Source organism: Algisphaera agarilytica, from assembly GCF_014207595.1.
In the GTDB taxonomy this organism is placed as follows: Bacteria; Planctomycetota; Phycisphaerae; order Phycisphaerales; family Phycisphaeraceae; genus Algisphaera; species Algisphaera agarilytica.
Window position 1 is genome coordinate 173014 of sequence record NZ_JACHGY010000001.1, and the last position, 57671, is coordinate 230684.

Genomic DNA, 57671 nt, shown 5'->3' on the forward strand with positions numbered 1-57671 from the left:
ATCAGGACACCGGCTGGCGTTGGCGGCACGCCGTCACCGAGCGGTTCCCCTTCTTCCCCGACACGCCGCCGAGCGAAGAACTCGTCAGCCAAATCGTCGGCAAGGTCGGCCGGGCCGCGATCGAAGCGGGCCGCGTCCAGGTCCCCTTCTCCACCATCACCCCCGCACCCGGCAGCGGCGACTTCTGGTCCCGCAGCGCCTCGGAAGACCTCGAAGTCCCCATCGGCCGCGCGGGCGCGACGCGCCTCCAATCCTTCCGCGTCGGGCGGGGCGTCGCGCAGCACGCGCTCGTTGCCGGTAAGACCGGATCGGGTAAGTCGTCGCTGCTGCACACGCTCATCACCAACCTCTGCCTCTGGTACCCCCCCGACCAGCTCGAGCTATACCTGATTGACTTCAAGAAGGGCGTCGAGTTCAAGCCCTACGTCAGCCACCGCCCGCCGCACCTCCGCGCCATCGCGATCGAGTCCGACCGCGAGTTCGGCCTGTCCATCCTCAAACGCCTGGACGCCATGCTCGACGAGCGCGGCGAACGCTTCCGTGAGACCGGCGTCGCCAACCTCGCCGGGTACCACAAGGCCGAGCCCGACAAGCCCATGCCCCGCGTCATGCTCATCGTCGACGAGTTCCAGGAGCTCTTCGGCCAGGACGACGCGATCAGCCAGGCTGCCACGCAACTGCTCGACCGTTTGGTGCGCCAGGGCCGGGCGTTCGGCATGCACGCCTTCCTCGGCTCGCAATCCCTCAGCGGCGCTGCCGGATTGCCTCGCGGCACGATGGGGCAGATGGCCGTGCGCATCGCGCTGCAGTGCTCGGAGAACGACAGCCAGCTCATCCTCGGCGACGAAAACTCCGCCGCCCGCCTGCTCACCCGCCCCGGCGAAGCGATCTACAACGACCAGAACGGCACCCTCGAAGCCAACAGCCTCTTCCAGGTCGCCTGGCTGCCCGACCACGAGCTGCGCGACAACCTGCGCAACATCACCGAACGTGCCGCCGAGCGCAGCGTCGAGTCCGAGGGCTGCTTCGTCTTCGAGGGCAACGCCCCGGCGAGCCTCGCCGACAACCAGCCGCTGAGCGAACTGCTCGCCCTGCCCGATTGGCCCAAGCCCGATGCCCGCGGCCTGCACGCCACCTCGGCCTACCTCGGCGAGCCCATCGCCATCGACGCCCCCACCGCCATCACCTTCCCCAAGCTCAACGGCGCCAACGCCCTGGTCCTCGGGCAAAACGCCGACAACACCCTCGGCCTGCTCTGCTCGTCCCTCCTCGGCCTCGCCGCGGCCCACCATCCCGACGCCGCCCGCTTTGTCGTCTTCAACGGCTCAACCGAGCCCCAACACGACGAGCAGATCCGCCAGACCCTCGACACCCTGCCGCACGGCGTCGCCCAGGTGCCCTTCCGTGATGTCGACTCGACCCTCGCCGAGCTCCACGCCGAACTGCAGCGCCGCATCGAAGACGGCGGCACGGAGGCCCCCACCACCTTCATCGCCGTGTTCGGCCTCCAACGCTTCCGCCAGTTCCGCAAGTCCGACGACGGCTTCTCGTTCTCTTTGGACGATGACGCCGGTAGCTCCGCCAAGCCCGACGAGCAGTTGCTGGACCTATTACGCGACGGCCCGGTCGTGGGCATGCACCTGATCGTCGTCGCTGACCGCGCTGCGTCCATCGAACCGGTGTTCGACCGCCGGGCCCTGCGCGAGTTCGACAACCGCGTGATGTTCCAGATGTCCGCCACCGACTCGGCCCAGATCATCGACAGTAGCGAAGCCAACGACCTCGGCCCCTACCGGGCACTGCTGTACCGTGAAGACCGCGGCACGATCACACGGTTCCGGCCTTACGGAATGCCGTCGGAAGATGATCTCAAGCGGTTTGAGCTTTCGCTTACCCGGCCGTATCGCGGCAATAAGGCATCGAATGCTTGAAAACCAAATTCCGAATCTTGTGCTTACCTACAAATCAGACTCTGCCATCAAGTCTGTCTTATCCTGTTCGAAGTGGACGTAGTAGCTCGTCCAACAGTCTGAAACCTCAGTTGCTACTTCAGCGCCACACTTACCGCACAGCTGATTAGGCATGCCTGCAGATGGACCACAGCAGCCCACCCACCTCTCTGATTCGGGGTGGTTGGTCAAGTTCAATCGATCATCCAGATGAATTAGAATTTGTCCCTCTAGATTTACCATCCCATCATCTACGATCCAATATTTACCTTGCGGAATGACATTTTCGCCGTCTTTCCACTCGGGGTCGAAGTCGGATGAAACAAGCTCCAACCAAGTCGTCAAAGGATTACCACATAACGTGCATTTAACGCGGTGTTTCATTTGTAGCCTCCAGAATTTAAGACTCTCCGCCCACACGGCTCATTGGCAACTTGAATGGCCTATACAAGCTTGAAAGCGTGTAGCGTAGAAACAGTCCACAGCGTAGCTGTGGAAACTTCATAGTAGGAAAAGCCGATCCTAACCACTACATATCTGGTTCATGCCCCCGTCAGGAAGTGGCAGATATCGCCATCCTGCACAACGTACGCCTTACCCTCCGCCCGCAGCTTGCCCGCGTCGCGGATGGCTTTTTCTTCTTTGTGTTGGACCAGGTCGTCCAGCGTGTAGACCTCGGCGCGGATGAACTTGGCTTCGAAGTCGGTGTGGATGACGCCCGCGGCCTGGGGGGCGGTGGCACCGATGGGGATGGTCCAGGCGCGGACCTCTTTTTCCCCGGCGGTGAAGTAGCTCTGGTAGCCCAGCAGCTTGTACGCGGCGCGGGCCAGCGCGGCGAGGGCGGGCTCTTCGAGGCCGACGCTCTCGAGCATCTCGTCGCGGTCGGCGTCGTCCAGCTCGGCGAGCTCGCTCTCGAGCTTCGCACACACCGGCACGACCGCGCCGCCCTCTTCCTCGGCCCGGGCGCGGACCCGGCTGACGAGCTCGCCTTCGCCGTGGAGGTCGTCCTCGTCGACGTTGGCGACGTAGAGCACCTGCTTGGCGGTGATGAAGCCGAAGCTCTTGAGGGCCTTGAGCTCTTCGGGGTCGAGCGAGCCGGAGGCGATGAGGTTGCGGATGGGTTTGCCTTCAGCCAGGACGGGCTGGCATTTCTGCAGGAGCGCGAGGCGGGCCTTGGCGTCCTTGTCGCCGGACTTGGCGTTACGGGCGGCTTTTTGGAGGGCGCTGTCGACGGTGGCGAGGTCCGAGAGCATCAGCTCGGTGTCGATGACCTCGATATCGCGGATGGGGTCGACGCTGCCGTCGACGTGGGTGATGTCGTCGTCTTCGAAACAGCGGACCACGTGCAGGATCGCGTCGACCGAGCGGATGTGGCTGAGGAACTTGTTGCCCAGGCCCTCGCCCTCGGAAGCGCCCTTGACGATGCCCGCGATGTCCACGAGGCGGAGCGCCGCGGGGATGACTTTTTGGGGCGGGATGTACTGGGTGATGGTGTCCAGTCGGCCGTCGGGCACGGGGACGACGCCGACGTTGGGCTCGATGGTGCAGAACGGGAAGTTCTCGCTGGGGATGCCCGCGCTGGTGAGGGCGTTGAAGAGTGTGGATTTACCCACGTTCGGTAGGCCGACGATTCCTGCTTCCATGGGCGGCATGATAACGACGACGCCCCGCCCCTGCCGGAGGTCACTCGGCGGGGGCGGGGCAAGGTGTTTTCAGTCGGATTGGCGTGGGAAAGGTGTCCCCATGGTCCGCGTTATTCGCTTGAGTTGAAAGGCAGGTCCTTGGCGTCAACGCCGATCTTGACCGAGAGGTCGCCGAAGACGACGGTGTAGCCCGGGGTTTCGGTGGGGTTCCAGGCACAGAGCATCGCCTCGCCGTCGCCCTGCTTCACACCGCGGCCCAGCCAGTGGTAGTCGAGGTCCTGCAGGAAGCTGAGGTACAAGCCGGTGCGGCCAACGATCTCGCCGATCTTCTGCCCCTCGGCCTGCATCTGTTGTTGGTCGAGGCCGGTCTTGCCGGTGACCTCTTCGATGAGCCCGGCCCAGTATCGGCCCATGCCCTCGTCGTCGAGCCCGTCGGGGTGCATCACTTTGCCCACGGCGAAGTAGGACAGTGCATCAAACTGATCGGGGTAGACACCGTTGTTGGCATAGGCGAAGAGCTGCAAGACGATCTTGAGGTCTTCGACGCCGTCCTGCTGCACACTGATCTCGTGTGTGCGGTAGCCCTCGGGTACTTTCAGCTCGAACAGCGACGCATCCAGGGCCGGGTTCCAGACGAACTGATCGATCACCAAGCCGGTTTTACTGTCGGCCGTCGCTTCGCGATGGACCATCTCCGAACGGACCGGCAGGTTGGTGCTGGGGTCTACCCACATGCTGCCTTCGTACTCCCCCTGGGAAAAGTCGTAGCGGAGCAGCAAGACGCCGTCGATCTCTTCCTCGCCGATCAGCACAGAGTTGCCATCGGAGATGTTTCGGAATTCTTCGACGATGTCATCGGGGATCTGGCCTTCGGGCAAACCGGACATGTCGGCAAACGAGGCGAGCCGATCGGCTTCAACGAGCGACATGATGCGCTGCTCAGAGAAGTCAATCACGCTGATGATGTCCTGGCCAAACATGGTCAGCTTCTGCCGCATGTGGCCGGGGCTTTTCACCCAGCAATCAACGGCGATCTCGCCCTGATCGCTGTTCATGGTCATGGTGAAGGTGGCGGTCTGGATGGCGTTGAGCTGTTCGCGGACCTGGGCGTAGGCCGGGCTGGGCGCAGCGCCGAGGAAGACGATCGAGAGCATCACGGCCAAGCCCGCTACAGCGGCGGCCGAAAGTGGAGCAATAAATTTCATCGCGGGTCTCCGGTAAAACGGGAGCGGACGCGGAGCCGACGGGGACGAAGACGAAGCGGCTTCGAGGGCCGCGACCGTCTGGGCGACCTCCGGCATCGGCGGGACCTCCACGCCGTCAAACGCCGTGACGACGTCTTGAATCAACGCATCGTGCTCGGGTTGAGGGTGTTCTTGGGTCATCGCGGAACTCCGGAGGTGAAGTCGTTGTTCTGGCGGACAGAGGCGGGCAGGTCTTGCTGAAGGCGGGCCACCGCGCGGTGGATGAGGACGCTGACGTTGCGGGGCGTGGTTCCGAGCCGATCGGCGATTTCGGGGTTGTCCATCTGCTCGAAGTGCCGCAACGCAAACGCCTCGGCCTGGCGATCGGGGATGCGTGCCAACACGTCCCGGACCGCGTCGACCAATTCAAGGTGCACGATTTGGGAACCTTGCCCCGGAGCATGGCTCGTCACCACGTGCTCGGGGTCGACCCCGCTGTGCTCACGCGACCGGGCTCGCACCCGGGCCCGCAGCGCATCGATGGCCTTGCGTGTGCCTATCGTCCGCAGCATCGCCTGCCAGTTCTCGACCGGGGCCGATTCAGACATCTTCATCGCCGCCAGGAAGGTCTCCTGGTAGCAGTCCCGTGCCAAGTCCGCGTCGCCCAGCAGACGGTAAACCGTCTTCCAGACCACGGGGCCGTGCTCGGTCACGATGTTGTGCCAATCGGTCAAACAGTCGGCTCCTGACGGCCGGGGAACGTCCCCAGCCACCAGAGTAGTCGTGGGGCTCGGCGAAACGTTGCGCGCGTCACAAGAAATTCCTGAAATCGCACAAAAAGTGTGTTCATTGAAGCGTTTAGCGGAGTGTCTATGGTGGGGCCATGCATGGAAGGAACGCCCCGCGTTACGCCTTGTCTGACGCCGCGCACAGCCCGCTGCTCGTGTTCTACGAGGTCACGCGGGCCTGCGATTTGGCTTGCCGCCACTGCCGCGCCCGGGCCATGCCCCACGCCCACCCGCACGAGCTCTCGACCGCCGGTTCGCTGTCGCTTCTCGAAGACCTCGCCAACTTTCCGAAGCCGCCGATGCTCGTGCTGACGGGCGGCGACCCGTTTGCGCGAGCCGACCTTTTCACGCTGATCGAGTATGCGGTGTCTTTGGGGCTGCACACCTCGCTCGCGCCGTCCGCCACGCCGCGGGTGAGCGGGCCGTTGCTGCGTGAAGCTCAACGGTGTGGCGTGCAACGGTTGTCGATCTCGATCGACTCGGCCGACGCGGATTGGCACGACCGGTTCCGCGGCGAGGCGGGCACGTTTAACGATGGGCTACGCATCCTGCGCGACTGCCAGGCGATGGGCCTGTCCACACAGGTCAACACCACGGTGATGCCGGGCAACCTGGATCAGCTCACCGCGATCGCCGACCTGGTCGAATCGGTCGGTGCGGCGATGTGGTCGGTGTTCTTCCTTGTGCCGACCGGGCGGGCGTATCGGGAAGACCGACTTTCGGGCAACCAGACGGATGAGGTCTTCGATCTACTGTGGCGTCTGGCGAAGACCCGGCCGTTTGCGATCAAGACCACCGAAGCCCCGTTCTACCGCCGGTTTGTGAAACAACGGATGGGCGACCCGATGCGGCCGCAACCTGGCAAGGCCGACGGGCCACGACCGCCCGCCCGCTCGCCGCTGGGCATCAACGACGGCAAGGGCATCTGCTTCATCAGCCATCGCGGCGAGGTGCAGCCGTCGGGCTTCCTGCCGTTGGTGGCCGGACGTTTCCCCGAGCAGTCCGTCGTGGATGTGTATCAGCACCACCCGACCTTCGTCGCGCTGCGCGACCCCGAACAGCTCAAGGGCAAGTGCGGCCGATGCGGATACAAATCAATCTGCGGCGGATCGCGTGCCCGGGCCTATGCCGTGAGCCGCGACTACCTGGGTGAGGAACCCGACTGCCCGTACCAACCCGACCTTGATCCCGAAGCGACTCCCGCTTCGATCCCTTTGGAGATTCGTCATGTTTAGTGTGAGCAACATCCTCTGCAACCATCAGGCCGGCAACGAAAAACTGCGCTACGGCCACCGCAAGGCCGACCGCGCCCCGGGCGACAACGCGCCCCGGCCGGTCGTGGTCTGGGCGGTGACCCGGGCGTGCAACCTCAAGTGTGTCCACTGCTACGCCAACGCCGACGCCAGCGCCGCGCCCAACGAGCTGACCTACCGCGAGGGCTGCGAGCTGCTTGACCAACTCAAGGAGTTTGGTGCCCCGGCGGTCCTGTTCTCAGGCGGCGAACCCCTGGTCCGCGACGACACGCTCGACCTCATGGCCTACGCCCGCCAACTCGGCCTGCCCTGCACGCTCTCGACCAACGGCCTGCTCATCGACAGCATCACCGCGGCCCGCCTCGCCGAACTCGGCGTGAAATACGTCGGCATCTCGCTCGACGGCATCGGCAAAACCCACGACAAGCTCCGCGGGCAACGCGGCGCGTTCGAGAAAACCCTCAACGCCATCCGCCGGTGCCAACGCCACGGCCTGAAGGTCGGCGTGCGCTTCACCGTCCACCGCTTCAACCTCGACCACCTCGACCAGATCTTCGAGCTCTGCGTCCGCGAGAACATCGGCCGCCTCTGCGTCTACCACCTCGCCTATGCGGGACGTGGTGGCAAGATGCAGCTCGCCGACCTGACCAAGGATCAGACCCGGCATGCGGTGGACCGCATCTTCGAACTGACCCAGCAGTTCCATGATCGCGGCACGCCTTTGGAGGTGCTGACCGTGGGCAACCACGCCGACGCGGCCTACGCCGTGATGGCCCTGGAGCAGACCGACCCGGCCCGCGCTGCGGCCATCGCCAAGCGTCTCTCGGCCACGGGCGGCAACCGCTCGGGGGCCAACATCTGCTCGGTCAGCCCCGAGGGCGATGTGCACTACGACCAGTTCTCCTGGCACTACCCCGTGGGCAACGTCCGCGAACAGACCTTCCGCGAGATCTGGGGCGAGCAGCCGACCGACGTCCGACTCAATCAACTCCGCACCCGCCCCGAGGGCCTGCCCCAGCGCTGCAGCGATTGCCGGTTCCTGAAACTGTGCAACGGCAACCTCCGCACCCGGGCCGAGGCCGCCACCGGCGACTGGATGGGCGTCGACCCGTCGTGCTACCTGGATGAATACGAGATCGCCCACCGTGAAGTCCACTGCGGCGAGCTGCTCACGGCCAGCCGTTCGGGGCCCTCGATCGGAGCACGTTTCCAGGCGGATTGGGACGGCTGAAAACAGCTCATCGGGCTGAGTCCGGAGGACGCTGGACGGCGGCAGAGACGGCTTGATTCGGGTACAATTAGGGCTTGATCCACGGGCGAAAACCGCCCCGTGAAGCCCCTTGTTGGAACCCTTGATTCATGGCCGAAACGCCCCCCACCGACCTGCCCGAAGACGATCAGAACCCCGACGAAACCCCCGCTGAGGGCATCGGCGACGGCCCCGTGATCGGCGGCAAGGTCCAGGACCTCGCGATCGAGCGCGAGCTGGCCGACAGCTACCTGACTTATGCGATGTCGACCATCGTGGACCGGGCGTTGCCGGACGTGCGCGACGGGCTCAAACCGTCGCTGCGCCGCATCCTCGTGGCGATGAACGACCTCAATCTCCGCCCCGGCAGCAAGCACCGGAAGTGCGCCAAGATCGTCGGCGACACCACCGGCAACTACCACCCCCACGGCGACCAATCCGTCTACGCCGCCCTCGTCGGCATGGCCCAGGACTGGAAGATGCGCCACCCCATGGTTGACCCGCAGGGCAACTTCGGCAGCGTCGACCCCGACCCCCCCGCCGCGATGCGTTACACCGAGGCCCGCATGGCCGCGCCCGCCGCGGACATGCTCGAAGACCTCAAGCTCGACACCGTCGACTGGCAGGACAACTACGACGGCGTCATGCAGGAGCCCACCGTCCTGCCCGGCAAGTTCCCGAACCTCTTGGTCAACGGCAGCCTGGGCATCGCCGTGGGCATGGCCACCAGCCTCGCCCCGCACAACCTCGGCGAGGTGTGTGACGCGATCACCGCCGTGGTGAACAACCCCGACATCGAACTGCCCGAGCTGATGCAGATCATCCCCGGGCCCGACTTCCCCACCGGCGGCACGATCATGGGCCGAGCGGGCATCGCTGCGTCGTACCGCACGGGCCGCGGCCGTGTCACCGTCCGCTCGAAGATCCACCACGAGACCGTGGGCAAGCAGGACCGCTTGGTCGTCACCGAATTGCCTTACCAGGTGAGCAAGGTCAACGGCGTGATCGACAAGATCGTGGCGATGAACAAGGCCGGGCGTCTGGAAGACGTGGCCGACATCGTCGACGAGTCGTCGAACCGCGGCGGCATGCGGATGGTCATCAAGCTTAAGCGCGGCGCCTCCCCCGAGGCCGTCGAAAACCAGCTTTACGCCCTCACCCCGCTGCAGTCGACCTTCAGCATGATCAACATCGCGCTGGTTAAAGGCCAACCGCGGACGCTGAGCCTGCGTCAGATGATCGACTGCTACCTCGACCACCGAGTCGAGGTCATCCGCCGCAAGACCGCGTTCTTGCTCAACAAGGCCCAGCAGGAAGCCCACCGCATCGAGGGCTTGATCTACGCCGTCTGCGACATCGACGAAGTCATCCGGCTGATCCGCGAGTCGACGACCCGCGACGAGGCGATCGAAAAATTAATGGCCCGCGGCTTCCAGATCCCCTCCAGCCACCCGTATGCCCCGAAGATCCCCCAGCGGCTGCTGGAGGTGACGGCGGAGAACGAAACCGTCTTGACCCGCGTCCAAGCCGAGGCCATCGGCCGCCTGCAACTGATCCAGTTGGTCGGCCTCGAAATCGAAAAACTCGTCAACGACTACACCAAGCTCGTCGGCGAGATCGAAGACCTCGAAGACATCCTGGCCAACCCCAAGCGGGTCGAGGCGATCATCCTCGAACAGATCGCCGATCTCAAAGCCAAACACGCCAACCCCCGCCGCACGATCATCGAAGACGGCGAAGCCAACGACCTCGACATGGCCGCGCTCACGCCGGTCGAGCAGGTCGTGGTGACCATCACCCACTCGGGCTACGTCAAGCGTCTACCCTCGGCCGAGTACAAGACTCAGGGCCGCGGAGGCAAGGGCGTCATCGGTTCGAAATCGAAGGAAGACGACTTCACCGAAGAAGTCTTCGTCGCCAGCACGCACGACGACCTGCTCTGCTTCACCAACACCGGCCGGGTCTTCAAGCTCAAGGTGTTCAACATCCCCGAGGCCGGGCGCACCAGCCGCGGCCGGGCGATCGTGAACATGATCAAGCTGCAGGACGGCGAGCGGGTGGTCGAGTTCATGCCGATCGCCGACTTCGAGAAGGGCGAAGACTTCCTGCTGTTCGCCACCGCCAACGGCCTGGTGAAGCGCACCGCCCTGGCGGACTACCGCAACGTCAACAGCTCGGGCCTGATCGCGCTGAACCTCCGCGACGGCGACTCGCTCGTCGGCGTGAAGTGGGTCAGCGAAGACGACCACATCCTCCTCGGCACCGCGTCGGGCATGGCCATCCGCTTCCAGGCCGAGGACGCACGGGCGATGGGCCGTAACGCCAGCGGCGTGAAGGGCATCGACCTGTCCAAGGACGACAAGGTCGTCGGCGTCATCCGCTGTGCCCCCGAGAACAACGCGGCCGACCTACTGACCGTTACCGAAAACGGCTACGGCAAGCGGACCCCGCTGATCGAGTACCTCGTCCAATCCGAAGACGGCAGCACCCGGCCGCAGGGACGCGGCGGCAAGGGCCGACGCGACATCCAGACCACCGCCCGCAACGGCAACGTGGTCGCTCTGCGTCGCATTACCGAGGCCGACGACCTGATGCTGATCACGGTCAACGGCATGATCGTCCGCATCAACGCCGGGACCGTCCGCCAGACCAAACGTGCCTCGGCGGGTGTCCGCGTCATCAGCCTGGCCTCCGGCGACAAGCTCGTCGGTGTGGCCCGGGTCAAAGACGAAGACAACCAGGACGACTCCGGGCCTTCCGACAACGGCTCAGCTTCTACCGAAGACACCGAGTCCACCGACGAATAGTTCCCCTCACCCACCGACCCGTTTGAATGAGGAATCCGTATGCCGCTGCAAAAATGGTCTGATCAGATCTGGGTGAGCCAGATGTCACAGGAACCTTCGTTCTCCGAAGAGATCGAAGTCCTCAAAACCCAATACGCCGCCGCGGACGAACCACCGCATGTGGTGATCGACCTGTCCCAAGTGCCGGTTCTGAACAGCTCGAATATCTCGCAGATGCTGGAGATCCGAAAGCTCGCCACCGATCAGGGCCGGAAGGTCAAAATCGCCGGTCCGACCGATGCGGTGTGGTCGGTCTTCCTGACGGCGAGCCTGGACAAGGTGTTCGAGTTTTCCCAAGACACCTCGATCGCACTGGCGGAGCTGCAGATCCTCGGGTGATCACGCCGACTGACAGCGAACACTTAACACATAAACAAAACCGGCGGCGAGTCATGGCTCGCCGCCGGTTGTCGTTTGTCTTGAATGGCACCGGTGATTAGTTGAGCTGGTCGCCATAGGTACGGAAGGCCTGGGCCAAGCCCTGGGTGGCCTGCCCGACGACGTCTTCGCCGGTCATTTCTTCGGTTTGAGCGAGGCCGTCGGTGATGACTTCGCGGGCCTGCTTGGCGAGCTCGGCGGCCTGGTTGGCGTACTGGTCGCGTTTGCTCTGGAACTCGGCCGCAGCCGGTGCGCCTGCCACCGCGGGGCTTTCGAGGACCGAGGCCAGCATCTGGCTGAAGTCACCGGCGTAGTTGGCGTGGCGGCTGAGCACACCCGCCAACTCGGCCTTGGCACCGAGTTGTTCAAAACGCAGCGTCTTCCTGTCGGCCGCGTCCGCAAAGCGGATGGCGGAATCGAGCTGGGAGATCGCATCGTTCATGCCCGCCGTCGCAGCAGCGAGGTTGGCATCGACATTATCGTTGTAGAGCCCGACCAGCAGGTCGACACCCTCGGCGACGTTGGTCATGCCCAGCACACGCTCGCCCCCAGCCGAATCCAGGTCACGCGCGGCCGCAGCGCCTTCTGCTTCGACCCGCTTCTTGAGCTCGGTCAACTGGGCGGACATCTTGTCCCAAAGCTCGATTTCTTTTTTCAGCGAAGCGATCTGCTCCGAAACGAGCTTGGCGGTGATTTCTTGTTCTTGGGCCAGGCGTTGTGCTTCCTGGGCGTCGATCTCAGCCGAGTACGCCTTGGTGAAGACTTCCTGCTTGACCTCGTCGTTGGGCGCGACGCGCGATTGCTCTTCGAACTCCTGGGCCCGCGTCAGGTGGCTGGCCGCCTGGCCGTTGAACTTCTCGGCGTTGAGCGTGGCCGCCTCACGTTGCACAGAGAGCTCGGCGAGGCTGGCGTTGACCGCGGCCTTGCTCTGCTTGATGAGGCCTTGGCCCTCGTCGAGGGCTGCGATGATTTCGCCGCCGTCACCGGTGCGAGACACGATCAGAGCGTTGATCCGCTGAACGGTCCCGAGCTGGTTGAACAACCCGGCGCTCTGGCCGTTGATCTGGGTGAAGCCTTTGGCGGCCTTGTCGATCGAGGCGTTGGCCTTGGACGAACTCACGCCCGCCAGGAGGCGGTGTGCACCGGACTTGGCCAGCTGGTCCACGTCCTGAGCGATCACGGCCTTGAGCTTGGACTCGGCCTCAGACAACAGGTCCATCCGGGCCTTGCTGTAGTCGCCTTCGCCGTACGCGAAGCCCTGCTCGGCCTCGTCGAGGACGGTAATCGCTTCGCCCAACTCGGCACGGGCCTTGGCGGTCTGAGCGATCTGTTCATCGCACCCCACCATCGCCCCGGTCAGCGAAATCGATCCGGCCAGCATCAAAAATTTCAGTCGGGTCACGCGGCAAGCCCTTTCGTACGAATCAGATGAAACAAGACTGCAGAGGGTTAATCGTTGGAACGTCATAGGATAACGCATCACGCCCCCCCGCAACAGCCCAGCCGTCATTTCCCCGCCGAATCCCTAACCGCGTCGCGCCTGGCCCGCCGAGACGCCCAAAACCCGCTCGCCAGCCCCGGAATCCGAGATATTTCACCACGGCCACGGGAGCGGGGCCAACGCGTAATTATCAGCCCTAGGTTCACTCCAATTCGTCGGACAGAGCCGGCGTGATGCCGTAGTCGAGGTCTTCCTTGAAGAGGGAATCGATCCAGTCGACGTAACGCTGGTACTCCGTGTCGTCGGTCGAGCTGAAGGCGGGCTTCCAGCCCGGGATGTCGGGGGCGGGGAAACGGGCCGACTCGCGGGCCAGGCCCCACTGCAGCATCAGCGACAGCTTGGGGTTGGCCCGGTCGATCATGGGGGTGCCCTCGTAGCGGAACTGGGTCAGGCGGTAGAAGTTGGTGTACGCCTCGGCCTCGTCTTCGGGGCGTTTGTTGAACAGCGACAGGCCGGGGATCTCGCCGTGCCCGAAGGTCGGCGCGAAATAGCGTGCGACGTATTGCGGGTTCACGGTGCGTCGGAACCGAGCGAGCGGCGTCGGCTCCTGCCGGACGTCCACCTGGTCGTAGAGGTCGCGGGCCTGGACCCGGAACATCAGGTCGAGCTGCTCGTGGCCGTCCAGCCGTTTGAACGCCCCGCGGTCTCGACGCCCGGTGGGCACCAAGCGGTTGTCGCTGTATTTCTGGAAGAACGAATCGAGGGTTTCGTCGGAGATAACGATCCTCGGCTCGGTCGAGAGGTCCACCTCGTAGACCTTGATCAGGTTGATCTGCCGAGACGAAAGAAACTCATCCCCCTCGACCTCGCCGCGTCGCTCGGGGCGTCGGGGCAGGTCTCGGCGAGGATTATCTGCGTCGTCGGCCCGGGTCTGTGCCAGCCGCTGATGGGCTTCCACGATCGCGAGCTCGTCACGCACCACCGGGTGCTCCGGGAAATCGCGGTCCAGCGACATCAACTCCAGCTTGGCCCAACGTAAGGCGTCGAGGTCCCGCATCTCTCGCGCAAGAGCCAGTCGGCCGGCAAGGTCATCCTTTGCCAATTCCGCACGTCGGCGTTGGTAAAGCTGCTCCGGGCTTTCGAGGATTTCGAATACCGCGATGTCTTCCTGGTCGAACGAGGCGTCGATGCCTTCCACGTTGAGCACCACCACCTCGGCGGTCTGCCGGATCAACTCCCCGCGGTAGACATTGCCGTCGTCGGTCTGGAGTCGGACGAGGGTCACCTCGGCGTTCGCCGATCCACTCACGGCCAACAGCCCAACCAAGCAGGCAGCCAACAACCACTTGGCAACACGATCGCGGATCGGAATGGGAAGCATGGCGGGCTCCGGACGTCGGGGGATGAATCGCTTGCCCCAAGCGATCCGATGGCTTGAGGGATAAACGATTATAAACCGCAGGGTCACCCCCCGGAAGACAATCGATAACGCCTCGGACGCGGAGGGGCGTCCTGAGTGTTCAAAAGTTGGAGGGCGGAATTAACGGTCGGGGCTGTATCGAGCTACCGGTCAAGCCGACTTGGCGGGGATCAATCGCCGCCGAGCAGGTCTTCGGCGAGGGTGATCAGGCGTTCGAGCCGAACGGGCTTGAGCAGGTAGCCGTCCACTTCGAGGTTCTCGGCGTACTGCTGGTGGCGCTTGCCCTCGTTGGCGGTGACCATGATCACGCGGGGTGCCGACTCGAACTTCTTGACCTTTTCGAGGACCAGGAAGCCCGAGCGCTTGGGCAGCATCATGTCCAGCACCACCAGGTCCGGCGGGTCGCCTTCACAGATACGGACCGCGGAGTTGCCGTCGCCGCAGACCTGGGTCAGGGCGCCTTCGGCTTGCAGGGCGTGGTCGATCGCGGCGCGGATCTCCGGGTCGTCGTCGACCACCAGGATCTTCTTGTCTTTCAGGCGCAGCGGTTCGTCTTGGTCGCTCATGGTGAATCTCTTTCTGTCGTGCCCTTGTGTGGCACGCTCAATCGGGGGGCGGGATCGGGACCCGGTCGGTCCGCACCCGGCACGGAAACGATACCCCCGATGCCGTACCGGAAAAACCCGCGGACGCCGGATTATGCCCAGCTCCCTGCCCCGGTCAAGCCGGGCAGGAAAAATCCCCGAGTCGTCCCGCCGCCGCGCCGGTTCAGGCCGTGTATTCCGGGGGCGGGTTTTCGAGCTGCCGCATGAGGTCGTCGGTCATCCACGGCAGACCTTCAAGGTTGGTCCGCAACGCCCGGGGGATGGGCTGGCCCTTCTTCTCGTGGCGGGGGCGGCTCTTCCACCGGCGGTGGCTCCAGAGGAACTGGTCGGGGCGGTCGCGGACCATGGTCTCAAACGCCCGGCAGTACCGCGCGGTGATGTAATAGAGCGGGTTGGGCTGGGCCTCCCAGTCTTCCGGGCGGATGATGTCGGTGATGCCCATCTCGAACTTGAAGTCTTGGCCGATGCGGTGGGCGTAGCCGCAGACGATCGGCGCGTTGTGGGTCATCGCCAACAGCCCGATGGATTTATAGGTGCTCGCAAAACGCCCGAAGAACGGCACGAAGATGCCCTTGTCCCCCGCGTTCTGGTCGGCGGTAAACGCCAACGCCCCGCCCTGCTCGAGGACCGAGACCATCCGCTCCGTAGCGTCGAACTTGGTCACGATCCGCATCCCCTGCTTCTCGCGGATGCCCAGCAGCCAATCATTGATCAGCTTGTTATCCAACGGCCGGGCGATCGTGTCCATGTCGTAGCCCAGGAGGGCCAAAAGATAGCCCAGGACTTCCCAGTTGCCCTGGTGCCCGGTGAGCAGGATGGTCGGGCCATCGGAATTGAGCAGATCGATCGCTTGGCCGAGGTTGACCATCTTGATGTGGTTCGGCCAGGAGTCGGCGTTGAGCACCTTCGGGGTGTGGAGGGTCTCGAACGCGAGCTGGATCAGGTGCTGCGTCGACTTCTTGGCACAGAGCCGGACCTGATCATCGGTCCAGTCGGGGAAGCACAGACGGATGTTGTGCTGAGCCCGCTTGCGGTGTTTAACGTCGAAGCGGTCGAGCTGCGCCCCGATGAACCGGGCGGTCTTCTGGCTCTGCTCGACCTCGAACCCGGTGACGGCAGTCGCCAGCAGACGGGCGAGGAGGTATTCGACCTTTTCGTAGACCGGTCCCCTCTGGGCCATGGAATCAGTCCCTGAGGCGGGCCGGTGTCAGGCACCCGCGCCGCGTGGCTTCAGCGTTCGAAGTAACCGATCAGGTCGAGGAAGCGGTTCTGGTTGAGCACCGGCACACCCAATTCGCGGGCCTTGGAGATCAGGTCTTGGTAGGCCTGATAGTTTTCCAGGGCGGTGCGGAACTCACGCATCTTGATGAGGTCGAGTTCGTCCTCGGGGCGATCGGGCAGCACGGGCTCGATGCCCAGCACCAGGTAGTCGGTGGCGTAGTCGAGTTCCTCGGAGATCAGGCCGTCGAAACGGGTCACCAGGCTACGGACCTTGTCGTTGCCGTTCTCATCGAGGTCGCCGTCGTAGTTCAGGTCGAACTGGCCGAAAACATGGAACGAATAGAGGCGGTTCGGGTCGTAGACGACGTTGACCAGGATGTCGCCGTCGTTCACGACCGCACGGGGCTTGCGTTGCACGATGCGGGCGATGGCGCTGTTGGAGTTGATGTTGATCACCTCAACGACCGCCTTGCCTTCGGCTTGGGGGTCTTCGATCTTGACCACGTCGCCAGCATCATAGACCTGGAAGGCCATGCCCAAACGTAGGTTCGCGTCGCGGCCGATGTCGAGATAGATCTTGTTCTGGTCGGGGATCTGGGCCACGACGGTGGCGTCGGCCAGGGTCACGGGGATGTCTTCGGGACGTTTGCCACGCAGGACTTCGATGGTTTCACGCAGCTCGATGACCGTCCGCTCGCTGGCGGATGCCTCGGCCTGAGCATCGCTGGTCCGTTTCTTCCACTCGTTGATCTGGGCGTCGTAGTTATCGACCACATCTTCGATCGAGGAATCGATCAGCGACTTGAGGTTGGTGTTCTCTTGGGAAATCGCGCTGACCGTGGATTCCAGGGCGGTCACCTGAGCGGTGAGCTGTTTGGCTTGGGCGTCCTTCGCATCAACGGTCTGCTGGAGGTCGGCCTGGGCCTTCTGGGTGGCCTCGGTCTGGGTCTGAAGCTGGGCCTCGGCCGCGTTCCGGGCATTCGTCTGGGCCCCGAGATCGCTCTGCAGGACACCGATCTGGGTGTCACGCTCGCCGACGGCGTTAAGCAGCTTGCGGACGGCCGTCCCCGAGCCTTCCGCAGTCAGCGCGGTGTAGGCGGGGTCGTTGCTGTCGGCACTATTGCGGACCGAATTCAACTCTGATTGGGCCGCTTCTGCGGCTTGTTCAGCGGCTTCAACCTTCGTATAGAACACGATGGCGAGGATCATGGAGATGAAGAAGCCAGCCCCAAAAAGGACCAAGCCCCAGATCGATCCGGTGCTGCCTCCGCCTGAACGTGCGCGTGCCATATGCAAACTCCTGAGAAACCAAAGGGGGCAACCCGCCGAACGCGGTGCCGGGAAGTTGTAAGTGTCTCCCCCGGATCGGTTTTCGTCAAGCCTCGCCCGTCCGAAGCCCCGGATTTACCGGACGCAGCGGGCGGGCCCGGAAAACGGGTCCCCAGACGCGGAGGACCCCGAGCCGCCGGGCGTGACGGATCAGTCCATCTCGAAACGGTCGTCGAAGAGCTCGACGGTCATCTCGATCTCGACCGGGGCGTCCAGCGGCAGCGAGACGCAGCCCACCGCGGAGCGGGCGTGGTTGCCCTTCGGGCCCAGGACCTCCTGCAGCAGGCTGCTGGCGGCGTCGGCCACGAGGTGCTGATCCGTAAACTCCGGCGTGCTGGCGACAAACACGCCCACGCGGACCACCTGCTGGAACTTGCCCGTCAGGTGCCCGCTGAGCTCCGATTCGATCGCCGACAGGGCGTTGAGCACGCACTGCCGGGCACACTGCTTGGCGGTGTCCAGATCGACTTCGCCACCGACCTTGCCGGTCGCCAGCAGGCTCCCGTCGTCGGTCTTGGGCAGCTGGCCGCTGATGTACAGGGTGAAGTGGCTCTCGTTGGTGACGCGGTAGTTCGCGACCGCCGCGGGCACAGGCGGGAGTGTGAGGCCGAGTTGTTGGATCTTGGGTTGCAGGCTCATGCCGATAGTGTGGCCGGGCTAGGGGGTGGTGTCGAGTGTTAGTTTTCCCGTAACCCTACTCTGAGTTGGTCAGTCACCGCATCGCAACCTCACCCCAGGCCTTGGCACGCTCGATCGCGTCGGCCACCTGATCGATGGTGTAGAAGTCGGCCTTGAACACCTCGTTGCCCTGTCCGTCCAGCACCACCAGCAGCGGGATCGTTACGCGCCCCATCTTCTTGAGCAGGTTGTTCCCGTCGACGTTACGGCGGGATGTGATATCGACCTTCACCGGAGCAACACCAGGCTCGCGAAGCAACGCGGTAATCCGATCGCTTTCGAGCACGGCTTTTTCCAGAGCTTTGCAGTTGAGGCACCACTCGGCGGTGAAGTCGAGTAGTACGACACGCCCCGCGTCTTGCTGCTCGGCGAGCCGGTCCGGGGTGTAATAAATCCACGGGATCCCTTCATCAAGCAATTCGTCGCCCGCTGCGCTCCCCCGTGCCGTATCTGGCCAGGCATTTGCGGCACCAAGCCAAACCCCAGAGGCGATCAACAACAGACCGGAAACCGACACGAAACGCCGCCCACCCGAGGTCTGGCAGACCTTCGTCACCCCCCGCAGGATTAGCCAAATCCCCGCCGCCGCCACCAAAGCCCCCACGAACCACCAATGCAGTTGGCTGTTGGCTTGCGTGCCGTCGGAGGTCAAGGCGACAATGCCCACGCCTAAAAAGAATGCCGCGGCCGCGAGCATCAGGATGCCCATGGTCTGCTTGAGCAGTTCGCTTCCCGCCCCGGCCCTGGGCATCTTGTTGACGAGTTCAGGAAACAGCGTCAGCAAGAGATATGGCAAAGCCATACCAAGGCCCAAAGCCGCAAACACCAAGAGCACGGTCACGACACCCTGCAGTGTTGCCCACGCGACCGCAGCCCCCATCAAAGGGCCGGCACAGGGTGTCGCCAGCACGGCGGTCATGATCCCAAAACCAAAAGATCCCGTCACCGTATCTCCGGTTGGGTTTATCTGGTAGACCGCACGCGGCAGATTGATCGTGAACACACCCAGCATCGAGACGGCCAAAACCGCAATCACAACCCCCACAGCAAGATTAAATTCGGGGTTCTGAAAAAGCTTGCTGATGGTGTCAAATTGTTTGAAAACCACCATCGCCCCACCGATCACCAGCCAGAAGCCGATGATGCCTGACGCCATGACCAGCGCCAGCAGAATCGTTCGTTTACGCCCCCCGGCGGCGTTGCCGTGCTGCGCAAGGCTCATCACTTTCAGGGGCACCACCGGCAAGACGCAAGGCGTAAAATTTAAAATAAAACCCGCAGCCAACGCCACCGCCAATTTCTGAAAGAGAAACAGAGCCAACCATCCGCTGGGCATCGATTGATCCGACGGCTCAGCCGAGTTATCTTCGATTACTTGCGTTGGTTCTGGCACATCAAGGGGCTCACCTATCGCCGCCCAACCCGCCGGATCAAAACCAGCGAAAAGGTCCTGAGTCGCTTGATCAGATTCAGCGAGCTCGGTACCAACGGGTAACACCTCGATCGACGTCGAAAGCTCAATCACCTCCGGCATCAGACACACCTTCGGGTCACAAGCCTGCACCTCGAGCTCAAGCTTGAAATCCAACGTCCCCGCCTCGACCTCCGGGCTCAGCAGCAGCGGGACGTAGAGCACCACCTGGCCCTCGTAGACCAGGATGTCCTGGTCGGCGTACTCCACCGCGTAGGGCTTGGGCTCGGGGTATTGCACCTGGCCGACCTGAACGCCCGCCGGGGGATCGATCAGTTTCAGGGTTGTGGGGTATTGCCCGGGGAACCACGTGGGGCCGCTGCGGGGCGGATCGGGGTTAATGTGGTATTTGTCGGCGATGTCGATCACCACCGCAATCGCTGTGGGGCTGCCGGTGTGGGTCTGGCCCGCGATCATCACCGCCTCGGCGGTCACAGGCTGGCTCGGCTCGAGGAGCCCAAAGTCCAGGGTCTGGCCGGACGTGTTTGCTCCGCCGAAACCGAGCAGAAGAAGCACGGCGAGGCAGAAGATGAATCGGGAGTGATAGTTCATGGCAAGCCTTCTTCCCATCCTAGCCCACCCCGACCCGGTGCAGTGAATTCGAGTCCGCCCAAAACGCGCCGCCGGGGGCTACCCCGACGGGCGAGATCGATGTCGTGTGGGTTTACGCCGACGGCATGGCTTCGTTGATGGCCTTGACCATGTCCTTGAAACCCATGTCTTTGGTGAGCTTGGCCGCGACGCTCATGTCTTTGGGGTTGATCACGAGGATGAAGCCGGTCTTTCCGCCGAATTCGTCCCAGACCTCGCCGCCGCCCATGGCGTTCATGAGGTAGCCCGCCTGCTCTCGGCCGGGCGTCGTCGTCTGGTCGAGGTTCACGAACAACACCGGCTCGCTGTCGAGCTTGGTGGTGAGGTCCTCGAAGGTGTCGCCCATCGCCTTGCACGAGCCGCACCAGTCCGCGTGGAACTTGACCACGACCAGCTCGGCCTTAGCGCTCTTCTTCTCATCCGCGTCGCCCGCCACCGCCGTCGACACGTTCAACGCGCCCACCACGATCATCGCCAAGGCCAACATCCCGATTGCACTGATCCGCTTCATCTTGAGTCTCCAGAAAAAGGTTGAAAGAAGTACGAGTCAAAAATTCATCGCGAGCGGGCCAGGCCCATGACCAGCCCGGCCTCGGTCCAGAGTTCGACGTCGACGCCGTCGACCGTCGCGGTTGCGGGGTCGAGCTGGGCCAGGCGCTCATCGGGGCGGACCTGGTAGAGCGTGTACGCCCCGCCGTCGGCATCCACCACGCGGAGCTGCGCGGCCATGCACCCCTGCACCGAGCAGTAACGCCCGCCCTGGAGGCTCAGGCCGCGCTCGGCGAGCGAGGCGGGCTCGATCGGGGTGAAGCCGAGCTTGTCGCTCATGAGCGAGAGGTCGGAAAAGACCACGGCTTCGTAATCGGGTTTGAGCGTCTTATTGTGGTTCAGCGCAATCTCCTGGGCGACCACACGGGTCAACCCCTCGCCGCCGGGCCACGCGAATACACCGCCGAGGACCAACGCCAGCAGCAAACCCGCCGCCAGGGCCATGCCCCTGGGCGACCCCGCCCAGAATGCCAGACCACGGGCAGCCCCCCCAGGCCGCCCGCGTCCGGGCGATGTCGCTTCGATGTCCCCGAGAATCTGGTTCAACTTCTCGGGGCGTAGCGTCTGCGATTCGTAGTAGGCGCGGACCTCGTCGCGGACGTCGGATTGGCGTTCATGATCGTTCATTGTTCCGCCTTTCTTCTGCTGGAGGTCTGGAGGTCGGATGCGGCCGGCTCACCCAAGCGGTCGCGGAGTTTCTTGCGGGCCCGGTGCAGCAGGCTGAGCACCGTGCCGCGTGGTCGGCCGAGCTGCTTGGCGGTCTCTCGGGCGGTGTACCCCTCGACCCAGGCCAGGAGGACCGCTTCGCGTTCGTCGTCGCTCAGGCAACGCAGCGCCGCCTCGACTGAGTCGGTCTGCACCAGCGTGGCCAGGACCCCGCCCTGGGCGTCCTCAGCGAACCGATACGCCTCGTCGCCCGTCTGCGTCTGGGGTCGGCGCTGCTGCTGGCGGTAGGCGTCGATGAACCGGTGCTTGATCGCCCGGAACAGCAGCCGACGCTTCCACGGGCCATCGGTCTTGGCCAGCGACAGGCACGCCTCGTGGAGCACGTCCTCCGCCGCCTCACGCTGGCGGGTCAACGCCAGGGCGTAGCGGTACCCGCTCTGGAGCAGGTCCTGCAGGTCTTCGGGTTCACGCGACATCGCCTTCACACCCTCACCAACGCCGATCGGGGCCGATTTGATTGCACGAATCCGAAAAAATCCGGATTTGCAGACGATCACGCCCGTTGCCCGATAAAACCGTGTTGAGACTGCGCTTGCGTTAAGCCCTCCCGACGAGGCCCGCAGCGGTTTTTGAGACGAAACGAATGGCAGAAGTCCTTGACCAGAATGAAGTTGACGCCCTGCTGGCCGCCGTGGATGCCGACGAGAGCGCTGCGGAAGCGTCCAACGAGGCGAAGGTGTTTTCCACCCGCCGCCGCCCCGGCGACGAAGACCTCGAAATCCGCAGCTACGACTTCAAACGCCCCGAACGGGTCTCCAAGGACCAGATGCGGGCCCTGGAAAACCTCCACGAGGCGTTCAGCCGGAACTTCGGGGCCGCCCTCTCAGGCTTCCTCCGCACGATTATGGAGGTCAAGGTCGCCAACATCGAGCAGATGACCTTCAGCGAGTTCACCCACTCGCTGCCCAACCCGACCTGCTTCAATCTGCTGTCCTGCGATCCGCTGGAGGGCAACATCTGCTTCGAGATCAGCCCGCTGATCATCTACCCCGTCATCGACCGCCTGCTGGGCGGGTCCAACGCCGAGCTGTTCATCCCCCAGCGTCCGCTGACCGCGATCGAAAACCGCCTGGTCAGTCAGATCCTGGCCCGGGCGATGACCGCGTTGCACGAGGCCTGGGCCAACATCATCGAGGCCGACTTCAAGCTCGAAGAGACCGAGTCCAACCCCGCGCTGGTCCAGATCGTCCCGCCCAACGAGGTGGTCGTCGTGGTGGGCTTCGAGCTGAAGATGGGCAGCCGGGCGGGCACGATGAGCCTGTGCATCCCATATGCCGTGATCGAGCCGGTCGTGGACAAGCTCAGCAGCCAATCCTGGTCGAGCTACAAGAAGCTCACCCGCGACGATCAGCTCCGCGAACGCATGGCCGGGTCGCTCGACTCGGCGCAAGTCGATGTCTCCGCCGTCATGGCCAACACCACCATGACCCTCCACGACCTGGTCAACCTCCAGGTCGGCGACCTCATCCTCACCGACAAACCCGCCACTTCGCCGCTCGCGCTGACCGTCGAAGGCAAACGCAAGTTCATCGGCCAGCTAGGCCAACACCGCGGCAACCGCGCGTACAAGGTGACGCGATCGATCCAGCCGAAGGACCGGGTGTGAGGGAGTAGGGAGTAGGGAGTAGGGAGTAGGGAGTAGGGAATCGTATTTCGAAAGCCCGCCGCTGCGTAGCTGCGGCGCGGCTCCTACCATCGCGTATGCCCCCCACCTTCGCGATCGACCTCGGCAGCAAACTCGCGGGGACCACCGTCGTGGTCCAAGGCGACCCCGAAACCCAGACGCCCCTGTCCTTCCACGCCTCAGCGAAGAAGCAGGACGCCGACGCGATGATCGCGTCGCTGTTGAGCGCTCACCCCGCCGCCACGGTCTACCTCGACGCCCCGCTCTCGCTGCCGGGCGTCTACCGCCAACTCGACGGCTTCGACGACTTCCACCTCCGCCGAGGCGACCGCGAACTCACCGCGATGTCCCCCATGTTCCTCGGCGGACTCACCGCCCGGGCCATGCGGCTCTCTGCGACGCACTCGCACTGCGTGTGGCACGAGGTCTACCCCGCCGCGCAAGCCAAACGCCTGGAACTTCCAAAGGATCAGTACAAAAAATCTACCGACGCGTTGCCTGAAATGACGCAGCAACTCGCCTCCTTGATCGGTGCCCCGTTTGATCGTCAAGTCGTCGCGACCTGGCACCACTTCGACGCCCTGCTCGCCTGGCTCACCGCCGAACGCCACGCAACAGGCGAAGCCCAAAGCTACGGGCACCCCGACGAAGGCGTCATCCTCGTCTAAGCTGATTCACCCCGCGACCAGCGCATCCGCCCGCTCGCGGATCGGCACCACACGTGCGTGGCTCACCAGCAAGATCGGGCTCATCACGATCGTCCCGATCGCGTACGCATCCGCCCCCGCCGCTTGGTATTCGTCGAGCTCGGCCGCGCTGCGGATCCCGCCGCCGCCGATGATCGCTACGTCTTGCCCCCACGGCAGGTCGCGGATCGCACGGATGCACTGCAACGCCACGGGCTTGAGCGGGTACCCGCTCATCCCCCCCGCCGGGACCGGCAGCGTGTTGCAGCAGTGAAACACCCGCACGCCCTGGTCGTAGGCCATCTGCGCCATCGCCTCATAATTCACCGGCGGCAGCTTCACGATCACCGGCACGCCCGTCGCCACCGCCCGCGTAAACAGATCCTCGGGCCAGTCGATGTGCCCGACATTCGGGCAGCTCATGTTCAACTCCATGCCCATCGGCTTCATCGCGGACAGCCGCTCGATCAGGTCGAACCACTCGCCGTCGTTGAAGCCGTGGATCGACACCAGCTTGTCAGAGAGGTCGAGCTTGCCCGTGGCGACCTTCTTCTCGACCCAGCCGATGCCGGGGTTGCGCAGCCCGATCTTGTTGATCCACGCGCGGGCCCGGGGGTAGTAGCGGACGGTCTTGAGGATCCGCCACACCCGGCCGGGCCGGTCCTCAACCGTAAACGTGCCCAGCGTGGCGGTGCAGCCCGAGGGCCGAATGTAGTTGCCGAACGGGGCCGAGACCGACAACGGCCTGATCCCGGGGACGACGGCTTGCAGGCGAGAAACTTGATCGGGGGATTCGCTCATGATCGGCTGGCGAGTATAACGAGACGTATGCAACGGGTGTCCGGGTACCTGAAAAGCGTGTTGGACGAGGTGATGCCCCGCGGGGTGGCGGTCGCGTTGGACCAGGCCGAGGACTGGTCGGCCGACGCCGCCGAGCGGTATTGCCCGCGGTGTGGGGCCTCGGCCGGGCCGGGCGCGGTGACCGCCCGGGGATGTCCGTTCTGCCTCGACCAGACGATCCACTGGCACCGCCTCACCCGGCTCTCGGCCTACGCCGACCCGCTCGACGGCTGGATCAAGGCGATGAAGTTCGGCAAGCAGTGGAGCTGGGCGAGGTGGTTCGGCGAACAACTTGCCCAGCAACTCGGCAAGCCGCTGGATGAAAACAAACTCGTGGTCTGCCCGGTGCCGATGCCTTGGATGCGGCGGTGGTCGCGCGGGTTCAACCAGTCGCGGCTGATGGCCGAGGCGTTGGCGGATGTGCGCGGCTACCCGTGTCTCGAAGCGCTCAAACGCACCCGCCACACCGCGCCGCAGACGACGGTCGCGGCGTCACAACGCCCCGCGAACGTGCGCGGCTCGCTGGCGATGCGGCCCATCGACCTTACGGGATACGACGTGATTCTCGTCGACGACATCAAGACCACTGGATCGACGCTCAACGCTTGTGCGCGGCTACTCAAACAGGCCGGAGCCCGCAGCGTGCACGCCGCTGTCGCCGCGGTGGCGGACCCGAAAGGACAGCACTTCAAATCTTTGTAGTCATTAGCCGCTTGCGGCTTAGCGCTAAGCCGCAAGCGGCTACGCGGTTACCACACCACCTCCACCTTGCGCCCCGCGTCGGCACTCTCCACCGCCGCGAGCACCATCGCCAGACTCTTGATGTTGTCCTCGTACGGGCATTCGACCGACACCGCCCCATCCGACAGCACGTGCTCGGCAAACTGGCGAATCAGATAGCCGTGGCCCTCGTCGGCCATCTCGATAAGCGGGATGTCGACCTGCGTCTTCTCGCGGATGAACCCCTCAGTCTGGCCGGGCGTCACGACCTCGCACTTCATCGCGTCGGCCCCGTCCCAGGTGATCGTGCCCTTGGCCCCCACGATCCGCCAGTCGGCTTCCCACGTCGTGTCGCAGCCCTCGTTGCACCACGAACCGCGGTAGGTGTAGACGACGCCGTCGGTCATCTCGAAGATCGCCGTGGCACAGGCATGCCCGTCGTACCACGAGTGCTTGGGGTTCCACGCGTGGCAGTAGACGCTCACCGGATCGGCCCCCGAAACCTGCCGGGCGTTGTCGAACGTGTGGATCGCCATATCCAGCACCAGCGGGTGGGCCATCGCGTCGCGGAAGCCGCCGAAGTGGGCGCCGATGTAGAAATCGCTGTGCAGCTCCGCGAGATCACCGATCCCGTCCGCCGCGACAAACTTTTCGAGTGACTTGAACCCCACAAGCGGCCGACGCGTCTGCGTCACCGCGTAGGTCTTGCCCGAGGCCTTTGCCGCCGCGACCATCGCCCGGGCTTTATCGAGCGTGTCGCTCATCGGCTTCTCGCCCAGTACGTGACACCCCAACTCAAGCGCCTCGATCGTCACCTTGTCGTGAGCCACGGGCACCGTCACGTCGAACACCGCGTCCGCGCCGGTCGCCTCGACCGCGGCCTTGAGCGAGTCGAAGACCAGATCGTGCGAAAGCTCGAACCAGTCCGCCATCGCGACCGCCGCGTCGCGGTTCAGATCGACCAGTCCAACCAATTCGATCGTGTCGAGTTCCACCGCGTGCTTGACCCACTCACGGGCCATGCCGCCGCAGCCGACCACCACCGTCTTCATCTTCGACGCCATCGCAACTCCTGGGCGGGAATATTCAACGTAGGGTGGGCACCGCCCACCACCAAGCATTTCGAAACTCTGCAGTGGGCGGTGCCACCCTACCGCAACGGCCCGAAGCTCAGCCGCGCAGCTCGGCCCCGACCGCTTCGGTCAGCGACTTGAGCACCGCTGCGACCTGCGGGTCGACCTGATCGTGACGCAAGGTCGTGGCGGGATCACGGAACGCCATCCGCAGACTCACGCTCTTCTTGCCCTTGGCGATGGGCTTGCCGCGGTACACGCCGATGAACGCGAGGTCTTCCATCATCTCCGGCTTCGCCGCGACGACGGCCGACTCGACCTGCGACCACGACACACCCTCATCAACGATCACCGACAAATCACGCTCAATGCCCGGGAACTTCGGCAGCGCCCCCACCTCACGCACCGGCGGGAACAACGCCAGGAGCGCCGCCAAATCCAACTCGGCTGCGACCTGGGCCGTCTGCACATCGAACCGGTCGCGTGTCTTGTCGCCGATCAGGCCCATGACGCCCACCGCTGTGTCGCCGACGAAGACCGTACCCGCCGCGGAGAACTCGCCGCCATTTTCGATCGGCTCGACGCGGACCGTGCCCAAGGCTTTCGCCCCGCCCAGCGCTTCGACGACCTCGTCGATACCACCACGCAGTTCACGCAACGCCTCATCGACATCTTCCGCGTCACGCAGCATCGCCAGCATCACCGTCTCGACGGTTTGGCCGTCCACGACCTTCCACGTCGATGCGGTCTCGAACAGGCGGACGCCGTGGTTGCCCGCATCCTGGTTCAGCTTCCGGCAGGACAGCAAGCTCGGCAGCGCCGACGGCCGGAGCATCGGCTCGTCTTTCTTGTGGTCGCCTTCGAGCATCAATGGTTCGGCCCCGTCGGGCAGGAACGGCTTGGCCAACTTCGGCCGGATGAAGCTGAAGGTGATCGTCTCGTGGTAGCCGTGGGCGACCATGACGTCGCCGATGGCCCTCTTCGCCTGCACGGTGGCCTGCGGCGGCTTGGCGATGAGCTCGAGCTTGGGCTTGATCGGGATCGCGTCCATGCCGTGGAGGCGGGCGATCTCTTCGATCAGGTCGACTTCACGTAACAGGTCGAGACGGAACGTCGGGATCATCGCGGTGACGGTTTCGCCGTCGGCCGCGGCGTTGAGCCCGATACGGTTGAGGTAGTCTGCCTGCTGCTCGGCCGAGAGGTCCAGCCCCAGCAGCTGCCGGCAACGCTCGGCCCGCAGCGACAGCATGGCGGGCTCGTTCTCCTGGTCCGCCAACGGCCCGACGCGGATCACGCCGTCCGCCAGCGTGCCGCCCGCGAGTTCAACGATCAGTGCGGCAGCGCGTCGGCTGGCGGTGCCCACGCCGACCGGATCCACGCCACGCTCGAAGCGGAAACTCGAATCGCTGGCGAGCTTGAGCGCCCGGCTGGTCTTGCGGACCTGAAGCGGCTCGAAGATCGCCGACTCCAGCAAGATGTCGGTCGTCTCCTCGCCGACCTCCGAATCCAGCCCGCCCATCACGCCCGCCACGGCCTGGGGTTTCTCGGCGTCAGCAATCACCAGCATGCCTTCACGCAGCTCGTGCTTCGTGCCGTCGATCGCGTTGAACTTTTCGCCCTTGGTCGCGCCACGCACGACGACTTTCCGGCCCGCCAATTTGCCCATGTCGAAAGCGTGCAGCGGCTGGCCGAGTTCGAGCAGCAAGAGGTTGGTCACGTCCACGACGTTGTTCACGCTGCGGAGCCCGACCGCTTCGAGCTTGGCGACCAGCCAATCCGGGCTCGGGCCGACCTTCACGCCGGTGATCACGCGGGCGGTGTACAGCGGGCAGGCCTCGGGCTGGGTGCTGTGATCCACGCTGGTCAACGACTCGACCGATTCGCTGCCCGCGTCCGGCAGCTCGGCCGGGGGACGCTTGAGCTCGGCCCCGGTCGCCGCCGCGACCTCACGGGCCACGCCGACGTGGCTGAGGCAGTCGCCGCGGTTGGAAGTGACCTCGACATCGAACATGACATCGCCCTTGGCCGGGCCCTCGTCGATCTCGATGGTGTCTTCGATCGGGAAGCCGTGGCCGGTCAAGAGGTCGTCCACCGCGTCATGGGCGACGGGGGTGCCGAGGTAGTCGTTGAGCCAGTTCAGACTGATTTTCATAGGGCCGAGAGTTTACCCGCCCCCGCCCGGCATCGCAGGGCAACCCACTTTCACACGCTTCACCGCTAACATGCGGGATCATGCTACTCCGCCGCCCCACTGCCCTATCGCCCGCCTGGCTCACCGCGGTGCTGCTGTGCGCGGGCGTGCTGGGTTTGGTCGGCTGTGAATCGGCCGAGCGGCAGGCCGTGATCGAGGCCACCGCCTACCCACCGGACTTCACGCTCGAATTCTTCGTGCAGTCCCAGCCCTGGCCCGGCGAAACCCCCGCCCCCGACGAGCGACCCGCCCAGCACACCGTGACCCCCGACCGTACGCTCCGTGCCGCCCTGGGCCCGGGCGTCTCCCCGAAATTCCACCCGCCCGCCACCGCCACGCTCTCGCCCACCGACATGGCCGGGCTCTACCGGTTGGCCGAGCAAGCCGCGGCCCACGAGGCCACGCTGGTCCCCATGTCCGGGTCGTCCCACCCCGAGGTCGTCTACCGCCTGTCAATCACCGCCCGCGACCAAACCACCGACCTCCGCACCACCCCCGACCGCAATCCCCCCGCCAAACAGCTCCTGGACCGCCTGATCGAGCTCCGCGGCGGACGTTGACGGTTTTCCGGGATTTGCCTACAATCTTGGATTCCCTCAACCCTCACCCGGCCCATCGGCCCAGGCCCCGGAGTCCCCCATGATCGAAGCTCTCAAAGACGACACCGTGATCAACGCCCTCGGCGGACGCTTCAAGTTCACCTCGCTGGTCCAGCACCGCGTCCGTGAACTCATGGACGGCGACCGCCCGCTGGTCGAACGCAACGGCCGCACCGACTTCGAAGTCGCCGTGCAGGAAGTCGTCGAAGGTAAGATCACCCTCGAGCTCCCCGCCGAAGACGAAGAGTAAACCTCTTCCCTCAACCGAATTCCATGAAGCCCACCGGTGAAATCATCGGTGGGCTTTTTCGTTGCTCTACAATGGTGGCATGCCCGAAGACGCCTCCAACCTCGCCGGCCGCAAGATTCTCGTCGCCCTCACCGGCGGGATCGCCGCGTACAAGACCGCCACGCTCGTCAGCCGCCTCGCCCAAGCCGGGGCCGAGGTCCGCGTGATCATGACCGAGGCGGCCACGAAGTTCATCACCCCACTCACGCTCCAGTCCCTGTCGGGCCACCCCGTACTCACCAGCATGTGGCAACACGACGACCGCCCCGACTCCCAACACGTCGGCCTCGCCCGCTGGTGCGACCAGATGGTCATCGCCCCCTGCTCCGCCGACATGCTCGCCAAGCTCGCCGCCGGACTCACCCCCGACTTGGTCAGCCTCACCGTCTGCGCCCTGCCCAGCGACACCCCGCTGCTCGTCGCCCCCGCGATGAACGCCGACATGTGGGACTCACCGATCGTGCAACGCAATCTGCAAACCCTGCGCGACCTCCTGCCCAACTTCAACGAAGTCGGCCCCGCCAAGGGTTGGCAGGCCTGTCGCACGAGTGGGAGCGGGCGGATGAGCGAGGCCGATGAAATCAAGCGAAGCCTAGTCGATATATCCATCGGTACTGATGAATGAGCGATGCAACAACTCAACCAGCAACGCCTCATTCGTTCTGGTTGCGCGTTGCTTTCCAACCGGCCAGCCTCGAATACGCTGTTCTATATCTGCTCGCTGGAACGATCCTGATCATCGCATCGGATGCCACGGTTCCTGCCTCATGGTCGATCTTTATTGGATCGAGCATGGTCTTTAGTGCTTGGTATCTCGCAGCAAGACTTGGCGTATTTTTCTTCGTTGCCGTACGCAAAAAAAGTAATGTTTTTTCTTATCTACCAAACTGGCTCGTTGCCATATTGCCACTGGTATTGATGTTAACTGCTTCTACTACAGATCTAGATCTCAAGGTCCGTCTTTGGCTATGCCAGAGTTCAATTCAAAAGGACGCAGAATGGATCATGGACCTACAAGAACACCAACAATTATATTTTGTTGAAAACAGCGGCCTACGCACTACCGGATTTTGGAGCTTGTTCACCGGGACGGTGTTTCATGCCGATAGCAAATCGGTCTGGTACAAAACGTCAAGGGGCGATTGGCTTGTAGGACGCGGTTCTATCTTCGGTGGAATCATCTACAGCCCGGATAATGAACCACATTTACCTGGCGACCTAGCTTGGAACCATCTATATGGCCCGTGGTGGGTTTGGCGCTGTACTGACTGAGCAAACACTATCGCTGCAGCCGTAGATCCCCCCGCTCGTTGAACGGGTCGGACCACTTCTCGTCGGTGTAGACGTTGCTGCCGGTGAGGGTTTCGAGGAAGGCGATGAGGTCATGGCGTTCCTGGCGGGTGGCGTCGAGCAGCTGGGGTAGGCCGTCCTTGATCATGCGGGGGTCGAGGTTGGTGTTGTCGTCGTTGGGCTGGCGGAAGTCGTAGTGGGCGAAAAGCGCATTGATGTTCGTCGCGGCACCGGCGTGGAACATGCCGCCGTTGAGGTCCCCATCAGGATGGACGAGGTCACGCAGGGTGGGCGAGCGGGTCACGTTCAGGTCCACCGGATTGCCCCGGCCCGGCGGCGAAGGGCGCACAAAGCCGTTGTTCAGCGAGTCCGGCACGATCGCGAACTCGGGCGGCACGTGGCATTCGGCACAGTTGAACCCGCCGCCGACCCGCCGGGCCGCGAGGAAAGAATCGGTGCTGGCGTTACGGGCGTTCGGCCTCCGCCGTGGCGTATGCTCGTCCTCGACCCACTCGAAGTCTTCGAAGAACAGCCGCTTGCCGTTGTTCTCCGAGGCGGTGAAGTTCGGGAAGTCGTCCAGCTCCGAGTCGACCTGGGCCCGCCCCTCGTCGTACTTCGAGTCGAACGACTGGATGCTCCGGACAAACTGGGCTAGCGCCAACTGCATCCGCTCTTCGGTGATCTGGCTGTCGCCGAACGCCATCTTGAAGAGCTTGGGGTAGTAGCGGGTGTCTTCCATCTTCTCGATGAGTTCATCGAAGCCGGGGCCGCCGTCTTCACCGCTGTACCCCATCTCGGCCTGGTTCCGGATGGGCAGGGTCATCTGCGCCTCAAGCGACTCGGCCGACTCGTCCCAGCGGAACTTTGTTTCGTCCCCGAATCGGACATTGACCAAACGCATCGAATGACGGTTGGTGAGTTGGCCGTCGATGCCTTCGCTGCGCTCGGCCGTGTCGGAGAAGGCGTGCTCCTGCTGATGGCAACTCGCACACGAGATCGAGTTGTCCGCCGAGAGTCGTTTGTCGTAGAACAGCACCCGGCCGAGGGTCGCGCCTTCGTCGGTGATCGGGTTGTTCAGAGGCGTGTTGTCTTGGGTGATGTAGGACGGGATGTCCTGGTCTGCGTAATTGAAAAGACGCGTGATGGTGATCACGCCCGTGACCTTCGACAGGGCCGGGCTCGCCGCGAACGCCAAGACCAATAGAACCAATAACAGAGCAACCGGCGGGTATCTCATGGCCGTAGAACGCCACCAGCCCCCTGCTATTGCATCCAATTCAGCTCAGCGTTTTCTCGACCTTCCAGCCAAACCCCTTGCGGTTGTCGATCCAGCGGAGCCAGGTCGGGCGGAAACGATAAAAACTCTGCTGTTCTGCAGCCGAGCGGAGCTGAGGCATCGAATTCACAAACTCGAACTTGCCGGTGTACAGCTCCCAGACGTGGTTCCACTCGGCTTGACCGTGGGAGATGGCGAGGTCGACGGTGCCGTGGATCTGAAGGCCGTGGATGAGCTCGGGGACGTCCTGGTGGGCGTAGATGGTGACCGCGGCGCGGGGATTCTCAATCAGGTGCTGGCTGTGCTTGGAGTCGGTCGAGCTGATCCAGTGCAGGCACCAGTTGGCGTCGTGGGCGTATTGGAGGTTGGCGGCGTGGGGCTGGCCATCCGAGCCGAAGGTCGCGAGGCTCGCGGTCCGGCAGGTGGCGAGGAAGAGTTCGATTTCCTGATTGAAGGCGAGGTCGTCCGTCATGGGGGCAGTATAAAGCCGCGGCCGACCGCGGGGTGCGGTCGGCCGGGAGGTTCGTTGCGATTGGGGAGCACAGGCACCCCGGGTCATTGCCCCGGGGCTAACGTTTTTACACAGCCAGCTTGGCGCCGATGCGTTGGAGCGCTTCTTCGACGTTTTCACGGCTGTTGAAGGCGCTGATGCGGAAGTAGCCTTCGCCGGATGCGCCGAAGCCGCTACCGGGGGTGCCGACGACGTGGGCTTCGTTGAGAAGCTGGTCGAAGAAGTCCCAGGAGCTAACGCCGTCGGGGGTCTTGACCCAGACGTACGGGGCGTTGATCCCGCCGAACACGGTCATGCCCGCGGCGATCAGCCCTTCGCGGATCAGGCGGGCGTTTTCCATGTAGAAGCCGACCAGCTCTTCGATCTGGGCCTTTCCTTCTTCGCTGTAGGCCGCCTCGGCCCCGCGCTGGACGATGTAGGACACGCCGTTGAACTTGGTGGACTGACGGCGGTTCCACAGGCCGTGGATCTCCACGTCGCTGCCGTCGCTGGCCTTGCCGGTCAGGCCCTTGGGCACGACGGTGAAGGCGCAACGCGTGCCGGTGAAGCCCGCGTTCTTCGAGAAGCTGCGGAACTCAATCGCGCACTTGCGAGCGCCTTCGATCTCGTAGATCGAGTGCGGCACGTCTTCATCGGTGATGAACGCGTGGTAGGCCGCATCGAACAGGATCAGCGTGTTGTTCGCCAGGGCGTAGTCGACCCACGCCTTGAGCGTCTCACGGCTGGCGGTCGCGCCGGTGGGGTTGTTGGGGTAGCAGAGGTACACCACGTCCACAGGCGACTCGGGCAACGCGGGCTCGAAGCTGTTCGCATCGGTCATCGGCAGGTAGACCAGGCCTTCGTAACGCCCGTCTTCGTTGGCCCCGCCGGTGTGGCCGGCCATGACGTTGGTGTCGACATACACCGGGTAGACCGGGTCGCACACAGCGATGGTGTTATCGTGGCCGAGGATGTCTAGGATGTTGCCGCTGTCGCATTTGCTGCCGTCGGACACAAAGATCTCCGAGGCATCGATTTCGCAGCCGCGGGCCTTGTAGTCGTGGTCGGCGATGGCTTCACGCAGCCAGGCATAACCCTGCTCGGGGCCGTAGCCGTGGAAGGACTCGCTCTTGCCCATCTCGTTGACGGCGCGGATCATCGCGGTGCGGATCGCTTCGGGCAAAGGCTCGGTCACGTCACCGATGCCGAGCTTGATGAGCTTGGCCTCGGGGTTGGCTTCGGCAAAGGCGTTGACGCGGCGTGCGATCTCCGGGAAGAGGTAGCCGGCGGCGAGCTTGAGGTAATTGTCGTTGATACGGGCCATGGTTAAATCCAATCATGTTGCCGCAGATTTCGCAGATGAACACAGATTAAAACCTGGTCATGCTGTTTCGAAAATCTGCGTAAATCTGTGAAATCTGTGGCTAAGCGGTTTTCTCGTTTGCGAACTGTTTCGCGGCTTCGAGGGCGTCGGGGAGTTTAGCAGGGTCTTTGCCGCCGGCCTGGGCCATGTCGGGTCGGCCGCCGCCGCCGCCGCCCACGATGGGGGCGACGTGTTTGATCCAGTCGCCGGCCTTGAAGCCGCCTTCGATCATCGGCTTGGGCACCGAGGCGATCATCGCGACCTTGCCCGACTCGGCGTCGGCGGTGGCGAGGAACAACGCGCTCTCGCCGTGCTTCTTGCGGACGACATCCATCGCCGAGCGGAGCGTCTTGCCATCGGCCCCGGGGACCTCCGCCACGATGACCCCCCCGGAATGTTCCTCGGCAATGGCTTGCGCCGCGGCAACGACGCCTTGCTCGGCCTGGTTGCCCTGCTGCTTCTGGTAGGCCTTCACCTTCTCGCCGAGCTCGCCGAGGCCCAGACGGATCGCGTGGGTGGCGGACAACGGCAACGTCGCGGCCTCGGCCGACTTGGTGATGGTTTCGATCTGCTGAGCCAGCGATTCGACCGGCGCATCTTTGAGCATCTCGACTCTGCTGGCGAGTTGCTGTCCCGTGGCCACGGCTTTGTGGGCCGCGGGCCCGGTGAGTGCGGTCACACGACGTACACCCTTGCTGACCGATTCCTGCGACACGATGCAGAAGCCCTCGGCGTCGCCGGTCTTGGCGAGGTGCGTACCGCCGCAGAACTCGATGCTGTAGCCGGGCCAGTCGGCGTTGTCGGGGTCGCTGATCAGATCGTTCACGGGGACGCCGATCGACACGACGCGGACCATCGGCGGGTACTTCTCGCCGAAGACTGCACGAAGGCCGTTGATCTTCAGCGCGTCTTCCTGCGGCACGACCTGGGCGTACACCGGCAGGTCCTTGGCGATGTCGTCGTTGACCTGCTTCTCCACCGCAGCGATCTCTTCGGGCGACAGCGCGTTGCCGTGGGAGAAGTCGAAGCGGAGCTTTTCGTCGTCGACCAGCGAACCCTTCTGGTTCGCCTCGTCGTTGACGTGGTCCCGCAGGGCACGGTTCATGACGTGGGTGGTCGTGTGGTTGTTCTGGGTGAGGGCACGGCGTTTAGCGTCGACGGCCAGGGCGACTGAAGTCGCCCCGCCCTGCAGCGTCCCTGCGAGGACTTCACCGAGGTGGAACGTGACGTCGCCGACCTTGACGGTGTCGGTGACTTTGACGCGAGCACCGTTGGTGAACTGCAGCGAGCCGGTGTCCCCCACCTGGCCGCCGGCCTCGGCGTAGAACGGGGTCTGGCCCAGCACGACCGCACACGGCTTACCCGCCTCGACCTGCTCGGCCACCTTGTACAGTCCGCAGTTGGTGCCGACGCGGAAGACGTGGACCGAAGTCTCAACGCCCATCGCTTCGGTCTGGCCGTAGCCGGTGAAGTCGGTCTTGGGCAGGTCGTTCTGTTGCACGAGTTCGACGAGCGACGCCTTGGCGTCGGCCCCGCCGCCTTCGCCCTTGGAAATCTCGGCGTGCTTGGCTTTGGCTTGGTCGTAGCCCGCTTGATCCACGGTCAGGCCGCGTTCATCCGCCATGACCTGGGTCAGGCTGAACGGGAAGCCGTAGGTCGCTTCCATGTCGAAGGCGGTCTCGCCGTCGAGCGTCTGACCAGACGACAAGCCTTCGAGGGCCTTGTCGAAAATCACGATGCCTCTTTCGAGTGTCGCGCGGAACGCGATCTCTTCTTCTTCGAGTTCTTTCGCCACGGCTTCCGCAGCCGGGCCGATCTCGGGGAAGACATCGCCCATCAACTCGACCACTGCCGGCACGAGCTTGTAGAAGAACGGCTCGGTCACGCCCAGCGTCTGGTGGCCGAAGCGCACCGCGCGACGCAAAATCGTCCGCAACACCGCGTCGCGCCCCTTGTTGCCGCAGTGGGCGCCGTCGGACAACGCAAAAGTCAACGCACGGATGTGGTCAGCGATAACGCGGTAGGCGGTGTCGATCGGATTGCTGAGCGTGTCTTCGCCGCCGTCGTAGGGCTTGGCCCCGGTGACCTTCTGGATCGCCGCGAAGATCGGGGTGAACACGTCGGTGTCGTAGTTGCTGGTCTTGCCTTGCAGCACACGGACGATGCGTTCGAAGCCCATGCCGGTGTCGACGTGCTTGGCGGGCAGCGGGACGAGGCCGCCGGACTGCTGGCGGTTGAACTGGATGAACACGAGGTTCCAGATCTCGACGACCGTGTCCTGGCCGTCGGCGTTGACGAGGCTGCCGCCGGATTTGTCGGGGCTGCGGTCGTAGTGCAGCTCGGAACACGGGCCGCAGGGGCCGGTGTCGCCCATCTCCCAGAAGTTGTCTTTCTTGTTGCCGGGGTGGACGTGGTCGGCGGGCAGGTGCTTCAGCCACATGTCGCGGGCTTCGAGGTCGGGGTCGAGGCCTTCGCTTGCGTCGCCTTCGAAGTAAGTCGCGTGCAGACGCTCGGGGTCGAGGCCCCACCACTCCTCGGAAGTCAGCAGTTCCCAGGCCCAGTCGATGGCTTCCTGCTTGAAGTAGTCGCCAAACGACCAGTTGCCCAGCATCTCGAAGAAGGTGTGGTGGTAGGAATCCTTGCCCACATCGTCGAGGTCGTTGTGCTTACCGCCGGCCCGGATGCACTTCTGTGTGTCGACCGCGCGGGTGTAGTCCCGGCTGCCGGTGCCCAGGAACACATCCTTGAATTGGTTCATGCCCGCGTTGGTGAACAGCAGCGTCGGGTCGTCGTGGGGGACGACGGGCGACGAGGGCACCGCGGCGTGGCCGGCCTTCTGGACGAAGAAGTCGATGAACTGCTGGCGGATCTGGTTGGCGGAGTTTCCGGGGGCTGGGTTGGGCATAACGTTAAGTTTCTGGAGCGTAGGGCAGACGCGGAACGGGGTGCCGTCCGAGAACGCCGTGGGAATCGCGGAGTATAGCTGATCGACCACGCCGGGCGTGCTAGGCTTAGTCGCCATGATCGAACAGCCCACCGATCCGGATCGCCCCAACCTCGTCGTCATAGGCGGCGGTTTCGCGGGCCTGGCGTTCTGCCAGAACTGCAAGGTGCCCACCCGGCCCAACGCCCCGGCCCCCGAGATCATCCTGATCGACAAGCAGAACCACCACCTGTTCCAGCCGCTGCTGTACCAGGTCGCCATGGCGGGACTGGCCGCGACCGAGATCGCCGCCCCGCTGCGGGCCGTGCTGGGCAAACGCCAAGACATCACCTGCCTGATGGACGAGGCCACGTCGATCGACCCCGTCAACAAGAAAGTCGTCATGGGCGACCGCGAGATCGCCTACGACTACCTCGTCCTCGCCGCGGGCGGCCGGACCAGCTACTTCGGCAACGACCATTGGGAAAAACACGCCCCTGGGCTCAAGACGCTGCACGACGCCCTGCGTATCCGCCGCCGGGTGCTGACCGCGTTCGAGAAGGCCGAAACGATTCTCGACACCGCCGAGCAGGAACGGCTGATGACCATCGTCGTGGTCGGCGGCGGGCCGACGGGCGTCGAGCTTGCCGGGGCGATGGGCGAGCTCGTGCAAAAAGTCTTCCACCGCGACTTCCGCCGGATCGATGTGCGGACCGCCCGCGTGATCCTGATCGAAAGCAACGAGCGCCTGCTCAAGGTCTACCCCGAAGAACTCTCCGCCAGCGCCCAGCGCCAGCTCGAGCAGCTTGGCGTCGAAGTCCGGCTCGGGGTCCGCGTCAGCAACGTCCACGACACCCACGTCGAGCTCAACGACGGCACCTCGATCCAGACCCGCAACGTGCTCTGGGGCGCGGGCGTCGCCGCCAGCCCGTTGACCGCCGCCTTCGCCGACTCGGCCGAGCTCGACCGCGGCGGGCGGATCAAGGTCAACCCCGACCTCTCGGTGCCGGGCCATCCTGAGGTGTTTGCCGTGGGTGACCTCGTGAACCTCACCACCAAAGACGGCGACCCCGTGCCCGGCGTCGCGCCCGCGGCGCTACAGATGGGCAAGCACGTCGCCAAGCTCGTGGAACACGAGTTCAAGCACGGCAAGCAGCCGCCCGAAGCCCGCGAGGCCTTCGAGTATTGGGACAAAGGCTCCATGGCGACCATCGGCCGAAAGCGTGCGGTGGCGTGGGTGGGCAAGCTCAAGATCAGCGGCTTCTTCGCCTGGGTGGCGTGGCTGGGCATCCACCTGATGTTCCTCGTGACCTTCCGCAACAAGGTCAGCGTGCTGGTGCAGTGGTGCTATTCCTACCTCGCGTTCCGCCGCGGAGCCCGGATCATCATCCCGAAAAACGACGACAAACCCGACCAGCCCGGGGTAAGGGATTAACCGCCATCGCGGGCCACACGTTCGCGTTAAGATGATGCCGCATGACCGCCGTCAACCTTTACTTCCAGATTCACCAGCCCCACCGCCTGCGACGGTACAGCGTCTTCGATGCCAGCTCCCACTACTTCGACGACGACGCCAACGAACAGATCCTGCGCAAAGTCGCGGCCAAGTGTTACCTCCCCGCGACCCGCATCCTGCTCCAGCAGGTCAAACGACACGCCGGCGACTTCCGCCTCGCGTTTTCCATCACCGGCTGCGTGCTCGATCAGCTCCGCCAACACTCCCCGGATGTAGTCGACAACTTCCGCAAGCTCTCTCAGACCGGCTGCGTCGAGTTTCTCTCCGAGACCTACGACCACTCGCTGGCGTCGATCTATAACCACGACGAATTCATCAGCCAGGTGCTCCGCCACTCCGAGGTGATCGACGACCTGTTCGGCCAGACGCCGGTGGTCTTCCGCAACACCGAACTGATCTACAGCAACGCGTTGGCGAGCCTGGTGGACCACGCCGAGCCTTTCCGCGGCCGGTTCCGCGGCGTGCTGACCGAGGGGGCCGACCAGGTCCTGGCCGGCCGCTCGCCCAACCGGGTGTACGGCTCGCCCGAGGGCCTTCCCCTTCTGCTGAAAAACTACGAGCTCAGCGACGACATCGCGTTCCGCTTCACCAACCCGATCTCACCGGGCGTGAAGCTCAAAGCCACGCGGTACGCCGCGAAAATCGCTTCGCTGGAAGAGCAGGAAGCCGCGAAAACCGGCGGGGACATCTCCGAGAGCGTGTGCAACCTCTTCATGGACTTCGAGACGTTCGGCGAACACCAGTGGAAAGACACCGGCATCCTCGACTTCCTCGCCGAACTCCCCGGCGCAATACTTTCCTCGGGACAGCGTTTCCTGACCCCCCGTGAATCGATCGACGAGTTTGAGCCGGTGGACACGTTCGACTGCCCGCAGTCGATCAGCTGGGCCGACAGTGAACGCGACCTCTCGGCCTGGGCGGGCAACGCGATGCAGGCCTCGGCCCTGAACGAGCTGTACAAGCTCCGCGAATCCGCCATCAACTGCTCCGACCCCGAGGCCTACCGCGACTGGCGTCGGCTGAGCACTTCCGACCACTTCTACTACATGTGCACCAAGTACTACGCCGACGGCGACGTGCACCAGTATTTCAGCCCGTACGAATCGCCGTACGACAGCTACATCAATTTCATGAACGTGCTCGACAACCTGCGGGCGCGCTGCGACGCCTCGGCCGCTCTGGCGTAAGCCGCTTGCGGCTTAGCGCAACTCACAGCGACCCGCTAAGCCGCAAGCGGCTACGGGCAGCGAATCCGTAAACAACGAGATGTTCATTTCCCGGCCGCCGGGTTCGCCACGTCGACGCCCATCTCGGTTTTCATGCGGTCCAACACGCCGGGCAGGAGGATGAACGCGGTGTAGTGGTTGCCGTTCAGCCAGACGTGGTGGGAGTCTTCGAGGCCGATGGCTTGAGACAGCAGTTCCGCGTTTTTTGCGGGCACCACCGTGTCGTCTTTCGCGTTGAACATCCAGGTCGATTTCGGGTCCAGGCGGTGGGCGATGTGCAGGGGTTCCACCGGATCGATGAGAGCGCGGAGCTTATCGCCGGAGTAGCCGTAGTGCTGCAAGGCCCCCCGGACGTGGAACGCGTCTTTCTGGCCGTTCTCGAGGATGTCCACACCGTCGCCGCCCGACAGGAAGAGGAATGTCTGGTTGAAGCAGCCGTCGAGCGCCGCGGCCGAGGTCGCAATAAAGCTGCCCAGGCTCGTGCCCTGGATGGCGATGCGGTCGTTGTCGATGTCCGCCAAGCCCGCTTCGTCGAAAGCGCAGATCACATCGTACGCCCGTCGGCAGTCGCCCACCGCCTGAGCCGCGTTAACCAGCGTGGTCACCCCGGTGAACTTCCGGTCTTCTTCCACCCGGCTGGCGTACCCGGGCAGTTCGATGACAAAGGCGTGCACGCCGCGCTGCTTCAAACCTCTGGCAAGTAACGTCGCTACCGGCAGGTCGGGGTGGAGCGTGTGGACCAACAGTACGGCCGGGCTCTTGGGCCCTTGGGCATCAGGCCCCCGTCCATCATCCGCCTGAGCTTCTGCGGGGCGATACCAACGCAGCACCGCCGTATCGATCCCCTCATCCCCGCTGGGTTTGGGCGAAGCGAATGTGACCACCGCATCGAATTCCTGGCGCGGGGTCTCGTGGACTTCGAACGCAAACGGCCCGCCCTCCCACGCCAGCGTCGCCAACACGTCCCCGGCCTGAGCCTGACCGTCCACCACTTCGCCTAGACTATCGACCGCCTCGAACGCCCGAGGCGTGTCCTGCGACCACGCGGGCACCGCCGCGGCCGACCACACCACCAGGGCCAAAAGGAGAATTCGCATCATCCAAACATGATATCGACCGTTTGGGCGATTCGATCCCTCGGTTGCGGTTCGGGTTGAAGCGAACCGACGCGCGGGGTCAAGCCCCGCGGCTAACGCGTGTTACGCAATCTGGAGCTTCACACCCGGTCGAACGCGCTGCTCGCCCGCTTCTCGGCACCGCAGTAAATGCATCGCATGTGCCGTTCGGACATCGGGCGTGAGCACTTGTGGCACTTGACCACGCCGACCTTGGTGGCCTTGCCGTCCGCCTGCCCGTCCATCAGATCGATGGTTTGCACGCGATCGAGCAGGTCTTGCTCCGTCAGATTGGTCTTGTCCTGGAGTAGCGACCACATCGCCATGCAGACCAGAGACAAACGCTCGAAGCGGTCTTCGAGGAACTGCACATCGCGCTGGGTCCGCCGGGAAGCACCGGCCTCGCGGACCTTGTCTTTCATGCGTCGCTGGCTCTCGCCACTCGAGCTGCTACCACTATGGGTCGAGTAACCGAACATTGCTGAATCCAACATGGTGTCTCCTCGTTGGGGCCCCACGGCCGATGATCACGGTTCTTTGTTGGCCCTAGGTTAACACCCCACCAAAGTTCAAGAATGGGAAAACACCCCCCGTTTCCCCCAGCTTCACCTTGGGTTACGTCGTTTTCTCGAGGTTATTCACGTTTTTCTCATGCGGTCTGCATCAACGGCTCACACATGCCGCCGATAGTTCTGCGCCAAGGATGGGTTATCCCACACTTGGCCCCGGGCAAGGACGCGCGGGCGAGTGGTGTGACCCCACGGAGACGCAGGATGACGCTCGACTACCGAACGGTATTTATCAGTGACACGCACCTGGGCAGCCGCGGATGCCAGGCGGCCGCCCTCTCGAAATTCATTAAGTACGTCCGCTGCGATCGGCTGTACCTGGTCGGCGATATCGTCGACATGTGGCGGCTCAAGCAGCGCTGGTACTGGCCCGGCGAACACAACAACGTGCTCCGCCGCATCCTCAACCAGACCAAGCACCACACCGACGTCGTCCTCGTCCCCGGCAACCACGACGAGGCCGCCCGGCAGTTCCTCCACTCGGACTTCGGCGGCATCCGCGTGCTGCCGTACGCCGTGCACGTCACCGCCGACGACCGCCGCCTGCTGGTGATCCACGGCGACCAGTTCGACCTGGTCGTCAAGCACTCCCGCTTCGTCTCCATGCTCGGCGGCAAGGCCTACGAAGCGCTCATCGCCTTCAACCGCCGCTACAACCAGGCGCGCGTCAAGCTCGGCCTGCCCTACCAATCGCTGTCCAAGACGATCAAGGGCAAGGTCAAATCGGCCTGCATGTTCATCAGCAAATTCGAAGAAACCCTTGCTCAAGAAGCCGAGAAACGCGGCCTCGACGGCGTGGTCTGCGGCCACATCCACGAGCCCGCCGCCCGCGAAGCGAACTCCGAGCACCCCACGTCGTATTACAACTGCGGCGACTGGGTCGAAAGCTGCACCGCCATGGTCGAGCACCACGACGGCCGCATGGAAGTGATCGACGGCATCAAGGCCGTCGAAGACATGCTCGCCCGTGACCAGGCCGCTCTGGGCCAACCCGACCCGCCCTCGCTCCACGAGCTGATCCGCAGCGACCGGGGCCTTGATCTGGGTGAACAATGGCGCGTAACGATGGGACACAACCGGAGCCGCCGCCGTCCGGAGACGGCGCAAGCCCAGGCGAGCGAAGCAGAACTGGTGATCCCCTCGGCGACGACCAACGGAAAACACCAATGAAAATCGCATTGCTGACCGACGCTTGGGAACCACAGGTCAACGGGGTCGTGCGCACCTGGCAGCACGTCATCGCCGAATCCGAAAAGCGTGGCCACGAGTTCACCATCATCCACCCCGGGATGTTCAAGACCGTCGGCGCCCCGAAGTACCCCGAGATCCGCCTGGCGATCTGGCCCTACGGCAAGACGTACAAAACCCTCGACGAGTACCAGCCCGACGCGATCCACATCGCCACCGAGGGACCCATCGGCCGGGCCGGTCGGCGGTACTGCCTCCGCAACAAGCTGCCATTCACCACCAGCTACCACACGCAGTTCCCCCACTACCTCAAGGCCTACTTCGGCATCCCCAAATTCGCCACCTACAAATTCATCCGCTGGTTCCACGGCAAGGCCCACGCCACCCTCGCCCCCACCCAGACCGTCGTCGATGAGCTCCACGCCAACGGCCTGCCCACCGCCAAGACCTGGTCCCGCGGGGCCGACACCAAGCTGTTCCGCATGCAGGAGAAGACGCTCTTCGAAGACCTGCCCCGGCCGATCTTTCTGAACGCGGGTCGTGTTGCGGTGGAGAAAAACATCGAAGCCTTTCTTGAGCTCGACCTGCCCGGCACGAAAGTCGTCGTTGGTGACGGGCCCGTAAAAGCCAAGCTCGAAAAGCAGTACCCCGATGTGCATTGGACCGGCTACCAGTTCGGCGAAGACCTCGCCCGCCACTACGCCAGCGCGGATGTGTTCGTCTTCCCCAGCCTGACCGACACCTTCGGCGTGGTCATGCTCGAAGCCAACGCCAGCGGCCTCCCAGTCGCCGCCTACCCCGTCACCGGCCCCATCGACGTCGTCGAGCCCGGCGTCACCGGCGTGCTCAACCAAGACCTCCGCCAAGCCTGCCTCGACGCGGTCCACCTCAACCCCCAGGACTGCCGCGACTACGCCCTGCAAAATTCCTGGGGCCGTTGTGCGGAGATCGTGCTCGAGACGGTGCAACGCATTGAACGACCTGCATCACAGACCGCGGTCGCGGCCTCGGCATAAAACATGGTTTTCGTAGGTCAGGCATGCTTGCCTGACACCGATTCACAGTGACTCCCCGTCAGGCAGGCATGCCTGACCTACGGACTTGGGCTTAACAAATACAGCTCATTTACGAGTCAATGCCTCAAGTAAGGATTTTCTGTAATCAATATCCTTCTCATTCCAATATACGAGGCGGTTCTTTAAATCGACATTTAGAAAAGATTCGTAGTAGGCCTCTTCATCAAGAGGCTCTCCGCCTTTACCAAAAAGCTTCAACTTCACGCACATATTTGAAAAATCTAAATCACCTTGGTGAAGCGCAATCGCAGTAAAGCTTTCTCGATCGACCATTCCATTGAGATCTGAGCCCATTCCGTATAGATGGCCTATCGCAGAGATCAGGCGATCGCTCTCAGCACCAGACCTAATGAAGCTCACACCTTTTCGATAGACGTGTGCGTTGATCAGATTCATATCATTGTCAAACCCGCTCTCGATCGTGCGGTCAAAGGTAATTTCCATACCGAGTACTTCATCGCAATACGATGCAGCTAGGCTCAAGGAATAGAAGTCACCTTCATCCGCAAGCCTTGTGATCTGAAAAGTTAAATCGACATAGCCGTCAGCACTAAATTGGTCTAGCACAGGATAGCCATCAACCCCGAGTTTTAAATTCATGTGATCCCTAACCTTCCGGTCGCTAGACGATATCACTAATCAATACAGAGCCATGTTACGAACCAACTAAAAAGATCGAAAGGCTGAACACTTCAGTGCTGCGATGCCTCTAACACGCCACCCAACAACAACCCCGCCACAATCACCGCGATGGCGATGCGGTAGTAGCCGAAGACTTCCATGCCGTGCTTCTTGAGGTAGGCGACCATCCAGGTCACTGCCGCCACGGCCGAGGCCCAGGCGGCGACGCTGCCGATGATCATGTTCGCCCAGCCGTACTGCTCGGCCATCGCCAAGACCATCATCATCTCCTGCGGTTGGCCGTCGACCATGACGACCGCCGTGTCGAGCACCGCCTTGTACACCGTCGCGGCGCACAGCGTAATGACGCCCAGCAGGAAGCTGAACTCCACCGCCGAGGCGAGCGACATACCCACGAGCACGCCGCCGACGATCGTTACCAGCGATCGGCTCGTGCCCGGCCACATCGCGATGCACTGGATCAACCCGATCGCCAGCGCCATCCGCCAGGTCATCGCGTCGAGGCCCTGGCCCTTTTCGCCGGTGTCGCCCTTGCGTTTCTTCCACCACACCGTGGCGAGGATCGCGACGCCGCCGACAAACCACGCGATCACGATCGGCCACATGCCGAACAGCTTCTCTTCGATCCAGTCGTCAAACAGCAGGCCGATCACCGCCGCGGGCATGAACGCCACGAGCATGTTCAGCCCGATGCGGAAGCCCGCCTCGTCGCCACGGCCGACGCCGACCTTGCCCGCCCAGCCGATCGAACACTGCTTGACCCGCCGCCAGTACAGCCCGAGCACGGCGATGATCGCCCCGCCCTGGATACAGATCGCGTACGCATTCGCCGCCGCGTTGGCCTCGGCCGACTCGGTCCCGATGCCCAGGAGGGCCTGCACCACCAGCAGGTGCCCGGTCGAGCTCACCGGCAGATACTCGGTCAGCCCCTCCACCACGCCGAGAATGATCGCTTGCCACCATGTCATAAAATGGGTTTCCTGTGTCCTGATCGCGGTTTTCGGCCCGCCGGGGCCGAACTGGGCCAAGCGTACCACCGTTTCGCCCCGCCGCCAGAGGCATCGGTTAATAACTTGTTGGGACTACACTTGAAACCCCAAACACATCGTATATCATTTCATCCGGATAATAGGATGAATTAACCGCCAGCCGCCCCCCGGCCGAGAAACCCGCACATGAGCCTCTTCACCCAACAACTGCAGAAACGCGTCCTCTTCCTCGACGGCGCGATGGGCACCTCGATCCACAACATCGAGGACCTGGACCTCGAGCGTGACTACCTCGGCCGGGAGAACTGCACCGAGGTCCTGCTGCTCACCCGACCCGAGGTGATCCAGGGCATCCACGAGTCGTTCCTCGAAGCGGGCAGCGACGCGGTCGAGACCGACTCGTTCAACGCCCAGCTCCACACCATGGAAGACCAGGACCTGGTCGACGAGGTGTACAAGCTCAACGTCCTCGCCGCCCAGGTCGCCCGCAAGGCCTGCGACAAATACGCCACACCCGAACGCCCCAAGTTCGTCGTCGGCTCGATGGGCCCGGGCACCAAACTCGTCACCCTCGGCAACATCGGCTGGGACGAGATGCTCAAGTCCTACGAAGAGCAGGTCCGCGGCCTGCTCGACGGCGGCGCCGACGTTTTATTGCTCGAAACCGCGCAGGACATCCTGCAGGTCAAATGTGCCCTCAACGCGGCGCTCAACGTGCTGGAAGAAAAAGGCCTGAAGCCCGACACCGGCACGCCCGAAAGCATCGCCGACGAAACCTCCATCCCAATCATGGTGCAGGTCACCATCGAGCAGTTCGGCACCACGCTCGTCGGCACCGACATGGCGGGCGTCGTTGCGGCGTTGCGTGACTACCCGATCTACTCGCTGGGCATGAACTGCGCGACCGGCCCGGTCGAGATGGCCGAGCACGTCAACTACCTCGCCAAGAACTGGGACCGCGGCATCAGCCTGCTGCCCAACGCGGGTCTGCCCACGCTGGTCGAGGGCAAGACGATCTTCCCGCTGCAGCCCGAGCCGTTCGCCGAGAAGATGGCCGACTTCGTGAAGACCGCCGGACTCAACGTCGTTGGCGGATGCTGCGGCACCACGCCCGGCCACATCAAGGCCCTCACCGAACACGTCGGCCTCGACACCCCGCCCGCCGAGGTCGAGAAGAAGCCCTGGAAGCCTCAGATCGCCTCACTCATGGGCGCGGTCGAGTACCGCCAGGACAACTCGATCCTCAACGTCGGCGAGCGCACCAACGCCTCGGGCTCGCGCAAGTTCAAACGCCTGCTCGAAGAGGAAAACTGGGACGAGATCATGTCGCTGGCCAAGGAGATGGTCCGCGAAGGTTCGCACGTGATCGACGTCAACGTCGACTACGCCGGGCGTGACAACGTCGCGGACATGCAGAAAATCGTCGGCCTGCTCGTGCAGCAGGTCAACGCCCCGCTCATGCTCGACTCGACCCAACCCGCCACCATCGAAGCGGGCCTCAAGGCCGCGGGCGGCAAATGCCTCATTAACTCCGGCAACCTCGAAGACGGCGAAGAGAAGTTCGCCGTGATGTGCAACCTCGCCAAGCAGTACGGCGCAGGCCTCGTGCTCGGCTGCATCGACGAAGACCCCGAAGAAGCAATGGCGCGGACGCGCGAGCGCAAGCTGTCGATCGCCGAGCGGATGCACAAGCTCGCCACCGAGAAGTACGGCCTCAAAGAAGAAGACCTGATGTTCGACCCGTTGGTCCTGCCGGTCTCCACCGGCATGGAGCAGGACAAACACTCGGGCCTCGAAACCATCGAAGGCACCCGCCTCATCAGCGAGCGCTTCCCCAACTGCCAGATCACCTGCGGCCTGTCGAACATCAGCTTCGGCCTCAAGCCCGCGGCCCGGCAGGTGCTCAACAGCGTGTTCCTCTACGAACTGGTCCAGGCCGGCATGACCAGCGCGATCCTGCACGTCAGCAAGATCCTGCCCAAAAACCGCATCCCTGAAGAGCAGTGGGACGCAGCGCTGGATGTGCTCTATGCCCGGGACGCCGCGTCGCCCGTCACGCTCGAAGACGGCAGCGAGACCACCGACCCGCTGCAGATCTTCATCAACCTGTATCCCGACGGAGCCGAAGTGCAGTCGACCAAGGTCGATCTCGCCGACCTCCCACTGGAAGAACGGCTGCGCAAGCACATCATCGACGGCGAAAAGCAGGGCCTCGAAGAAACCCTCGACGAAGCCCGTGAGAAATACCCCCCGCTGGACATCGTCAACGACCACCTTCTCGACGGCATGCGCGTCGTGGGCGACCTGTTCGGCAGCGGCCAGATGCAGCTGCCGTTCGTGCTGCAGTCCGCCCAGGTCATGAAGGCCGCCGTGGCCTGCCTCGAACCCTACATGGAAAAAACAGACGACGCGGGTAAGGGCACCATGCTGCTCGCCACCGTCCGCGGCGACGTCCACGACATCGGGAAGAACCTCGTCGACATCATCCTGACCAACAACGGCTACACCGTGCACAACATCGGCATCAAGGTGCCGATCAACGAGATCGTCGCCAAGTACCACGAGACCAAGCCTGACGCGATCGGCTTGTCGGGCCTGCTCGTGAAGTCCGTCAACGTGATGGAAGAAAACCTCAAGGAACTTAACAGCCTCGGCATCCAGGTCCCCATGATCCTCGGCGGCGCTGCGCTGCAACGCTCCTACTGCGAAGGCCACCTCCGCGACACCTACGAAGGCAAGACCTACCACGGCACCGACGCCTTCGAAGGCCTTCGCCTCATGGACTACGTCTGCGCCAACCGCTTCGACGAACTCGAAGCCGAGATCGAAGAACGTAAGACCAAGCGTGAGGTGAAAGAAGAAAAGGTCGCCGAGCTCCAGGCCCGAGCCGACGAGCGCAAGGCCGCCGACGGCGGTGTCGCCACCCTCCCTGCCCGCTCCGACACCAAGATCCTCGACGACGTCCCCACGCCGCCCTTCTACGGCAGCCGGGTCGTCGAAGACATCGACCTCGACCAGATCTACCCCTACGTCAACGAGACCGCCCTCTTTAAGACTCAATGGCAGTTCGTCCGTGGCAGCAAGTCCTCGGCCGAGTACGACGCCCAGCTCGAAGACGAGGTCCGCCCGATCTTCGACCGCTACAAGCGGGACATGAAAGCGCAGAACATCCTGCAGGGCAAAGTGGTTTATGGCTTCTGGCCGTGTAACGCCGACGGCGATGACCTGGTGATCTACGACCCCGAAGACCACGACAAGGAAATCGAACGCTTCACCAACTTCCCCCGCCAACACGAGCGCAAACGCCTGTGCATCTCCGACTTCTTCCTGCCCGTGGACTCGGGCAAGAAGGATGTGCTACCGCTGCAGTGCGTCACCATGGGCCAAGAGATCAGCCGCGTCGCCAAGGAGTACTTCGACGCCGACAACTACACCGAGTACCTCTACGCTCACGGCATGGGCGTCGAATGCGCCGAGGCCCTCGCCGAACTGTGGCACAAACGCATCCGCGCCGAGCTGGGCATCGGCAACGACGACAGCCCGAAGATCAAACAACTCTTCACTCAGAAGTATCGCGGCAGTCGCTACAGCTTCGGCTACCCCTCGTGTCCGGAAATGCAGGACCAGGAAATCCTCTTCCGCCTCCTCAAGCCCGAACGCATCGGCTGCGAACTCACCGAGAACTGGCAGATCGACCCCGAGCAATCCACGAGCGCCATCGTCGTCCACCACCCGGATGCGAAGTACTTCAATCTTTAGGCTTCACGACAATGTCGCTTACTCGCTCACCGCTTCATCTATCACTTTCTCAACTCGCTCGAGGACCAGTGTTTTTTCTCCAATAAATAACGCCCAGCGTTACCCCTAGCACGAATATCATTAGTCCAAGTAATAACCCGCCATACACTGACGTCATAATATGTGGCTCGAACGGATCGGCTGGGGTGTGATTAAACACAGACTCGGCCATCCAAGATACGCCAAGGACAACTCCAATTGGAGTCACCGCCGCCAAGAGTGTCATTAGAAACACAATCCATATTGCTACGAGCGTAGTTTTGGTTCGTTATTCCATATCAATAAGTTTACTTAGCCGGCGAGGAATGTCTCGAAGCAAAGTAAATTGCGATTCTATTTTCACATTCTATTGCGCCCTATCGAACAACCACCGCCCCGGGGCGGGGCTGGGGGAGTCGGCCACAAGGAGCATCAAGAAGCGCAGCTCGCCCAGCGCCCGCCTCGGGGCGGGATGTTCCCTGATCGAATTGGCCCGTCGTTCCGGCTTAAACCGACGGGAAGGTGAGTCGGCCGACGTTGCCGTTGAGGTCGACCCAGTACATGAAGCCGTCCACGCCCATGGTCATCTCGACCACGTTGCCGGGGGTGTCGGCGGCGGTCACCTCGCGGTCAAACGTGCCGTCGGCGTTGAACAGCGCAGCCTGGATGGTGGGCTTCTGGTAGTCGAGGAAGAACAAGGCGTTTTCGTAGCCGGTGTAGGTGCTGCCGGTGTTGAAGTCGCCCAGGATGATGGCTCGGGCGCCGTCGCTGTGGGACTTGGCCCAGAACGGCGCGGTGACATCGGGGTTGGAGGCGTAGAAGGCCTGGGCCTCGCTGAGGTTCTGGTAGCCGGTGACCTGCTGCAGGCTCACCCCGTTGCCGCCCTCGTAGTACGGCCAGCCGAAGTTCTCGCCGCCGCCCGCGCCGCCGAGGCCGACCGGAGCCGAAGCGACGTTGATTTCTTCCCAGCGGTTCCAGCCGACGTCGCCGATGTAGAGCTCGCCGGTGTTGGGGTTGATGGCGTTGCGGTAGGGGTTACGCAGGCCGAAGGCGTAGACCTTCGAGCGGTTGCTGTCGGGGTCGCCATCGTAGAACGGGTTGTCGCTCAGGCCCTGGCCGGTAAGCGGATCGACGCGGAGGACCTTGCCCGAGAGGTTATCGATGTCCTGGACGCGGGTGGTGCGTGGGTCGACGTTGCCGTAGGACGTGCCGTCGCCGATGGTGACGTAGAGGCTGCCGTCGAGGCCGAAGTCCAGGCCGCCGATGGTGTGGCTCTGGCTGTCGGTGGCGATGAAGTCGCGGATGGGGTCGCCGTTTTCGTCGTAGCCGGACGGGGGCAGGCTGAAGTTTCCGGTGGAGTCGAGGTCGGGCCGGACGATGTTGTCCCAGGTTGAGTTGGTGCCGAGGATCACGAGTTCGCTGCCCGCGACGGCGGTGGTGTAGCCGGTGCTGGCGTCGGCGGTGAACCGGCTGACGCGGGCGCCGCGGTTGCCGAACTGATCCGGCGCGGCCAAGCCGGACTGCCCGACGGTCTCGGGCGGGTCATAGGTGTAGGCCATGTAGATGTAGGGCGTGTTCGGGAAGTCGGGGTGGAGCGCCAGGCCCAGCGCCCCGCGGTCCCGCACGTTGTTCACCGCGGCGCGGTGGTCGACGAACAGCGTCGGCGTCGAGCCGCCCGGGGCCACGGTGTAGACCCGGCCGTCCTTCTGCAGGATGAACATGGTGCCGTCGGCGGTGAACTCGATCGCGGTGGGCTGGCTCAGCCCGGACACGACGACCTCGGTTTCTAGCCTGGTCAACTGCTCGACCGGCACCGCCGTCTCGCTAAAGAGCGCTGCGGTCGGGACGAGCTCTTCCACCTGGCTGGCGCTCGACCAGAACAGCTCCATCACCGCGGCGCCGCCGGCCTCGAAGTATTCGATCTCGATGTCAACCTTCTCGCCCGCCACGAGATCGATCGAGCCGGTGTGCGAGGTCGCCCCTTGTAGGATGAACTTGTCAATGACGGTTTGGCCGTTGACCTTCAGGCGGACGCCGTCGTCGCTCACGGTGCGGAAGGTGTAGGTCTCGGTGAACTCGGCCTGGACCTGGCCCGTCCAGCGGATGCTGAACGTGTCGGCCCCGAGCACCGGGTCGGGCGAGCCGCCGCCCCAGTTGAAGTTGATCGTCGGGTCGTTGCGACGCAGCGCGATGTTGGTGAAGTTCTGGTTGTCGAAGTACTCGCCCAGCAGGCCGTTGCCGACGATGGGCTGTTCATCGTCTTCGATGTTGATCAGGGCCGTGCGTGGTGCGCCGAGCCCCGCTCCGCCGCCGACGCGGTCGAGCGACACGCCGAAGGACTCGGTGCCCTCGATGTCGGTGTCGTTGATCAGGTCGATGCGGATTTCGGCGACGGTCTGTCCGTCTTCAAACACCACGGTGCCCGAGGCCGCGACGTAGTCCGCGCCCGCCAGCGCGGTGCCGTCGATCACGACGAAGTCGGCTTCGACCCGCCCGTCCGATCCGCCGGTGCGCCGGACGGGGATGACCACCTGGGCGTCGGTTTCTACGACGTCAAAGCTCGATCCGCCGAGGGCAAGCGTGCCACGGTTCACGGCCTCGACGGTCACCGCGACGTTGGCCGTGGCGGTCGCGCCGTTGGCGTCGATGATCGTATAGGTGAAGCTGTCCGCTCCGCTGAAGCCCGCTTGCGGGGTGTAGAGCAGGTCAGAGCCGCTGATGGCGACTGAGCCGTTTGCACCTTGCGTGACCGAGTCGATCGAGATCGCATCGCCGCCGGGGTCCGAGTCGTTGGCCAGCACGCCGACCGACGCGGTGCCCGAGTCCTGCTCAAGGGTGAGCGTGTCGTCCACGGCGGTGGGCGGGGTGTTGCGGAGGGTGATGTTGACGTTGGCCGAGTCGAACCCGCCCCGGCCGTCGGTGATCTGCACGATGAACGGGTCGTCGCCGAGGATGCCATCCGGCGCGGTGTAGTAGACCAGACCGTTCTCGATGCGGGCCGAGCCCGCGCCTGGTGCGAGGAGGATCTGCGAGGCGGACAGGTTGTCGCCGTCGTCGTCGCTGTCGTTGAGGGTGACGTCGATGACGATCTCGCCAAGGCCCTGGTCGACGATCACATCGTCGGGGTTGGCATACGGCGTGGCGTTGGCCGTGCCGGGAGCGACCTGGATCACCGAGTAGGCGATGTCGGTACCGCCGCGGCCGTCGGACAGTTCGTAGACATAGAAGTCCTGCCCGGTGAATCCGGTCGCGGGGGTGTAGACGGTGTTGCCGTTGACAATCTCGACCGAGCCGCTTTGCACCTCGAGGATGGCCGAGACGAACAGCGGGTCGCCGTCCGGGTCCGAGTCGTTGGCGAGCACGTCCAGCGCGATTGGCGTGCCGTTGTTCTCGACGTTGAACGCGTCCTGGTCGGCGTAGGGCGTGTTGTTCGATCCCGCCGCGAGCGTGATGTCGAGGACGACGTAGGCGATGTTGGTCCCGCCGTTGCCGTCGGACAGCGTGTAGATGAAGAAGTCCAGATCGGTCTGGCCGACCTGCGGGGTGAACCGCACGTTCTGGCCGTCGTTGATGATCTCGGCGGTGGCGAACTGCGGGTCGGTGATTGATTCGATACGCAGCGGGTCGCCATCCGCGTCGGTGTCGTTGCTCAAGAGGTCGAGCACCACCGCCGCGCCGTTGTCGTTGATGATGCTGATGTTGTCCTGGTCGGCGTAGGGTGAGGCGTTGAACAACACCCTCGGCTCCATCGCTTCAAACTGCGGCATGCCCTCGCACTCCACAAACCTATCGATAGCACGCGTAAAGAAATGCATCTTCCCTCTCCTGAAAACTAGATGTGCTCCACCGACCACCCGGTCCTGCGGAATTTGCGAATCGATATCGAGTATAGCGAAATGAACAGCGCACAAAACCCGCGATCACGCGGTTTGCGCTAGGTGTTTACAGCAGACGACTCAGATTGCCCAAAGACCCTAGATTCAAATCCTCTCGGATCAGCCCGCGCCCATCGCCGCGATGAATTCGTCCGCCTCGGCGATGCTCTGGTTCATCTCGGCGATCAACGCCTCGATGCCGTCGACCAGCTCATCCGCGTTTTCTTGCAGCGTCGCCAAAGCCTGAGCGTTGAGCGAACTCTTGAGGAAGATCACCCGCCCCTTAAAACTCTCGAGCACCGGGTCCATCTTGTCGGCCGCCTCGTCCATCTTGGCGACCATCGCATCGAAGGACGCCTGGGTGTCGTCACGCTGCTTGATCATGGCCTTCTTGTATTCGGGGACGGTCTGCTCCTCGATGTCGCTTTCCCACTCCTTGAAGAACACGGCACCCAGTCGTTTGACCCCGCCGATCTCGTCGCGGAAGTCGTCCGCCTGGGCGTAGCAGCGGTCATAGCTCTTCTGCAGTTTCTTGTACGCGTCTTCGAGTTCGCCGCCATCAAATTCATACGTCGCGCGGAACTGATCCAACGCGCTGGTGAACTCCACCTTGGCCGCTTCTTGTCGAGAGCGGGTGTCCTGCACCTGATCGACCAGCAGATCACGCGACTCCCAGCCGAGCTGTTTCCACGCCGCGACGTAGGTTGAGGTGCAACCGCTGCCCACCAGCAACCCCGCCATCACCACCAACACACCAACGTTTCGAGCTGTGAATAACATCGCGTTCTCCTGATCAAAAAAAGTTCCCCGATTGCTCCAGAGCTTGCATCATACCAGCCGGTCGAGTAACGCCCGACACTGCGATTCATATCCGCCGCCGAAGTGCCAGAGGTGGCTGAGCAGGTGGTGGAGGCGGTAGATCTCGACGCGCCGCTCCCAGCCGTCCTGAAGCGGCCAGACTTCCCGATACGCCGCCTCGAAGCGCGACCCGAAGCCAAACAGCCGGGTCATGCCGAACTCGACTTCGCGGTTCGTGTAGCTGCACGCCGGGTCGTAGATCCACACCCGGCCGTCGCGGTCGGCACACGCGTTGCCCGACCACAAATCGCCGTGGATCAACACCGGGGGCTCATCCGAACCGGCCAAGACGTCTTCCAACCGATCCGCCAAACGCCGCCCCCGATCAACCACCTGCGGATAGGCCGACAAACGCTCGATCAAAGGCAACAGCCGACGCTCACGCCAGAACGTGATGTAACCTTCCGACATCGTGTTGCCCTGGGGCAGCCGCCCAAGGTAATTGTCGGCTTCGAAACCAAAACCCTCGTCACGCTGTGATCGCTGGTGCAACTGTGCCAATCCGTGTCCGAGCTTCTCCTCGAAATCGGCCGACTTCCCCCCGATGTCGATTAACTCCAGCACCAGATAATCCCGCCCCACCGCCAACACCTCGGGGACTCCGAGCGCCCCGGCCGCGTTTCTCAACGCATCCAACCCCGCCGCCTCCGCTTCGAACAAGCCCGGAAGCGTCCCCGCATTCGTATTGGTCTTCACGAACACCCCGCGCCCATCGCTGAGCTCCCACGCCGCGGCCTGATTGATATCGCCGCCACCAACCGCAGAACGCTGGGTCACGCTTGCGCCCAGCTCACGCTCGATCTGGCGCTGGGTGTCGGGGTTCACGCGGCGTCGCTTTCGCCGGTGAGGTGTTCAAGGATCGCCGGGCAGGCCGACTCGATCATGTCGAGCACTTCCTCGAAGCCCGCCGCCCCGCCGTAGTACGGGTCGGGCACGCTGCGCACTTCGTCGCGGTCGCTCCAAGACACGCCCGGCAAGAACTCGCCCAGCATTTTGATCCGGCCGAGCTGCTCGTCGTTGATCGTCATGGCCGCGAGGTCGTCGTAGTTCGCCCGGTCCATCGCGACGATCAGCGTGAACGACTCGATGTCGTTCTGCGTGACCTTGCGGGCTCTGCTCGTCAGACGGTAGCCCCGCTTCTCCGCCGCCGTCTGCATGCGTTGGTCGGCGGGGTTGCCCGTGTGATAGCCGATCGTGCCCGCCGAGTCGACGACGATGTCCCGGCTAAGCCCACGCTCATCGACCAGCCCCTGGAACACCCCCTCGCCCGTGGGCGATCGGCAGATGTTGCCCATGCACACAAACAGCACGCTCTTGGAATCCTGAGTCATGCGGGCATGATAGCCCGGCGAACTCACGCGGGTTCGAAGACGAGGTGGCAGGTGTAGATAAGCGTATCGTTCGTCGGTGCGTCGCCGGGCGGGCCCTCGATGCCGAACGGGTCGAGCAGGCGGACCTCCCATCGGCCGTCGATCGACAGCCGCGGCTTGCCGTCCTCACCGAGGAACGCCTCGATGCTCGCCGGCACGGAGAGCGGGATCGTGATCCCCTTCATCGTGAACTGGCCGTGCATCACCGCCGCGGCGACCGTGCCGAAGGCGGGCTGGTCGAACTCGGTCTCGATCTTCTCGATCACGAAGAACGACTCGGGGTGCGAATCGACCTCGAGCATCGTGGTGTGGATCGAATCGTCCAGGTCTTCCTCGCCCATCGTCACCGTCGACGGGTCGGCCACAAATCGGCCGCGCATGCCTTCGAGCGACAACCCCTCGCCCAGCGTCAACTCGCCGCTCACGGAAGTCACTTCGCCGGCATACGCATCGAGCGGTGCGGGGAACTTGAACTGCACCGCCGGCCGCATGTTCTGCGCCAACTCATCAACCACCCACTCGCGCACGATCTCCACGTTCGCCAACGCCTCGGCCGACGCGCCTTCGGGCTTGGGCGGCAGCGGCAAACCCAGCTCTTCCCAAGACACCACGGGCGTGCCGCTGGGCACCACGTCAAACCCATCGCCCAGCCGCGACTCGCCGAGCTGGCGTGCGATCTCGTCGGCCAAGATTTTTGCGCCACGCGCAAACACCTCGTCCGCTTGATCGATCGGCCCCTTGAGCGAGCCGTCCATCAGCGTGAACACCGGCTCGTGGCAATGGAACTGCGAGTACAGCCCGAGGCTGAGGTAAAGCGTGCCGTCCGCCGCTAGGTAGGGGTAGTAGTCGGTGTAGAACATCCGGTCGCTACGCCCGAGATCGACACGGTCCTGCCAGACGAATCGCTCGTCCGCCGAACCGATCGCCTCGGCCATCGACGCGGCGGTGATTTCCACGCCCTTCGCCGACGCCCCTTCACCCAACACCAGATCGGTCACCTTGATCGGCGTGGCCACCTTGGCGTTACCCAGATCCCACACCGGCAGCGACTCACGCACCAGCGTCGCGCCCTCCTGCGGCAGGAAACGAGACGTGCGGATGAAGTTCCGCACCCGGTCCGGCGTCGCGTAACGCCCCTGGTAAATCGATCGCCCCAGATGGTTCTGGTACGCGATCAACGGCGTGATCCCCACCCCCTCGGGAACACCCGCCGACTCACCCACTTCCAGGACGGTCAGCGCGGTACCCGATGCCTTGGCCAACTTCTCGAGCTCGGGCAGGTCGTTGCTGGCAAAGCGTTCTGCCAACTCCGACGCGCCGGGCTGCACAAAGACGATCAGCTGCTCCGCAGGTGTTTCCGGCGTCTCGTCCGCCATCGCGGAACCGCCGCCGAGCAACACCAACGCGGTCAAGACCGCCAGCCGCTGACACCATCGGGGGGTGGGAAAGAGCCGATTCATTTCGAGTACCCAGCGATCGGCACCATGACCGTGATTTTTTCGCCGACCTTATCGGTGGGAGCGTTTTCGTTGATGCCCAGGTCCAGGCGGCTGATGTTGAACATCGAACGCAGCACCAGCAGGTCGCCGGACTTTGCCCCTCCGCGTTTCTCCGCGCCGTCGGCCACATGGGTCACTTCGATCATGACCGACAGCGGCAGCTCTTTCCCGCCGAACGACATGGTGCCGTGTACGTCGAGCATGTGGCCCTCGTCGTCGGTCGGCTCGGCGCTGACCACTTTGTCGAAGGTCAGCGTGGCGGGGAATTCGCCGGAGAAGTTCATCCATTTGGCGCCCTTGAGGGCTTTGGTCATGCCATCATGGATAAACGAGATCTCACCGATATCGACGGTGATTTCGCCGTCGAACGAAGTGGGGTCGGCCGGGTCGTAGCTGACCACGCCCGCCACGCCACCGATCATGCCGGTGATGGGTTCGAGCTCGGAGTCGACCACGAACACGATGCCGTTGACACCTTTGGGGTCCTTGAAGTCGAACTCGACCGGCTCAGCCGAGGCCGCCAGGCCCGCGCCAAGGGTGATTGCCGCCGCCGTCATCGCCGCCAAGGTCCGCTGTGTGAATCGCATCATCGTTGAGGTCTCCTGAGTATCCGAAAGGGTTTGAAACGGCCGCGGCCGCGTGACATAGACGTTCGAACAAGTATAGCCCCCCACTCCGCCGTTTCCCGTTCGCCAAACGAGAACTTTTCGCTACACTGTGCATCCCTGCAGGGGCCATAGCTCAGTTGGGAGAGCGCCTGCTTTGCAAGCAGGAAGTCGCCGGTTCGAGCCCGGCTGGCTCCATTCGCAAAACTACTGGTCAGACGTGTAGTTAAACACGTACCCGCCTCAGGCGGCGCTGACCGGAACGCAACTCACCATGCGGTCATTACCGCAATGCGTTTCGGAGAGTGTCACGCCTACAACGCCACAACCCATGCATCGATTGCATCGCCCCAGAAGAAAGGCTGTGGTCATTCTTTCTGATAGGCCTGATCACGCGCAGCGTTGGGAATAATAAACAGAGATTATCCCACTTATTCCCCGCCCCAATCCGGACCAACATCGTCATACGTAAGTGGCGATTCAAGTACCGCAAGGCCGGTGTCGGATTTCGGCGCTAATGGCTCAAGTGAATCCGCAGACAGATTCGCCCCGACCCGGCCAAATGCAGGGCTGCCCGATATCCGCCACAAGCCATCGCTTCCCACCACACCATCCAACTCAACCTCTTGCACCCCCTCACGCGGCGAAATCCCTAACGGGGCTCCATAGACCACATTGTTG

General features: G+C 63.5%; 48 protein-coding genes and 1 tRNA gene (2 of these 49 only partly in view). 18 read left to right on the top strand and 31 right to left on the bottom strand.

Annotated elements, in window-relative coordinates; translation table 11 throughout:
• Positions 1-1931, top strand: partial view of an FtsK/SpoIIIE domain-containing protein gene (locus HNQ40_RS00725; RefSeq protein ID WP_184675382.1) — the end only. The gene continues 2107 nt to the left of window position 1, outside the view; 1931 of the gene's 4038 nt are visible here — the last part of the coding sequence; its start codon lies beyond the left edge, outside the window; the stop codon is at positions 1929-1931.
• Between the two features lie 560 nt (positions 1932-2491).
• Here HNQ40_RS00725 and ychF read toward each other — a convergent pair.
• From ychF to HNQ40_RS00745, 3 genes are all read right to left on the bottom strand, one after another.
• Positions 2492-3592, bottom strand: coding sequence for a redox-regulated ATPase YchF (ychF, locus tag HNQ40_RS00735; RefSeq protein ID WP_184675386.1), 1101 nt, complete (start codon positions 3590-3592; stop codon positions 2492-2494).
• 110 nt (positions 3593-3702) lie between these two features.
• Entirely contained in the window at positions 3703-4977 is a 1275-nt protein-coding gene (locus tag HNQ40_RS00740; protein ID WP_184675388.1) for a LolA family protein, read from the bottom strand.
• Entirely contained in the window at positions 4974-5510 is a 537-nt protein-coding gene (locus tag HNQ40_RS00745; protein WP_184675390.1) for an RNA polymerase sigma factor, read from the bottom strand. Before HNQ40_RS00745 ends, HNQ40_RS00740 begins: the two co-directional genes overlap by 4 nt.
• Positions 5511-5659: 149 nt before the next feature.
• On the opposite strand from HNQ40_RS00745, the gene HNQ40_RS00750 reads away from it, so the two are divergent.
• The 4 genes from HNQ40_RS00750 to HNQ40_RS00765 all read left to right on the top strand — a co-directional run bounded on the left by HNQ40_RS00750 (position 5660) and on the right by HNQ40_RS00765 (position 11251).
• Entirely contained in the window at positions 5660-6799 is a 1140-nt protein-coding gene (locus HNQ40_RS00750) for a TIGR04053 family radical SAM/SPASM domain-containing protein (protein WP_184675392.1), read from the top strand.
• Entirely contained in the window at positions 6792-8048 is a 1257-nt protein-coding gene (locus HNQ40_RS00755; protein WP_184675394.1) for a radical SAM/SPASM domain-containing protein, read from the top strand. Before HNQ40_RS00750 ends, HNQ40_RS00755 begins: the two co-directional genes overlap by 8 nt.
• Positions 8049-8176: 128 nt before the next feature.
• Complete coding sequence (gene gyrA / locus HNQ40_RS00760) at positions 8177-10873, top strand: DNA gyrase subunit A (RefSeq protein ID WP_184675396.1); 2697 nt, start codon at positions 8177-8179, stop codon at positions 10871-10873.
• Positions 10874-10912: 39 nt separating this feature from the next.
• Positions 10913-11251, top strand: a complete 339-nt coding sequence (locus tag HNQ40_RS00765; RefSeq protein ID WP_184675398.1) for an STAS domain-containing protein — start codon at positions 10913-10915, stop codon at positions 11249-11251.
• A gap of 97 nt (positions 11252-11348) precedes the next feature.
• On the opposite strand, the gene HNQ40_RS00770 is transcribed toward HNQ40_RS00765, so the two are convergent.
• From HNQ40_RS00770 to HNQ40_RS00815, 10 genes are all read right to left on the bottom strand, one after another.
• Positions 11349-12692: a hypothetical protein gene (locus HNQ40_RS00770; RefSeq protein ID WP_184675400.1), complete on the bottom strand. Its 1344-nt coding sequence runs from the start codon at positions 12690-12692 to the stop codon at positions 11349-11351.
• 241 nt (positions 12693-12933) lie between these two features.
• Positions 12934-14040: a hypothetical protein gene (locus HNQ40_RS00775; protein WP_221435316.1), complete on the bottom strand. Its 1107-nt coding sequence runs from the start codon at positions 14038-14040 to the stop codon at positions 12934-12936.
• A 281-nt stretch (positions 14041-14321) separates the two neighbouring features.
• The gene (locus HNQ40_RS00780) at positions 14322-14717 is read right to left on the bottom strand and encodes a response regulator (protein WP_184675404.1); all 396 of its coding nucleotides are present in this window, start codon (positions 14715-14717) and stop codon (positions 14322-14324) included.
• A gap of 202 nt (positions 14718-14919) precedes the next feature.
• Positions 14920-15936 carry a lysophospholipid acyltransferase family protein gene (locus tag HNQ40_RS00785; protein WP_184675407.1) on the bottom strand — a complete coding sequence of 339 codons (1017 nt, stop codon included), beginning with the start codon at positions 15934-15936 and terminating at the stop codon, positions 14920-14922.
• 50 nt (positions 15937-15986) lie between these two features.
• Complete coding sequence (locus tag HNQ40_RS00790; RefSeq protein ID WP_184675409.1) at positions 15987-17267, bottom strand: hypothetical protein; 1281 nt, start codon at positions 17265-17267, stop codon at positions 15987-15989.
• Between the two features lie 189 nt (positions 17268-17456).
• Positions 17457-17945 (bottom strand): RidA family protein, encoded by a 489-nt coding sequence (locus tag HNQ40_RS00795; RefSeq protein ID WP_184675410.1) that lies wholly within the window; start codon positions 17943-17945, stop codon positions 17457-17459.
• Positions 17946-18018: 73 nt separating this feature from the next.
• Positions 18019-19890 carry a protein-disulfide reductase DsbD family protein gene (locus HNQ40_RS00800; protein ID WP_184675412.1) on the bottom strand — a complete coding sequence of 624 codons (1872 nt, stop codon included), beginning with the start codon at positions 19888-19890 and terminating at the stop codon, positions 18019-18021.
• A gap of 229 nt (positions 19891-20119) precedes the next feature.
• Positions 20120-20557, bottom strand: coding sequence for a thioredoxin family protein (locus HNQ40_RS00805; RefSeq protein ID WP_184675414.1), 438 nt, complete (start codon positions 20555-20557; stop codon positions 20120-20122).
• A 44-nt stretch (positions 20558-20601) separates the two neighbouring features.
• A complete protein-coding gene (locus tag HNQ40_RS00810; protein WP_184675416.1) occupies positions 20602-21222 on the bottom strand; it encodes a hypothetical protein in 621 nt (206 codons plus the stop codon).
• Positions 21219-21737, bottom strand: a complete 519-nt coding sequence (locus HNQ40_RS00815) for an RNA polymerase sigma factor (RefSeq protein WP_184675418.1) — start codon at positions 21735-21737, stop codon at positions 21219-21221. The genes HNQ40_RS00810 and HNQ40_RS00815 overlap by 4 nt, the downstream gene beginning before the upstream one ends.
• 167 nt (positions 21738-21904) lie before the next feature.
• Between HNQ40_RS00815 and fliM the strand changes: the two genes are divergently transcribed.
• Together fliM and HNQ40_RS00825 are read left to right on the top strand one after the other, a co-directional pair.
• Positions 21905-22927 (top strand): flagellar motor switch protein FliM, encoded by a 1023-nt coding sequence (gene fliM / locus HNQ40_RS00820; RefSeq protein ID WP_184675421.1) that lies wholly within the window; start codon positions 21905-21907, stop codon positions 22925-22927.
• A gap of 95 nt (positions 22928-23022) precedes the next feature.
• Positions 23023-23613 (top strand): DUF429 domain-containing protein, encoded by a 591-nt coding sequence (locus HNQ40_RS00825; protein ID WP_184675423.1) that lies wholly within the window; start codon positions 23023-23025, stop codon positions 23611-23613.
• Positions 23614-23619: 6 nt separating this feature from the next.
• On the opposite strand, the gene HNQ40_RS00830 is transcribed toward HNQ40_RS00825, so the two are convergent.
• The gene (locus HNQ40_RS00830; RefSeq protein WP_184675425.1) at positions 23620-24432 is read right to left on the bottom strand and encodes a hypothetical protein; all 813 of its coding nucleotides are present in this window, start codon (positions 24430-24432) and stop codon (positions 23620-23622) included.
• A gap of 27 nt (positions 24433-24459) precedes the next feature.
• Between HNQ40_RS00830 and HNQ40_RS00835 the strand changes: the two genes are divergently transcribed.
• The gene (locus tag HNQ40_RS00835) at positions 24460-25173 is read left to right on the top strand and encodes a ComF family protein (RefSeq protein ID WP_184675427.1); all 714 of its coding nucleotides are present in this window, start codon (positions 24460-24462) and stop codon (positions 25171-25173) included.
• 47 nt (positions 25174-25220) lie between these two features.
• On the opposite strand, the gene HNQ40_RS00840 is transcribed toward HNQ40_RS00835, so the two are convergent.
• Positions 25221-26255: a Gfo/Idh/MocA family protein gene (locus tag HNQ40_RS00840; RefSeq protein ID WP_184675429.1), complete on the bottom strand. Its 1035-nt coding sequence runs from the start codon at positions 26253-26255 to the stop codon at positions 25221-25223.
• Between the two features lie 106 nt (positions 26256-26361).
• Complete coding sequence (pheT, locus tag HNQ40_RS00845; RefSeq protein ID WP_184675431.1) at positions 26362-28416, bottom strand: phenylalanine--tRNA ligase subunit beta; 2055 nt, start codon at positions 28414-28416, stop codon at positions 26362-26364.
• Between the two features lie 80 nt (positions 28417-28496).
• Between pheT and HNQ40_RS00850 the strand changes: the two genes are divergently transcribed.
• From HNQ40_RS00850 to HNQ40_RS00865, 4 genes are all read left to right on the top strand, one after another.
• Entirely contained in the window at positions 28497-29015 is a 519-nt protein-coding gene (locus tag HNQ40_RS00850) for a hypothetical protein (RefSeq protein ID WP_184675433.1), read from the top strand.
• Positions 29016-29094: 79 nt separating this feature from the next.
• Positions 29095-29304 (top strand): DNA-directed RNA polymerase subunit omega, encoded by a 210-nt coding sequence (locus HNQ40_RS00855; RefSeq protein ID WP_184675435.1) that lies wholly within the window; start codon positions 29095-29097, stop codon positions 29302-29304.
• Positions 29305-29383: 79 nt separating this feature from the next.
• Positions 29384-29968 carry a flavoprotein gene (locus HNQ40_RS00860; protein ID WP_184675437.1) on the top strand — a complete coding sequence of 195 codons (585 nt, stop codon included), beginning with the start codon at positions 29384-29386 and terminating at the stop codon, positions 29966-29968.
• Positions 29965-30615, top strand: a complete 651-nt coding sequence (locus tag HNQ40_RS00865; protein WP_184675439.1) for a hypothetical protein — start codon at positions 29965-29967, stop codon at positions 30613-30615. Before HNQ40_RS00860 ends, HNQ40_RS00865 begins: the two co-directional genes overlap by 4 nt.
• A gap of 7 nt (positions 30616-30622) precedes the next feature.
• Here the strand turns inward: HNQ40_RS00865 and HNQ40_RS00870 are convergent, their stop codons facing one another.
• From HNQ40_RS00870 to alaS, 4 genes are all read right to left on the bottom strand, one after another.
• Positions 30623-31870 carry a cytochrome-c peroxidase gene (locus HNQ40_RS00870; protein ID WP_184675441.1) on the bottom strand — a complete coding sequence of 416 codons (1248 nt, stop codon included), beginning with the start codon at positions 31868-31870 and terminating at the stop codon, positions 30623-30625.
• A 40-nt stretch (positions 31871-31910) separates the two neighbouring features.
• The gene (locus HNQ40_RS00875) at positions 31911-32381 is read right to left on the bottom strand and encodes a pyridoxamine 5'-phosphate oxidase family protein (protein ID WP_184675443.1); all 471 of its coding nucleotides are present in this window, start codon (positions 32379-32381) and stop codon (positions 31911-31913) included.
• A 106-nt stretch (positions 32382-32487) separates the two neighbouring features.
• The gene (locus HNQ40_RS00880) at positions 32488-33723 is read right to left on the bottom strand and encodes an LL-diaminopimelate aminotransferase (RefSeq protein WP_184675446.1); all 1236 of its coding nucleotides are present in this window, start codon (positions 33721-33723) and stop codon (positions 32488-32490) included.
• A gap of 100 nt (positions 33724-33823) precedes the next feature.
• Positions 33824-36784: an alanine--tRNA ligase gene (gene alaS, locus HNQ40_RS00885; protein WP_221435317.1), complete on the bottom strand. Its 2961-nt coding sequence runs from the start codon at positions 36782-36784 to the stop codon at positions 33824-33826.
• On the opposite strand from alaS, the gene HNQ40_RS00890 reads away from it, so the two are divergent.
• Complete coding sequence (locus tag HNQ40_RS00890; protein ID WP_184675450.1) at positions 36783-38120, top strand: NAD(P)/FAD-dependent oxidoreductase; 1338 nt, start codon at positions 36783-36785, stop codon at positions 38118-38120. The two genes, alaS and HNQ40_RS00890, sit on opposite strands and share 2 nt — an antisense overlap.
• Before the next feature lie 41 nt (positions 38121-38161).
• Entirely contained in the window at positions 38162-39388 is a 1227-nt protein-coding gene (locus HNQ40_RS00895) for a glycoside hydrolase family 57 protein (protein ID WP_184675452.1), read from the top strand.
• 83 nt (positions 39389-39471) lie between these two features.
• Here the strand turns inward: HNQ40_RS00895 and HNQ40_RS00900 are convergent, their stop codons facing one another.
• The gene (locus HNQ40_RS00900) at positions 39472-40524 is read right to left on the bottom strand and encodes a hypothetical protein (protein WP_184675454.1); all 1053 of its coding nucleotides are present in this window, start codon (positions 40522-40524) and stop codon (positions 39472-39474) included.
• A gap of 119 nt (positions 40525-40643) precedes the next feature.
• On the bottom strand, positions 40644-40964 hold the full coding sequence (locus tag HNQ40_RS00905) for a hypothetical protein (RefSeq protein WP_221435318.1): 321 nt from the start codon (positions 40962-40964) through the stop codon (positions 40644-40646).
• Between the two features lie 351 nt (positions 40965-41315).
• On the opposite strand from HNQ40_RS00905, the gene HNQ40_RS00910 reads away from it, so the two are divergent.
• Positions 41316-42281: a UDP-2,3-diacylglucosamine diphosphatase gene (locus tag HNQ40_RS00910; protein ID WP_184675458.1), complete on the top strand. Its 966-nt coding sequence runs from the start codon at positions 41316-41318 to the stop codon at positions 42279-42281.
• Positions 42278-43315, top strand: a complete 1038-nt coding sequence (locus HNQ40_RS00915; RefSeq protein ID WP_184675460.1) for a glycosyltransferase family 4 protein — start codon at positions 42278-42280, stop codon at positions 43313-43315. Before HNQ40_RS00910 ends, HNQ40_RS00915 begins: the two co-directional genes overlap by 4 nt.
• A 105-nt stretch (positions 43316-43420) precedes the next feature.
• Here HNQ40_RS00915 and HNQ40_RS18010 read toward each other — a convergent pair whose 3' ends face one another.
• Both HNQ40_RS18010 and HNQ40_RS00925 read right to left on the bottom strand, forming a co-directional pair.
• The gene (locus tag HNQ40_RS18010; protein WP_221435319.1) at positions 43421-43975 is read right to left on the bottom strand and encodes a hypothetical protein; all 555 of its coding nucleotides are present in this window, start codon (positions 43973-43975) and stop codon (positions 43421-43423) included.
• A gap of 92 nt (positions 43976-44067) precedes the next feature.
• Complete coding sequence (locus HNQ40_RS00925; RefSeq protein WP_184675462.1) at positions 44068-44985, bottom strand: undecaprenyl-diphosphate phosphatase; 918 nt, start codon at positions 44983-44985, stop codon at positions 44068-44070.
• A gap of 207 nt (positions 44986-45192) precedes the next feature.
• Between HNQ40_RS00925 and metH the strand changes: the two genes are divergently transcribed.
• Positions 45193-48765, top strand: coding sequence for a methionine synthase (metH, locus tag HNQ40_RS00930; protein WP_184675464.1), 3573 nt, complete (start codon positions 45193-45195; stop codon positions 48763-48765).
• Positions 48766-49289: 524 nt separating this feature from the next.
• Here metH and HNQ40_RS00935 read toward each other — a convergent pair.
• The 6 genes from HNQ40_RS00935 to HNQ40_RS00960 form a co-directional block, all read right to left on the bottom strand.
• Entirely contained in the window at positions 49290-52550 is a 3261-nt protein-coding gene (locus HNQ40_RS00935; protein WP_184675466.1) for an Ig-like domain-containing protein, read from the bottom strand.
• A 228-nt stretch (positions 52551-52778) separates the two neighbouring features.
• Complete coding sequence (locus HNQ40_RS00940) at positions 52779-53438, bottom strand: DUF2959 family protein (RefSeq protein ID WP_184675468.1); 660 nt, start codon at positions 53436-53438, stop codon at positions 52779-52781.
• A gap of 48 nt (positions 53439-53486) precedes the next feature.
• Entirely contained in the window at positions 53487-54341 is an 855-nt protein-coding gene (locus HNQ40_RS00945; protein WP_184675470.1) for a fructosamine kinase family protein, read from the bottom strand.
• The gene (locus tag HNQ40_RS00950) at positions 54338-54847 is read right to left on the bottom strand and encodes a low molecular weight protein-tyrosine-phosphatase (RefSeq protein WP_184675472.1); all 510 of its coding nucleotides are present in this window, start codon (positions 54845-54847) and stop codon (positions 54338-54340) included. Before HNQ40_RS00950 ends, HNQ40_RS00945 begins: the two co-directional genes overlap by 4 nt.
• Before the next feature lie 23 nt (positions 54848-54870).
• Positions 54871-56346, bottom strand: a complete 1476-nt coding sequence (locus HNQ40_RS00955; protein WP_184675474.1) for a YceI family protein — start codon at positions 56344-56346, stop codon at positions 54871-54873.
• Positions 56343-56975, bottom strand: coding sequence for a YceI family protein (locus tag HNQ40_RS00960; protein WP_184675476.1), 633 nt, complete (start codon positions 56973-56975; stop codon positions 56343-56345). The genes HNQ40_RS00955 and HNQ40_RS00960 overlap by 4 nt, the downstream gene beginning before the upstream one ends.
• Positions 56976-57115: 140 nt before the next feature.
• On the opposite strand from HNQ40_RS00960, the gene HNQ40_RS00965 reads away from it, so the two are divergent.
• Positions 57116-57188: transfer RNA gene (locus HNQ40_RS00965), tRNA-Ala, on the top strand.
• Positions 57189-57421: 233 nt separating this feature from the next.
• Here HNQ40_RS00965 and HNQ40_RS00970 read toward each other — a convergent pair.
• Positions 57422-57671: the final stretch of a polysaccharide lyase 6 family protein gene (locus HNQ40_RS00970; protein WP_184675478.1), read on the bottom strand. 1148 nt of this gene lie beyond the right edge of the window; the window shows 250 of its 1398 coding nt (coding positions 1149-1398); its start codon lies off the right edge, out of view; its stop codon occupies positions 57422-57424.

Coding starts and splice junctions, on each gene's coding strand:
- HNQ40_RS00805 (WP_184675414.1), bottom strand. CDS start 20,557: ATGAAGCGGATCAGTGCAATCGGGATGTTGGCCTTGGCGATGATCGTG.
- metH (WP_184675464.1), top strand. CDS start 45,193: ATGAGCCTCTTCACCCAACAACTGCAGAAACGCGTCCTCTTCCTCGAC.
- HNQ40_RS00755 (WP_184675394.1), top strand. CDS start 6,792: ATGTTTAGTGTGAGCAACATCCTCTGCAACCATCAGGCCGGCAACGAA.
- HNQ40_RS00925 (WP_184675462.1), bottom strand. CDS start 44,985: ATGACATGGTGGCAAGCGATCATTCTCGGCGTGGTGGAGGGGCTGACC.
- HNQ40_RS00840 (WP_184675429.1), bottom strand. CDS start 26,255: ATGGCGTCGAAGATGAAGACGGTGGTGGTCGGCTGCGGCGGCATGGCC.
- HNQ40_RS00835 (WP_184675427.1), top strand. CDS start 24,460: ATGCAACGGGTGTCCGGGTACCTGAAAAGCGTGTTGGACGAGGTGATG.
- HNQ40_RS00740 (WP_184675388.1), bottom strand. CDS start 4,977: ATGACCCAAGAACACCCTCAACCCGAGCACGATGCGTTGATTCAAGAC.
- HNQ40_RS00880 (WP_184675446.1), bottom strand. CDS start 33,723: ATGGCCCGTATCAACGACAATTACCTCAAGCTCGCCGCCGGCTACCTC.
- HNQ40_RS00825 (WP_184675423.1), top strand. CDS start 23,023: ATGCCCCCCACCTTCGCGATCGACCTCGGCAGCAAACTCGCGGGGACC.
- HNQ40_RS00865 (WP_184675439.1), top strand. CDS start 29,965: ATGAGCGATGCAACAACTCAACCAGCAACGCCTCATTCGTTCTGGTTG.
- HNQ40_RS00900 (WP_184675454.1), bottom strand. CDS start 40,524: ATGCGAATTCTCCTTTTGGCCCTGGTGGTGTGGTCGGCCGCGGCGGTG.
- HNQ40_RS00780 (WP_184675404.1), bottom strand. CDS start 14,717: ATGAGCGACCAAGACGAACCGCTGCGCCTGAAAGACAAGAAGATCCTG.
- HNQ40_RS00935 (WP_184675466.1), bottom strand. CDS start 52,550: ATGCCGCAGTTTGAAGCGATGGAGCCGAGGGTGTTGTTCAACGCCTCA.
- HNQ40_RS00910 (WP_184675458.1), top strand. CDS start 41,316: ATGACGCTCGACTACCGAACGGTATTTATCAGTGACACGCACCTGGGC.
- HNQ40_RS00815 (WP_184675418.1), bottom strand. CDS start 21,737: ATGTCGCGTGAACCCGAAGACCTGCAGGACCTGCTCCAGAGCGGGTAC.
- HNQ40_RS00795 (WP_184675410.1), bottom strand. CDS start 17,945: ATGAGCCTGCAACCCAAGATCCAACAACTCGGCCTCACACTCCCGCCT.
- HNQ40_RS00890 (WP_184675450.1), top strand. CDS start 36,783: ATGATCGAACAGCCCACCGATCCGGATCGCCCCAACCTCGTCGTCATA.
- fliM (WP_184675421.1), top strand. CDS start 21,905: ATGGCAGAAGTCCTTGACCAGAATGAAGTTGACGCCCTGCTGGCCGCC.
- HNQ40_RS18010 (WP_221435319.1), bottom strand. CDS start 43,975: ATGAATTTAAAACTCGGGGTTGATGGCTATCCTGTGCTAGACCAATTT.
- gyrA (WP_184675396.1), top strand. CDS start 8,177: ATGGCCGAAACGCCCCCCACCGACCTGCCCGAAGACGATCAGAACCCC.
- HNQ40_RS00765 (WP_184675398.1), top strand. CDS start 10,913: ATGCCGCTGCAAAAATGGTCTGATCAGATCTGGGTGAGCCAGATGTCA.
- HNQ40_RS00830 (WP_184675425.1), bottom strand. CDS start 24,432: ATGAGCGAATCCCCCGATCAAGTTTCTCGCCTGCAAGCCGTCGTCCCC.
- HNQ40_RS00790 (WP_184675409.1), bottom strand. CDS start 17,267: ATGGCACGCGCACGTTCAGGCGGAGGCAGCACCGGATCGATCTGGGGC.
- ychF (WP_184675386.1), bottom strand. CDS start 3,592: ATGGAAGCAGGAATCGTCGGCCTACCGAACGTGGGTAAATCCACACTC.
- HNQ40_RS00895 (WP_184675452.1), top strand. CDS start 38,162: ATGACCGCCGTCAACCTTTACTTCCAGATTCACCAGCCCCACCGCCTG.
- alaS (WP_221435317.1), bottom strand. CDS start 36,784: ATGGCGACTAAGCCTAGCACGCCCGGCGTGGTCGATCAGCTATACTCC.
- HNQ40_RS00875 (WP_184675443.1), bottom strand. CDS start 32,381: ATGACGGACGACCTCGCCTTCAATCAGGAAATCGAACTCTTCCTCGCC.
- pheT (WP_184675431.1), bottom strand. CDS start 28,416: ATGAAAATCAGTCTGAACTGGCTCAACGACTACCTCGGCACCCCCGTC.
- HNQ40_RS00855 (WP_184675435.1), top strand. CDS start 29,095: ATGATCGAAGCTCTCAAAGACGACACCGTGATCAACGCCCTCGGCGGA.
- HNQ40_RS00905 (WP_221435318.1), bottom strand. CDS start 40,964: ATGAAAGACAAGGTCCGCGAGGCCGGTGCTTCCCGGCGGACCCAGCGC.
- HNQ40_RS00950 (WP_184675472.1), bottom strand. CDS start 54,847: ATGACTCAGGATTCCAAGAGCGTGCTGTTTGTGTGCATGGGCAACATC.
- HNQ40_RS00860 (WP_184675437.1), top strand. CDS start 29,384: ATGCCCGAAGACGCCTCCAACCTCGCCGGCCGCAAGATTCTCGTCGCC.
- HNQ40_RS00810 (WP_184675416.1), bottom strand. CDS start 21,222: ATGAACGATCATGAACGCCAATCCGACGTCCGCGACGAGGTCCGCGCC.
- HNQ40_RS00955 (WP_184675474.1), bottom strand. CDS start 56,346: ATGAATCGGCTCTTTCCCACCCCCCGATGGTGTCAGCGGCTGGCGGTC.
- HNQ40_RS00785 (WP_184675407.1), bottom strand. CDS start 15,936: ATGGCCCAGAGGGGACCGGTCTACGAAAAGGTCGAATACCTCCTCGCC.
- HNQ40_RS00960 (WP_184675476.1), bottom strand. CDS start 56,975: ATGATGCGATTCACACAGCGGACCTTGGCGGCGATGACGGCGGCGGCA.
- HNQ40_RS00915 (WP_184675460.1), top strand. CDS start 42,278: ATGAAAATCGCATTGCTGACCGACGCTTGGGAACCACAGGTCAACGGG.
- HNQ40_RS00940 (WP_184675468.1), bottom strand. CDS start 53,438: ATGTTATTCACAGCTCGAAACGTTGGTGTGTTGGTGGTGATGGCGGGG.
- HNQ40_RS00850 (WP_184675433.1), top strand. CDS start 28,497: ATGCTACTCCGCCGCCCCACTGCCCTATCGCCCGCCTGGCTCACCGCG.
- HNQ40_RS00750 (WP_184675392.1), top strand. CDS start 5,660: ATGCATGGAAGGAACGCCCCGCGTTACGCCTTGTCTGACGCCGCGCAC.
- HNQ40_RS00870 (WP_184675441.1), bottom strand. CDS start 31,870: ATGAGATACCCGCCGGTTGCTCTGTTATTGGTTCTATTGGTCTTGGCG.